Source organism: Streptomyces sp. NPDC055103, from assembly GCF_053607625.1.
Map to the genome: position 1 here is coordinate 1 of NZ_JBSGTX010000032.1, position 57,195 is coordinate 57,195.

Sequence of the window (57,195 nt, forward strand, 5' to 3'; positions counted from 1 at the left end):
CCATCGACCGGACCACCTACAAAGCCACCATCAGCATCACCATGCTCACGAGCAGCCCTTGACGCCCCGACCCCCGCCCTAACTGAACGGCGTTGACGCTAGAGGTCCCGCCGTGAACGCGTCAATAGTTGTGTATCTGATTTTGATTCAGGGATGTGAACGATGGGTGCGGCCCTGGTGAAGCGGCCGCCCTCGGTGCGTCGGCGGGTACGGTGAGCGGATGATCAGGACACCGGAGACGTTCGTGCGGACGACCGTGGAGCGCGAGGGGGAGTCCGGAGCGGCGTGGATCGCCGAACTGCCGCACATCGTCGAGGCGTTGCTGGAGCGCTGGACGTGCCGCCCGGACGGGGAGGTCATGCATGGCGGCGTCGGCGTCATCGTTCCCGTGCGGCGCGGCGACGGGGGCACCGCCGCGCTGAAGGTGTCCTATCCGCACCCCGGCAATGTCCATGAACCCGACGCCTTCGAGGCATGGGGCGGCCGCGGCGCCGTCCTGATCCACGAGCGGGACGACGAGCGCTTCGCGATGCTCCTCGAACGCGCCAGGACCTCCACCCTGGCCGAGATCGAGGACGGCGACGAGGTCCTGACCGTCGCCGGCCGCCTCGGCCGCCGGCTCGCCGTCCCCGCGCCGCCCGGACTGCCCCGGCTGCGGGACCGGGCCGACGCCTGGGAGGAGGAGCTGCGCAAGGACGCCGCCGAGCTCGCGCACGCCCTGGCGCCCGCCGTCGTGGACGCCGCCGTGGCGACCGTCCGCGAACTCGGCGCCACGCAGCCGGACATCCTCGTCCACGGCGACCTCCACCCCGGCAACATCCTGCGTGCCGATCGCGAACCCTGGCTCGCCGTCGACCCCAAGGGGTACGTGGGCGACCCGGCCTACGACGGCGGCACGCTCCTGAAGTCCCGCGCGCTCGCGCTGCTCGAAGCCGACGACCTGCGCGCCGCCGTGGAGCACGCGCTGGACGTCTTCGTCGACGCCGCCGAACTCGACCGCGAGCGCGTCCGTCGCTGGGCCCAACTGCACGCCGTCCAGGCCGCCTTCTGGGGGCGTCGCCATGGATTCCGGCGCGCTCGCGGCGGAACGGAACTCGACTGGCTCGTCGGGTTCGCCGACCACCTGGCCACCCTCCTCGCCGGGCGCGACTGAGCCGCCGCCGCACGCGACCGAGCCGCATCCGCCCGCCGCGACTGAGCCGCATCCGCCCGCCGCGACTGAGCCGCACCCGCCGGACGCGACTGAGCCGCCCCGCCGCAACGCGACGAAGGCGCCCCGCCCGTCGATGGTCTGGACCTATTCGAGGTGGGGCGTCAAGCTCTGGGTATGGAACTGGAGTTGAGGCACCTCAAGGCGATCCGCGCCATCGCGGACGCGGGCAGTCTCACGCGCGCCGCCACCGCGCTCGGCCTCGCGCAGCCCGCACTCAGTGCCCAGCTCAAGCGGATCGAACGGGCCCTGGGCGGCGCCCTGTTCGAACGGGGGCGCGAGGGGGTGCGGGCCACGGCCCTCGGGGATCTGGTCCTCGACCGCGCCCGGGTCGTGCTGCCCGCCGTGTGCGAGCTGCAGGAGGAGGCGGTCCGCTTCGCCCGGGAGGGGGCCGGCGGCTACCGGCTCGGCGGCACCCACGGCCCGCTCCTCGGCGGCCTCGTCGACCGCCTCGCCCGCACCGAGCCGGGCGCGCCGGTGACCACGTACACCTCCTGGTCGGAGCGGGAGATCGCCCGCGGGGTCGCCGCCGGCCGGCTGGACTTCGCCCTGGTCGGGGTCTGCGGTGAGAGCGCGCCGCCCGAGGCGGGACGGCTCGCCTGGACGGAGGTGGCCCGCGACCCGGTGTACGTGATGCTGGCCGCCGACCATCCGCTGGCCTCCCGTACCGAACTCGACCTGGCGGAACTGGCGGTGGAGGCCTGGACGGACGTCCCGGGCGACGGCTGCTTCGGCGACTGCTTCGCCGCCGCGTGCGTGCGCGCGGGCTTCACCCCGGCCTGCGTGTACGAGACGGACACCGCCTCCTGCGTGCACCTGGTCCAGGTGGGCCGGGCCGTCGGCCTCTGCCGGGCCACCTTCCCCGTGACGCCGGGCATCGTGACCCGCCCCCTGGCCGGCGCCCCGCTGGTCTGGCGACACCTCATCGGCTGGCACCCCGAGGGGCGGGCGGCCGCGCGGGCCGCGACCGTCCTCCATCACACCCGGGCCGCCCACGCGGAGGCACTCGCCCGCAGCGCGGGCCGGACCGGCGCGCCGGGGCATAACGCCGTGGCAGGGGCCGACTGACAACTCCCGCCGCCCCCTTGGGGATCCCTACGGTTTCGGCACAACCCCCACCGAGAACCGAGGAGACACCCCATGCTCCGACGACCCGCCCGCGCGGCGTGTACCGCCCTGGTCGCCGCCGGGATGGCGCTGGCCGGACTCCAGGCCGGGACCGCCACCGCTGCCCCGGACAGGAATCCGGCCGCGAAGACCGCCGCTCAGACCCTCGCCGCCACGTCAGTCCAGCCCGAACTCCTCTCCGCGATGCGGCGCGACCTGGGACTCACCGGCCCCCAGGCCCTGACCCGGCTCGCGAACGAGGCCGAGGCCGGTGCCACCGCCGCCCGGCTCCGCCAGGGCCTCGGCGGCGCCTTCGCCGGAGCCTGGGTGGACGGAGCGGAGTCCGGCACCCTGACCGTGGCCACCACCCGGGCCGCCGACGCGGCCGCGATACGCGCCACGGGCGCGCACCCCCGGCTCGTCCCGCACAGCCTGACCGCCCTGGAGGGGGCCAAGCAGGCCCTGGACAGGGCCGCCGACGCCGAGGCGCCCGTCCGCTACGTCGACGTGCGCGCCAACGTCCTCGTCGTCGAGGAGGCGCGGGCCGGCGCCGGAGCGCGTCTCGTCGAGGCCACCGGGGTCCCACGCGAACTCGTACGGGTGGTGAGGACCGCGCAGGCACCGCGCCCGCTCTACGACATCCGGGGCGGCGACGCGTACTACATGGGTGGCGGAGGCCGCTGCTCCGTCGGTTTCGCGGTGACCCGCGGGACGACGCAGGGCTTCGCCACGGCGGGACACTGCGGCCGTGCGGGCACCACGACCAGCGGCTTCAACCAGGTGGCCCAGGGCAGCTTCCAGGGCTCGATCTTCCCCGGCAACGACATGGCCTGGGTCGCCGCCAACACCAACTGGACCGCCACCCCGTACGTCAAGGGCTCCGGCGGCGCGAACGTCCAGGTGACCGGTTCGGTCCTGCAGCCCGTCGGCGCGTCCGTCTGCCGCTCCGGCTCCACCACCGGCTGGCACTGCGGCACGATCCAGCAGCACAACACCAGCGTCACGTACCCCGAGGGCACCATCTCCGGCGTCACCCGCACGACCGTCTGCGCCGAGCCCGGCGACTCCGGCGGCTCGTACATCTCGGGCAGCCAGGCCCAGGGCGTGACCTCGGGCGGCTCCGGCAACTGCTCCAGCGGCGGCACGACCTTCTTCCAGCCGCTGAACCCCCTGCTGCAGAACTACGGCCTGACGCTGAGGACCACCGGAAGCGACCCCGGCCCCGGGCCCGGCGAACCGCAGCCGGGCGGCACCTGGGCGGCGGGCAAGGTCTACGCGGCCGGTGACACGGTCACGTACGGCGGCGCGACCTACCGCTGCCTCCAGGGCCACCAGGCCCAGACAGGCTGGGAGCCGCCGAACGTCCCGGCCCTGTGGCAGCGCCAGTGACCCACGCCCGGCGGTGACCTCCTGCCCCCGTCCGGGTGGTGACCGGGGTGCCGCGGCCCCGAGGGGGGTGCCACGGCACCCCCCTCGGGGCCAGGGTCGCCGCCCGCGCGGCGCCCTCAGGCGCCGAGGCCACCCCGGGCGATCACGTCCGCGTACCAGCGGGCGCTGTCCTTGAGCGTCCGGCGCTGCGTGGCGAAGTCGACGTGCACGATGCCGAACCGCTTGCTGTAGCCGTACGCCCACTCGAAGTTGTCGAGGAGCGACCACAGGAAGTAGCCCCGGACGTCCGCCCCGTCCGCGAGGGCGCGATGGACCGCCGCCAGATGCGCGTGCAGATAGGCCACCCGCTCCGGGTCCTTCACGTTCCCCGACGGGTCCGCGTAGTCGTCGTACGCCGCGCCGTTCTCCGTCACCACCAGGGGGACGCCCGGCAGTTCGTCCCGCAGCCGCACGAGGAGCTCGTGCAGTCCGTCCGCGTCCACCGGCCAGTCCATCGCGGTACGGGGCCCGGGAGCCGGCTCGAACCGTACGTGCCGCTCGGCGCCCGCCCACGGCGAGGGTGACGCGGACCTGCCCGCCGCGACGACCGCGGGAGAGTAGTAGTTGATGCCCAGCGAGTCGATCGGCGCGGCCGCCGTCGCCAGGTCGCCGTCCTCGACGAAGGACCAGTCAGTGATCCCGGCCGTGTCGCGGACCAGGTCCTCGGGGAGCCGGCCGTGGAAGACCGGGTCGAGGAAGACACGGTTGCCGACGGCGTCGATCCTGCGGGCCGCGTCCCTGTCCTCGGGCGACTCGGAACGGGCCCTCACCGCATGCAGGTTGAGCGTCAGGGACACCTCGGCCGAGGCGGGCAGCGCCCCGCGCAGCACCCGTGCGGCCAGCCCGTGCGCGAGGTTGAGGTGGTGGGCGGCGCGCAGCGAGTCGAGGGCGCTGGTCCGCCCGGGGGCGTGCACGCCCTCGCCGTAGCCGAGGAAGGCGACGCACCAGGGCTCGTTGAGCGTGGTCCAGGTCGCCACCCGGTCGCCGAGCGCCTCCGCCATGACACCCGCGTACTCGGCGAAGCGGTACGCGGTGTCCCGCTGCGGCCAGCCCCCTCCGTCCTCCCACTCCTGCGGCAGGTCCCAGTGGTAGAGCGTCGCCACGGGCCGGATCCCGGCCTCCAGGAGGCCGTCGACGAGCCGCCGGTAGAAGTCGATGCCCCGGGCGTTGACCGGTCCACGACCGGTGGGCAGCACGCGCGGCCACGCGATCGAGAAGCGGTAGTCGGTGACGCCGAGCCGCCGCATCAGGGCGAGGTCCTCGTCGAGCCGGTGGTAGTGGTCTGCGGCGATGTCGCCGGTGTCGCCGTTGCGCACCTTGCCCGGCGTACGGCTGAAGGTGTCCCAGACGGACGGCGCGCGGCCGTCCTCGGCTGCGGCACCCTCGATCTGGTACGCCGCGGTGGCGGTGCCCCAGCGGAAGCCTGCCGGGAACCGGAGGGCGGTCGGGCTGTCGGGGCGTGCGTCGAGCGCGGTCATGAGGAGGGAGCTCCCGGTGGTGAGAGGTCTGTTGGGGGAGGGGCGGGGAGGCGTCGGCGTGGGGTCAGCCCTTGACCGCGCCCTGCATGATGCCGCCGACGATCTGCCGGCCGAGCAGACCGAAGACCAGCAACACCGGCAGGGTGCCGAGCAGGGTGCCCGCCATGATCACGGACTGGTCGTGGACGTAGCCGCCGCCGAGCTGGCGCAGGGCGACCTGGACGGTCGGCTCGGAGGAGGTGAGGGCGACGACCGGCCAGAAGAAGTCGTTCCACGCGGCCATGAAGGTCAGCAGTCCGAGCACCGCCATGCCGGGCCGGGCGATCGGCACCACGATCGACCAGAAGATCCGCGCGGTGGACGCGCCGTCGACCCTGGCCGCCTCGATCAGCTCGTCCGGCAGCGTCTGCACCAGGTACTGCCGCATGAAGAACACACCGAACGCCGAGACCAGGCCCGGCAGGATCACCGACTGGAGCTGGTTCACCCACCCCAGTTCGGCGATCATCATGAACAGCGGGATCACCCCGAGCTGCGGCGGGATCATCATGGTGCCGACGGTGACCGTGAGCAGCGCGCCCCGGCCGCGGAACCGGAGCTTGGCGAAGGCGAAGCCGGCGAGCGTGCAGCACAGCACGGTGCCGAGGGTGATCGAACCGGAGACGATCAGGGAGTTCAGCAACGCCTTCCCGATGTCCGCCTCTTCGAGCACGGCCTCGAAGTTGCGGATCAGGTGCGGGCCGGGCACGAGGGACGGCGGGACCTGTGCCAGATCGGCGTTGGAGCGGCTCGCGGCGACGAGGGTCCAGTAGAACGGGAAGGCGGAGAAGAGGACGGCGACGATCAGGATCGCGTAGGCGACGGGCCCCGCGTGCAGGGTGCGGCCCGCCCGCGAGGGGCGGCCGCGCCGGGGCGGGGACGCCGGGGCGGGCTCGGCGTGCCGCGCCGGTCGGATCGGGGCCTCGGTGGTGCCCGGCGCGGTCATCGGCCGGCCTCCTTGCGGGAACGGCGGCGCGCGATCAGGGCGTTGGCCCCGACGAGCACCACGATGAGCAGGAACATCACCCAGGCGATGGCGGCCGCCCGACCCAGGTGGAAGAAGCCCCAGCCCTGCTCGTACATGTAGAGGCCGAGCGTCTGGTACTGGTGCGAGATGCCGCCCGAGATCGACCCTTCGAGCAGCAGCGGTTCCCCGAACAACTGGGTCGCGCCGATCGTGGAGACGATGACCGTGAAGACGATGGTGGGCCGCAGTCCGGGCAGCGTGACGTGGAGGAACTGCCGCCATCGCGAGGCGCCGTCCATCGCGGCGGCCTCGTACAGCTCGTCGGGGATCGACTGCATGCCGGCCAGGTAGATGAGCGCGTTGTAGCCGGTCCAGCGCCAGACGACGACGGTCGAGACGGCGACCTGCGACGCGACCGTACCGGTCTGCCAGTCGACGGGACCGATGCCCACGGCGCCGAGCAGGTAGTTGAACAGTCCGAAGTCGCGCCCGAAGAGCTGGGCGAAGACGAGGGTGGCGGCGGCGACCGAGGTCGCGTACGGCAGCAGGATCGCGGTCCGCAGGAAAGTGCGGCCGCGCATCCGGTAGTTGAGCAGATGCGCGAGCCCGAGGGCCATGACCAGCTGCGGCACGGTGGAGAGCACGCCGATGGTGAACGTGTTGCGCAGCGCGGTCCAGAAGTACGCGTCGCCGAGCAGCGCGGTGTAGTTGCCGAGCCCCCGCCACTCCATGTCGCCGGGCGTCTGGAGCTCGACCCGGTACAGCGAGACGTAGGCGGTGTAGATCAGCGGGAAGACGCCGAAGGCGGCGAAGAGGGTGAAGAACGGGGCGATGTAGGCGTACGGCGAGGCCTTCTGCCAGGCCCGCCGGGCCGACGACCCCCGCCGGGGCGCGGGGCGGGACGTCGGCGGTGCCACGGGTGCGGTGAGGGTCACGGTGCGGCCCTTCGGGGAGGATGCGAGGAAGGTCGAGAAGGAGTCGAGGCGGGCGCGGAGCAGGGGGCGGCGAAGGGGCGGGGCCGGGGCTGGGCCGGAGCCGGGCCCGGCCGGGGCGGGTCCACGGCCCGGCCGGGCGTCCTGCGCGGGAAGCGGGGCGACCGGCCGGCACGCACCGGAGGCGGCCGCCCGGCCGGCACGCATCGGGATCAGCCGAGGGTGTTCGCGACGCCCTTCCGGGCGTTCTCCCACGCCTTCCCGGGCGCGGTGCCCTTGCGCTCGACCTCGCTCAGCGCGTTGGTGATCTGCTGGGCGATGTTCTGGTCGTGCACACCGAGGACCTGGACCGGGGCGGCCTTCGCCGCGTCACCGAAGATCCTGCCGATCGGCGCGTTCGAGAAGTACGGGTCCTTGGCGGCGGCGACCTTCTCGATCGCGGCGGTGGCGGAGGGGAAGTTGCCCTGCTTCTCGAAGAGCCTCGCCTGCTGCTCGGGCGCCGTGAGCCAGGTGATCAGCTCGTACGCCTCCTTCTTGTGCCGCGCCGCCTTCGGCACGGCGAGGTAGGAACCGCCCCAGTTGCCGGCGCCGCCGGGGAGCCTGGCCACGTCCCACTTGCCCTTGCCGCTCTCGCCTGCCTGGCCCTTGATGTAGCCGAGCATCCAGGCGGGGCAGGGGATCGTGGCGAAGGAACCGGCGGCGAAGGCCTGGTTCCACTGCGGTGACCACTGGTCGAGCTCGGCGCTCAGCCCGCTCTCGGCCGCCTGGACGGAGTGGTCCCAGGCGGCGCGCAGGGCGGGGTTCTCCTCCCAGATCAGCTTCCCGGAGGCGTCGTAGTACCGCTCCTTCTCCTGCCCGATCATGATCGAGTAGAGGCTGCCGACGCTGTCGAGCCAGGCGCTCCCGCCGGCCGCCTTGGCCTTGTACTGCTTCCCCAGCTGCAGGTAGCCGTCCCAGGTGGCCCAACGCTTCGCGAGTTCCTCGCGGTCGGTCGGCAGTCCGGCCTTCGCGAAGAGGTCCTGGCGGTAGCACATCGCCTCGGGTCCGACGTCCGTGCCGAGTGCGAGGACCTCGCCGTTCTTCCCGGTGGCCGCCGCCCACTTCGCCTCGGCGAAGCGGGACTTGAGGTCGTCCGCGCCGTACTTCCTCAGGTCCTCGAACTTGTCGGCCTGCTGCTGTGTGACGGAGGCGATCCGGCCCACCTCGACGCCCTGCACGTCCGCGAGGCCGGCGCCGCCGGCGAGCCGGGTCTGGAGGGACTTCCAGTAGTCGGCCTCGTCCTCCGTGTCCGTCTGCTTGACGGTGACGCCCGGGTGGAGCTTCTCGTACTCGGCGAAGAGCCCGGCCTCCTTGTATCCGAAGGAGCCGAACAGGTCCACGGTGATCGTCACCTTGCCGCCCGCGCCGTCCGTGGCGGCCCCGTCCGACGAGCTCCCGCAGGCGGTGAGCAGCGCCGCGCTCAGGACGACCGCCCCGAGGCGTACGGCGAAGGTGGTGGATCCGGCGGCTCGATCGTTGGGCATGGGGGCCTCCCTTGGCTCCGGGGCGAGCGAGAGAACTGATTGAGAGCGCTCTCAAGAATGCGGTTGGAGCGTGCCCGGGCTCTGGGTGTCCCGTCAAGACTTGAAGGCGTAACGGCTTGGCCTCGGACCCAACTGCCCTCTGTGTCCCCTCTCTTGACACCCAGGTTTCGAGAGTTTTACGTTTTCGGCCATCCGAAGCGCTTGAGAGCGCTCTCGAAGCCTCTCGGGGACCGTCCCCCATCCGTGCTCGATCCTTCGTGACGACATGAGGTGCCGTTCATGCCAGCCCCCCGCACGCGTTCAGCCCCCCGCACCCGCTGGGCCCCCCGCACCCGACCGGCAGCCGTACTGGCCCTGGTCTCCGCCCTCGCAGCCCTGGGACTCGGCCCCGCCGCCGCCCCGGCGGCCGCCGCCACCGTCCCCGCGGGCGCCGGAAGCTACTCCGACACCCGCCCCGCCGGCACCTCAGGACCCACCACCAACACCGGCGCACCGGTCGCCCCCAAGGTCACCGCCGCCGCCCAGGGCAAGCCGGTGCCCACCAACGACTGGTGGTCCTCCCTCGCCTTCCAGCGCTACGGCGACAACCCCTACTCCACCCCCATGTACGGCCACCCGCTCACCTACCAGGCCACGGCCGGCGGCCTGGACATCGGCTACCCGACCAGCGCCGCCGTCGTCGGCGACGGCCGCCAGTACGAGTACGCCCACCAGCGCGACCTCACCCTCGGCCTCACCGGGCTCAACTCGCCCGACACCAAGGTCGACGCCTGGTCCGACTGGACCGTCACCCCCTTCTGGTCCGACGGCGCGCGCACCCTGCGCACCACCATCGGCCACGGCATGCCCTTCGTGTACGCCAAGGGCACGGGCGGCGACGCCCGGATCACCACCGCCACCGCGCCCACCGTCTTCGCCGACCAGGGAAACGTCCTCGGCATCACCGTCGCCGGCCACCACTACGCCCTCTTCGCGCCCAGCGGCACCGACTGGAGCGTCGCGGGCTCCACCCTCACCGCGGGCCTCGGCGGCAAGGACTACTTCTCCGTCGCCGTGCTGCCGTCCACCGACGCGCTCACGACCTTCCGGAAGTACGCGTACAGCTTCGTCACCGGATCCACGGTGAACTGGAGTTACGACGCCGGTACCGTCCGCGCCACCTACGGGCTCACCACCGAGGCGAAGGAGGGCACCGAGCGCGGCACCCTCCAGGCGCTCTACCGGCACCAGTGGCTGCACACCACCGACCCGCTCACCCCGTACACCTACGTCTCCCCCCGCGGCACCATGAAGGTCCGGGAGGCCGCCTCCTTCACCACCACCCAGAAGGCGGCCGCCACCCTGCCCGGCCTCCCGGGCGGCAGCGGTGTGGACACGGCCCGGCTGCGCGGCCACCTCAACGAGGTCGCGAACTCCTCCGACCCCTTCTCCGGAGCCGTCGACACGTACTGGACGGGCAAGGCCCTCGGCAAGCTCGCCCAACTGGTGCCGCTCGCCGACCAGATCGGCGAGGGCGCCATCCGCGACAAGCTCCTCGGCCTCATGAAGGGCCGTCTCCAGGACTGGTTCACGGCCGGCGGAGCGAGCGAGTTCTCCTACGACCGGTCCTGGAAGACCCTCACGGGCTATCCGGCCTCCTACGGCAGCGACACCGAACTCAACGACCACCACTTCCACTACGGCTACTACGTCTACGCCGCCGCGATCGTCGCCCAGTACGACCCGGCCTGGGCCGCCGACTCCGCCTGGGGCTCCATGGTGAAGACCCTGGTCCGCGACACCGCCAACCCCGGCCGCACCGACGGCGCCTTCCCCTTCCTGCGCGGCTTCGACGTCTACGCCGGACACAGCTGGGCCAGCGGCCACCAGGGCTTCGCCGCCGGCAACAACCAGGAGTCGTCCTCGGAGTCGACCAACCTGAGCGCCGCACTCGTCCTGTGGGGCTCGGCGACCGGCGACACCGCGCTGCGCGACCTCGGCACCTACCTCCTCACCACGGAGGGCGAGGCCATCGCCCAGTACTGGTTCGACGCCGACCAGCAGGTCTCCCCCGCCGGCTTCTCGCACGACACGGCCGGCATGGTGTGGGGCAGCGGCGCCGCCTACTCGACCTGGTGGACCGCCAACCCCGAGGAGATCCACGGCATCAACGTCCTTCCCGTGACCGGTGGTTCACTCCACCTCGGCGGCCACAAGGACGCCGTCCGGCGCAACATCGCCGAACTGGAACGGGAGAACGGCGGACCCGCCGTCGAATGGCGGGACATCCTCTGGGAGTTCCAGTCCTTCGCCGACCCGGCCGCCGCGAAGGCGAAGTGGGACGCCGGCCACGCCGGCTACACCCCCGAGGCAGGGGAGTCCAAGGCCCACACCTATCACTGGCTGACCACCCTCGACGCGCTCGGCGCCCCCGACGCCACCGTCACCGGCTCCCTCCCCACCTCGGCGGTCTTCACCGAGGGCACCACCCGGACGTACGTGGCCCACAACCACGGCACGACCGCCCGCACGGTCACCTTCTCCGACGGCAAGTCCCTGACCGTGCCAGCGCGTTCCACCGCCACGGGCAACGGCACGGGCGGCGGCACAGACCCCGACCCCGACCCCGAGCCCGGCACCGGGAACACCTTCCAGCTCCGCACCGGCGGCACCCTCACCACGGCCACCGGCGCCACGGCGGGCAGCGACACCGTCCTCTCGGCGCAGGGCGCCAACCACGACGGGACCCCGAACCGGCCGGTCGTCTACGAGGCCAGGGGCGTCAACGGCACGCACAGGGCGGGCGCGGCCACCGCCTTCCGCCTCCAGCTCGACGCCGGGACGGCCGTCGGCCTCGGCCAGCAGGCCCGGATCAGCTACGACCTCACCGGTGACGGCACCTTCGAACGGACCGAGACGTACCAGTACTTCGCGACCGACCCGCTGACGGGCTGGGAGGAGTACGCCCAGTCAAGCGGCCTCAAGTCCGCCACCGGCACCCTCGGCAACCTGAGCGGCGGGACGGTCCGCCTTGAGGTGTGGAGCGCGATCGGGAACGGAGACGCGCGCCTCCAGACCGGCACGGACCGGTCCGTGGTCGTCATCCCGTACGACTGACCGACGCCCGTCGCAGGGCGGCGGCGGTGACCGACACTCCCCACAGGGCGGCGGGCCCGGAGAACACCTCCGGGCCCGCCGCCGTCGCGCGTTCCCTCAGGCCGACTCGCGGCGCACCAGCGACGTCGGGGTGATCACGGAGTCGGGCGCCGCGCCGCCCGGTCCGTCGAGCAGCCGCATCAGCAGCTTGACCATCAACCGGCCCATGCCCTCGATGTCCTGGCGGATCGTGGTCAGCGCGGGCGAGGTCCGGTCGACCACCGAGGCCATGTCGTCGAAGCCGACGACCGCGACCTCCTCGGGCACCCGCACCCCGCGCTCGCGCAGGGTCCGCAGCGCACCCGTCGCCATCAGGTCGTTCGCGACGAAGACGCCGTCGAGGTCCGGCCTGCGGTCGAGGAGCTCGGCCATGGCGCGGGCGCCGCTCTCCTCGGTGAAGGAGCCCTGGCACAGGAGCGCCGGATCGGCGTCGGGCAGGACGTCGTGATAGCCGCGGAGCCGGTCGACCGCGGACGTCTGGTCGCGGGGCCCGGCGATGTGGGCGACGGCCCTGCGGCCCAGACCGACGAGGTGCCCCACGGCCTCCCGGGCGCCGCCGCGGTTGTCGCAGTCGACGAACGGCACGGCCGGATCGATGCCCGAGGCGGGGCGCCCGCCGAACACCACCGGGATCCTGGCCCGGTCGATCAGGGCCGGCAGCGCGTCGTCGCTGTGCAGCGAGAACGCGAGCGCCCCGTCGACGTGCCCGCCGCCCAGATAGCGCGCGATCCGCTCGTGATCACCGGGCCCCTCCACCCACAGCAGCACCAGCTGGGAGTCGTACGCCGTCAACTCCCGGCTGATGCCGCGCACCTGCTGCTCGAAGAACGGGTCGGAGAAGATCCGGAACTCCGGCTCCTCGATGATGACGGCCACGGCGCCGTTGCGCCGGGTGACCAGGGTGCGCGCCGCGTGGTTCGGGACGTAGCCGAGCTCGTCGACGGCCCTGTTCACCTTCTCGACCAGCGGAGCGCGCACGCCCGCACCGCCGTTGACGACGCGCGAGGCCGTGGCGCGGGACACGCCGGCGCGCGCGGCGACGGCCTCCAGCGTGGGGCGGGGCCCCGTGGTCTGCTCGGGCAAGGCGGTCGCTCCCTCGTCTGCGTCTGCTGAGCTGCGCTCCGACGCGGACCAGGATATCCGCAGCCCCGACTCCCTGAGAGCGCTCCCAGAGAGTCGACACCCGATAGACGCCGTAGGAGGGCCAGGGAGTCGACGCCCGATAGGCGCCGCAGGGCGGTCGCCTCAGCGCCTCGCTCGCCGTCGGGCGATGAACAGGCCGAGGACCATGCCCACGAGCAGGGTGACCGTGAGCACGACCCAGAGGGGCAGGGTGACGGTGGGGATCCAGAGCCGGATGCTGACCGACCCGGTGTTGACCGCGATGAACCAGATCGCGAGACCCGCGAGCACGATGAACCCGATGGTGCGGATCCGCATGTCCCGGCCCTTGACGGTCAGCGTCGAGGGGCCGTGCCGTGGAGGTGCGTTCTGTGCCATGCCTCCCATTGTCTGCCCAAACCGGGCGGCTCTCGACCGGAGAGGGGGATCACCCCCGGTAGACGCGCAGCGCCGCCACCTCGTAGGACATCTCCGAGACGTGCTCCTCCGGGGCCGGGTGGTAGCGGCCCGAGCAGACCGACAGGTTCACGATGAGGTGCGCCCGCCAGGAGGGCCCCACCCCTCGCCGGTCGTCGAAGACCCGCGCGCCGTTGACCCACCACACCACGGAGCGCGCGCCGAACTCGACCCGGAGGTCGACCCACGCCCCCGGCTGGACGGCGGGGTCGCGGAAGTAGTGGTGGCGCCCCCGGACGCGGTTCGACAGCTCCAACAGGTCGGGGTTGTCGGGGTGGTACTCGAAGACGTCGACCTCCTGTCCGCCGTCGAGCCAGGTCCAGATCGCCGGCCAGGCGCCCCTCTCGACGGGCAGCCGGACCCGGGCCTCCAGGACGTCCTCCGCCCGGACCAGAAAGCCCTCCGGGCTGCCCTCGGTCGTGAGCAGCCCGGCGTCCCAGTTCCCGTCGTCGCGGCGGGTCGCCCGGAACAGGCCTGTGCGGCTGTGGGCGGGATCCTCCGTCAGGTGGTCGAGCTTGTCGTCGCCCGGATTGGTCGGACCGCCGCCGGGATAGGCCCAGGAGTGGCCCGCCGCCCACTGCTCGGTGGACGAGAAGTCCGCGTCGAGGACGAGTGTCCCGAGGGCGCGCGGCGGCGCGGGCGTACCCCCTCCGGTGCCGGAACCGGCACCGCGGCGCAGCAGTCGGTCGAAGAAGTCGGACAGCACGGCACGCTCCTTTCGCGCGAGCCCCGCTCGGGCCTCGGACGATCCGTCCAGCTTGCACGGCGTGGCAGCTTTACGTGCCTGATTGGCGACAATGCGTCACGGCCGCCTTGCCTGCGAGGCCGTCGAACGCCCCGCGACGCAACGCCCGCCGCCCCGCCTCGTTGATCACGCCATGAACCCCGTCACCGTCCCCCGGACGCTTCGCACCCTGACCACCACCGCCCTCGCCGCCCTGATGCTGGGGATCGCGGGCGCGCAGAGCACCTACGCCGGCCCGGCGGAGGAGACCTGCCCCTCCACCGCGGAGATCTTCGCCACCGACAACACCGCGATCATCACGGATCCCGAGGACCCCCGGCTCGACACCCGGCTCACGCGGTTCGCCCACGAGGTGCGCGGGATCATCCGGGCCCACGGTGCGAAGCCCGGCGCCTCGGAACTCCTGGACGGTGTCTTCTGGTCCACCGACCTGCGGCAGGCCACGTACGAACGCTCCCGCGAGTTCGAGGTGAACCGGGTCGGACGCGACGGGCTCCACCACATCGCCGGCGTCATCGCCAAGGAGTACGACCAGGAGGCCGTGCTCACCTTCCGCTGTCTGCCGCGGACGTCGCCGGAGACCGACGCCGTGGAGATCGAGGTCCCCGGCGTCACTCCGGGCGATCTGCGCGCGGCCCTGCTCGTGGACCCCGAGGCGCGCGAGAAGCTCGGCGGCGGCTCGGTCACCCTCGAAGGCCGGCTGATCCTCGTCGCCCCGGTCGCGGACCTGCCGCTGGCCCGGCGGTTCACGGCCACGCTCGGCGCCGACTGGAACGAGGCCGAGGTGCGGTACGGCGACCGGGAGTTCGTGAGCTGAGCCGGGACGCACGACCGCCCGCCGGGACCGGAGGAACCGGTCCCGGCGGACGGCCGCGAGGCGGCGCCGTCATCCGGCGTACGTTTCGGATATCCGGTGGACGTCTCGGCTATCCGGCGAACGTTCCGGTTATCCGGCGTACGTCTCGAACTCGGCGACCCGGGGTGTCGCCGACGAGCCGGTGATCTCGAAGGTCACCTTGCTCAGGGTGGTCCGGGCGAAGGTGACGGGCCCGGCGCCGCTGCCGGAGGAGAGGACGGCCCCGGTGTCGGCGTTGAGGAGCCGCCACGATCCGATGCGGCCCGTGGCTCCGGCCGCCTCCTTGACGACGACCCGGGACACGGCGGTGGGGGAGCCCCACTTGATCGACACGGAACCGGTCGCGCCGGCCGGCGACCAGTAGGTGCTCAGGTCACCGTCCCGTACGTTCCCGTAGCTGGTCCCGTCGGCCTTGCTGGACCCGTCGGAACCCGCCCCGATGCTGAGGTTCGTCCCGCTGGGCTGGGACGACGTCGGCGTGGGCGTCGGGGGAGGCGTGGTGGGGGCCGTCGTCGTCGGCGCCGGGGTGGTCGGGGTCGGGGTGGTCGGTGCCGGGGTCTGGGGCGAGCAGGCGCCGTCCGACACCTGGAGGCCCTTGCCCGCACCCGCCGTCCGGCTCACGACGTCCGGTACGCAGCTCGCCGGGTCGAGGCTGTAGGCGTACGGGACGCTGACCGTGGTGTTGGACTGCGGGTCCGGTCCCGCCGGGTCGTTCTCGGGGCCGGGGCTCGACCAGGTGACGTTGTCGAAGACGTTGCCGCTGACCTGCCAGTACCCGGCCGCGTCGGTGTAGAAGGTGCCGAGGACGTCCTTGGAGTCCTCGAAGTAGTTGTTGTCGACCTTGGCGCGGGCCCCGGCACGGGAGTTGATGCCGGACTCGTTGAGGCTCACGTAGTGGTTGTTGTAGATGTGGGCCGTGCCGCCGCGCAGGAGGGGCGCGCGGGAGTCGATGTTCTCGTAGAGGTTGTGGTGGTAGGTGAGGAAGCCGTTCGAGAGGTCGGTCTCGCTGGAGCCGACGAGACCGCCCCGGCCGGAGTTGCGCAGGACGCTGTAGGACAGCGTCACGTACTGGGTGTTGTCCTTCATGTCGAAGAGGCCGTCGAAGCCCTCCGACTCGCCGCCCGAGGCCTCCAGGGTGACGTGGTCGACCCAGACGTTGCGGACGTCGCTCTCCATGCCGATGGCGTCGCCGCCGTTGGACGTCGGCGAGCCCGACTTCTTGACGTTCCGTACGGTCACGTTCTGGATGACGATGTTGCTCGCCGACCGGATGTGGATGCCCAGCTGGTCGAAGACCGCTCCGGCGCCGACGCCGACGATCGTGACGTTGCTGATCTGCTTGAGCTCGATCACGCCGGCGGCGGTGCTGCAACTGCCGCCCGACACCTGGCTGGTGTTGCCGTGGTTGATGGTCCCCTCGACCTCGATGGTGATCGGGGTGCTGCTGGAGGCCCGGCCGCACAGGGCCGCGTGGATCGCGGTACCGGTGGTGGCCCGCACGGTCTGCCCGCCCGCGCCGCCGGTGGTCCCGCCGTTCTGCGTCGCGTAGCCGGTGGCGCCGGCGGTGGCCGCCGATGCCGCGGGTGCCGAGAGGACGGCCCCTGTCGCGGCCGCGAGGGCCGTCGCGGCCAGCGCCGCCTGGAGTCGTCGTGCGACTGCTCGTCTCATGATCGCCTTCCTGATGCGTCGTCGGAGGACGGGAGTCCGGCCCCGCGTACCGGCTCCCGAATGAACGTAGAAAGCGCTTTCTGCCCGCGACGATAGGGTCAGGACTCCGGGCTGACAAGGCTCCGCGCACCACGGAATTCCCGGTTCCTCTGCGGCACTTGATTCCCGGTCCCGGGCGGCACCGGTCCGTGTGCCGACGCCGAGCGCGCCGCGCTCCCAGGGCCCCTGGCAGTCGGCCGGGCGGGCAGCGCCGTCAGTACACGTCCCTGACGTAGCGCTTGTCGGCGGCGAGCTGTTTCACGTACACGGCCGCCGACTCCTCGTCGTGGCCGCCGTGGGTGACGGCGATGTCCCGCAGGGCCCGGTCGACGTCCTTCGCCATCCGGGCCGCGTCGCCGCAGACGTAGAAGTGCGCGCCGGACTGGAGCCACGACCACAGCTGCGGGCCGTGCTCCCGCATCCGGTCCTGGACGTAGATCTTGGCGCGCTGGTCGCGGGAGAAGGCGGTGTCGAGCCGGTCGAGGGTGCCGTCGGCGAGGAGGGCGGTGAGCTCGTCCTCGTAGCAGAAGTCGGTGGCGCGGTGCTGCTCGCCGAAGAAGAGCCAGTTCGGGGCGCGGTGCCCGAGGGCACGGCGCTCGTCGAGGAAGCCGACGAACGGAGCCACGCCCGTGCCGGGGCCGACCATGATCATGGGGGTCGTGGGGTCCGCCGGGGGCCGGAAGTGCGGCGCGCGCTGGACGAAGACCTGGACGGGGGAGCCGGGTTCGGCGTCGGCGAGGAACGCCGAGCAGACGCCTGTGCGGGGGCGGCCGCGCAGACTCTCCCAGCGGACGACGGAGACCGTCAGCGAGACCTGGTGGGGGTCGGTGAGCGGGCTGGAGGAGATCGAGTACAGCCGGGGCCGCAGACGGCCGAGGACGTCGGCCCACTCCTGGGCGGCGGCGCGGACGGGGTGCTCGGCGATGACGTCGACGGCCTGCCGGCCCCAGGTCCACTGGGCGAGCCCGTCCTTGTTGTCGGGGCGGAGGAGCCTCTTCAGCTCCCGGTCGCCGGTCCGCTCCGTGACGAAGCCCAGGAACGCGGACGTGGTGCGGGTGATGTCGAGGTGGCGGTGCAGGGCCTCGCCGAAGGGGACGCCGCCGGGCTGACCCGGAAGCTCCACGGGGGTGTCCGCGTCGAGGCCGGTGACGGCCAGCCATTCGGCCACGAGACTGCGACAGTTGACGGGCTGGACGCCGAGCGCGTCGCCCGTCTCGTACCCGAGGGGAGCGCCGTACTCGCTCGTGTCGAAGGTGAACCGCCGGACCTCCTTGCCCGCTCCGGGCAGGGAGAGCAGCCGGTTGCCGACGAGCCGCGCGGGCGTCGCGGCGGGTCCCGACCGGCGCGCGGGTGCCGGGATCGGTGCCGGTGCCGGAATCGGTGCGGGTCCCGGAGCCGTAGCCGACGCGCCCGCGGACGGTGCCCGCGCACCGTCGGCGAGTCCGGCCAGGACCTGGTCCAGCCAGGCGTGGGCGGAGGGCTCGAAGTCGGGTTCGCAGTCGGTACGCGGAGCGAGCCGGACGGCGCCGAGCTCGTCGAGCCGGTGGTCCAGGCGCCGCCCGTGCCCGCAGAAGTCCCCGTACGAGGAGTCCCCGAGGGCCAGGACGGCGTAGCGCCGCCCGTCGAGCCGGGGCGTGTCGGGCGCGGCCAGCGAATCCCAGAAGCCCGAGCCGTTGTCGGGTGCGTCCCCGTCCCCGAACGTGCTGGTGATCAGCAGCAGGTCGGCGGTGGGCGGAAGGGCCTTGAGGTCGGTCGTGTCCATGCCGGTGAGGGCCGGCCGGTGCCCCGCCGCGAGGAGCCGCTCGGCGGTGGCGGCCGCGAACTCCTCGGCGTTGCCGGTCTGCGAGGCCCACAGCACGACGACCTCGCGGCCTGGCGCGCCCTCCGCCGTCCCGGAGCGCGTCGGGGTCCCCGCGTCCTGAGGGGTGCGCGAGTACAGGCCGGCGAGCACGCCGTTCACCCAGCGGGCGTGGTCCTCGCGGAAGGGCGCGCCGGCCGGCAGGACCGGCACCCCCGGCGCACCGGACTCCAGGCCCGCGAGGAAGCCGACGAGGTACTGCCGTTCCTCGGAGCTCAGGACGGGGGGCGGGGTCGGCGGCAGCCCGAAGGCGGCGGCGGGCCCGGGCGGCAGGACCCCGCTCGGGACCACAAGGCGCGGGGCCACGACGGCCGACGGCGCAACGGATGCCCCTGTGGACGCCCCGGCGGATGTCCCGGCCGACGCGCCGGTCGACGGCGTCGACCCGGCGGCAGCCGGCACCGCCGCCACCCTCGTCAGCGCCACCGCGCACACCTTCAGCTCGGGCTGGAAGGAGAGGGGGTCGACGGCGTCGTTGGTGACGGCGTTGACGCACAGCTCCTCGCCGAACAGGTCGTTCCAGTGGAACGGCGCGAAACAGCACCCCGGCCTCACCCGGTCGGTGACCACCGCGGGGAGCACGGCCTTCCCGCGCCGCGAGGTGATCTCCACGGCGTCGCCCTCCGCGACGCCGAGCCGCAGGGCGTCCTCGGGGTGCACCTCGACGAAGGGCGCCGGATCGAGCTTGTTGAGCTTGGCGACCTTCCCGGTCTTGGTGAGGGTGTGCCACTGGTGCTGGAGACGGCCGGTGTTGAGGACGAACGGATACGTGTCGTCGGGCATCTCGGCGGCGTCGATGTGCGGCCGGGCGTGGAAGACGGCACGGCCGCTCGCCGTCGGGAAGACGGGCCCGGAGGCGCCGCCCGCGCCGTCGCCGGCGGCCACGTACCGGATCGGGTTGCGGTTCGGCCCGCCGGCCGCGGCCGGCCACTGGACGGGGGTCGCGCGGAGTCGCTCGTACGTCACGCCGCTCACGTCGTAGCCGGTCTTCGGGTTCGCGGCGCGCCTGATCTCCTCGAAGACCTCCTCGGCGCTCTCGTACGCGAACGCCTTCTCGTACCCCATGGCCTGGGCGACGCGGGCGATGATCAGCCAGTCGGGGAGGGCCTCGCCGGGCGGGTCGGCCGCCGGCCGGGAGAGGGTGAGCGTGCGCTCGCTGTTGACCAGTACGCCCTCGCTCTCGGTCCACAGCGCGGCGGGCAGGACCACGTCGGCGTACGCGTTGGTCTCCGTCTCGGCGAACGCGTCCTGGGTGATGACGAGTTCGGCGGCCCGCAGCCCCGCGATCACGGTGGCGCGGTGGGCGACGGAGGCGACGGGGTTGGTGCAGATGATCCAGCACGCCTTGATCTCGCCCTCCGCCATCCGCCGGAAGAGGTCGATCGTGCCGGTGCCGGATCCGTCCTCGCGGAGCGTGCCCGGCGGGAGCTCCCAGAGCTCCTCGGTGAAGGCCCGGTCCTCGGCGACCAGGACAGAGCGCTGCCCGGGGAGGCCGGGGCCCATGTAACCCATCTCGCGTCCGCCCATGGCGTTGGGCTGGCCGGTGAGGGAGAAGGGGCCCGAGCCGGGGCGGCAGATCGCGCCGGTGGCCAGGTGGAGGTTGATCAGGGCGTTGGTGTTCCAGGTGCCGTGGGTGGACTGGTTGAGGCCCATGGTCCAGCAGCTGGTCCACTCCCCGGCGGTGCCGATCCACTCGGCGGCCGTACGGATGTCCTGCTCGGGTATGCCGGTGAGCGCGGCGACGGCCGCCGGCGGGTAGTCGGCGAGGAACGGTGGCAGCGCCTCCCAGCCCTCGGTGTGCGCGGCGATGAAGTCGGGGTCGGTGTGGCCGTTCTCGTGCAACAGGTGCAGCAGGCCGTTGAGGAGCGCGAGGTCCGTACCGGGCCTGATCTGCAGGAAGAGGTCGGCCTTCGCGGCGGTGGCGGTGCGGCGGGGGTCGACGACGATGAGCTTCGCGCCGGCCTTGACCCGGTCCATCACGCGGAGGAAGAGGACGGGGTGGCAGTCGGCCATGTTGGAGCCGATGACGAGGAAGACGTCCGCCCGGTCGAGGTCGTCGTACGAGCCGGGCGGGCCGTCGGCGCCGAGGGAGAGCTTGTAGCCGGTGCCGGCGCTCGCCATGCAGAGCCGGGAGTTCGACTCGATGCGGTTCGTGCCGATGAAACCCTTGGCGAGCTTGTTGGCGAGGTACTGCGCCTCCAGGCTCATCTGGCCCGAGACGTAGAGCGCGAAGGCGTCCGGGCCGTGCTCGTCGACGACGTCCCGCAGGCGGCGGGCGGTCTCGGCGACGGCGAGATCGGTGCCGGTGGGGACGGGGGCGGCGGCGCGGTCGTCGCGGACGAGGGCGGTGGTCAGGCGTCCGGGGGCGGCGAGCATGTCGGCGGTGGTGGCGCCCTTGGTGCAGAGACGTCCCCGGTTGGCGGGATGGTCCTTGTCGCCCGAGGCCTTGAGGACCGTACGACGGCCGTCGGCGCCCAGGCCGATGTCGAGGAGCATGCCGCAGCCCACACCACAGTACGAGCAGACCGTCCGCACCTGCGGGGCGGCGCCGGCCCGGGGGTCCTGCGTGTCGGGTGGGGTCACCGGGGCGCCTCTCTGTGGAACCGTTCGAGCTCCGACCGTACGGAATGCCCGTTACGCCTGTGTCAACCGCGCCGATCATGGTCCGTAACGCCGGCCACACAGTGGCACGGGGCCCGCTGTGAGGCCTCGCCGGGGGCCTTCTTGGCCCGTCACTGGCGGGGTGCCGCCCTCCGTGGGACGATTTTCGTAGGAAGCGACAACGAGTCCGCGTCGGGGCTCGGATTCCCCCCTTCCCGACGAGGTCTCCCGTCGGACGAAGAGGGCACCATGCCTGCCATCACGGAAACCATCGACATCTCCCGCAGCCCCGCGGACGTCTTCTCCTACGTGACCGACCCGACCCATCTGCCCGAGTGGCAGGAGAGCGCGGTCAAGGTCCGCAGGCTGGGTGACGCCCCCTTGGCGATCGGCTCGAAGGTCGCCGTCACGCGGCGGCTCGGGCGCCGGGAGTTCACTTCGACCATGCAGGTCATCGAGCTGGAACCGCCGAGGCACTGGCACGTGCACGGCATCGACGGCCCCGTGCGCGGTGACGTCCAGGGCGCCATCGAACCGCTGGACGACGGCGAGCGGTCGCGCCTGACGCTCTCCCTCGACTTCGAGGGGCACGGCATCGGCAAGGCCCTCGTCCCGCTCGTCGTCCGCCCGCACGTGCGGAAGGAGATGCCGAGGGACGAGCGCACCCTCAAGGGCATCCTGGAGAGCGGCGCCGCGGGCTGACCGGCCCGCCCCCGGCCCGCCTCGCCGGCGGCCCTGACGCGGTCCGGTGACGGCGCCCCCGGTCATCACGCGGGCCGCGAAGGCCTGTTGGTCAGCCGAGTCCGGCCTCTCCTGTGGTACTGCCTTACGGATACATCATCACGTTTTTCCGTAATGCAGTGAAAGGTGACCTCTGTGCCGCAGGAAGACAAGAGGCCGGACGGCCGCCGGACAGGCGCCGAACGGGGAGGCCGGGAAGGGCTGCCGGTGACGGCCGACCTCCCCGGCCGACCCGACCATCACCGCCAAGCCCGCACCGACCGGATCGTGTTCGGTGTCACCGCCGTCCTCACCCTGGCGTTCGTCGTCTGGGGAGCCACGGCCACGGACAGCCTGGAGAGCGTCTCCAGCAAGCTCCTCGACGGACTGATCCGCGACGGCGGCTGGGCGTTCATGCTGGCCGCGTCCGGCTTCGTCGTCTTCGCGCTGTGGCTCGCCGTCAGCCGCTACGGCCGGATCACCCTCGGCCAGGAGAGCGAGGGCCCGGAGTTCCGTACCGTGTCGTGGATCGCCATGATGTTCAGCGCGGGCATGGGGATCGGCCTGATGTTCTACGGCGTGAGCGAACCCCTCGCCCACTACGGCACCCCGCCGCCCGGCACCCACCCCGTCGACTCGGCCGAGCGCATGCAGACGGCGATGGCCACCACGCTCTTCCACTGGACGCTCCACCCGTGGGCGATCTACGCCGTCGTCGGACTCGCCATCGCCTACTCCACGTTCCGGCGGAGGCGCCGCCAGACCATCAGCGCCGTCTTCGTCCCGCTCATCGGCGAGCGGAGGGCGTACGGCGGTCCCGGCCGCTTCATCGACATCCTGGCCATCTTCGCCACCCTCTTCGGCTCCGCCGCCTCGCTCGGGCTCGGCGCCCTCCAGATCGGCAGCGGCATCGAGGAGCTGGGCTGGCTGGAGAAGACCGGCACCGGGCTGCTCGTCGGCATCATCGCCGTCCTCACCGTGGCCTTCGTCTTCTCCGCCGTCTCCGGTGTGGAGAAGGGCATCCAGTGGCTCTCCAACACCAACATGGTGCTCGCGGTGGTGCTCGCCGTCTTCGTCTTCGTGGCGGGCCCCACGATCATCGTGCTCGATCTGCTGCCCACCTCCCTCGCCGCCTACATCGACCAGCTGCCGCAGCTGGCCGGCCGCACCGAGGCGACCAGCGGCGCGGACATCCACGCCTGGCTCGGCGGCTGGACCGTCTTCTACTGGGCGTGGTGGATCTCCTGGACGCCCTTCGTCGGCATGTTCATCGCCCGCATCAGCCGGGGCCGGACCATCCGCCAGTTCGTCGGCGGCGTCATCCTGGTGCCCAGCACCGTCAGCCTCGTCTGGTTCGCGATCTTCGGCGGTACGGCGATGAAGCTCAGCGAGCAGGGCGACCTGGCGGGGGAGGCCACCCCCGAGGGGCAACTCTTCGGCGTTCTCCAGGAGTTCCCGATGGTCGGTGCCATGAGCCTGCTGGTGATGATCCTCGTCGGGATCTTCTTCGTCTCGGGCGCGGACGCCGCCTCCCTCGTCATGGGCACGCTCTCCCAGCGCGGCGCCTTCGAACCCACCCGCCCCGTGGTGGTGTTCTGGGGCGTCCTGACGGGTGCGGTCGCGGCCATCATGCTCCTCATCGGCGACGGCCAGGGCGACGCCCTCGCCGGGCTCCAGAACCTCACCATCCTCGTGGCGGCGCCGTTCGTGCTCGTCATGATCGGCATGTGCTGGGCGCTCATGCGGGACCTGCGTGAGGATCCGCTCATCGTCCGCGGTGAGGTGGGGGAGGAGGTCGTCGCGGTCGCCGTGATCGCGGGCCACGAGCAGTACGACGGCGACTTCGAGCTGAGGATCGGCCCCGGCACGTCGGAGTCGGACGGGCCCTGACGGGAGGGTCCCTGGCGACGACGGCTCGCCTCCGACTACGGGCTCACCTCTAGCTCGTGTAGCGGAAGCGCACCCACAAGGGCAGGGCGAACCAGCAGAGCATGTACCAGGCGAGGACCCCGGTGACGAGCCACGGCACGTACGAGTCGTCCCCGGTGGCCACCCGCAGGACCAGGAGGAGGGCCGACGTCAGGGTCGCGAGCAGGAGCACGATGCCCGTGAAGGTGAGGCGGGCGGCCCAGACGACGGCCTGGGGTTTGATCTGCCGACCGGCCACGATCCGGTGGAGGGCGACGGGTCCGATGAGCGCGCCGGTCGCCAGGGAACCGACGACGACCGTGACGATGTAGATCGCCTTGTCGGTCTGTTCGAGACCCTGGAAGTGCGGGGTGAAGACCACGGTGAGGAGGAAACCGAGGAGGATCTGCACACCGGTCTGGACGACCCGGATCTCCTGGATGACCTCCTGCCAGCGCCGGTCGGCGCGCTCCGCCTCGGTCTCGCTCCGGCCGTACCCGGTCCGGTCGCCCTCCTTTCGGCCCTTCCTCGGATCGGCTTCCATGAGTGGTCCTCCGGTGGCTCAGGCCCTGCCCGCGGCCTTCTGGCTCCTGCGGGACAGGGAGTCGACGACCACGGCGGCGAGCAGAACCGAACCCGTGATCATGAACTGGACGGCGTTGCTGACGCCCATGATGTTCATACCCGACTGGATGGACCCGATCACCAGCGCGCCCAAGAGCGCGGACCAGACCGAACCGCGGCCGCCGAACAGGCTCGTACCGCCGATGACGGCGGCCGCGATGACGTTCATCAGCAGGTTGCCGCCGCCGGAGGTCTGGCTCGCCGACTGGATCTGTCCGGCCAGGAAGAGGCCGCCGACCGCCGCCATGGTCCCGGCGATCGAGAACACGGACATCCGGACGAACGGCACGCTGATGCCCGCCCGGCGCGCGCCCTCGATGTTGCCGCCGACCGCGAAGATCCGCCGGCCGTACGTGGTGCGCCGCAGCACGAAGTCCAGGAGCACGAGCACGATCAGGAAGACCAGGAGCGCCAGCGGGAGCCCCTGGTACTGGTTGAGGATGTACGCGGTGACGAACGCGATCGCGGCGATCACGACCGTACGCAGGACGATCTCGGCGATCGGCCGGTACGGCACCCGGGCCGCCCGGCGCCGTCTCGCGTCCAGGAGCGAGGCCGCCAGGAACAGCCCGACGCCGACGGCCGCCGTCACATAGGCCGCGGCCGGGCTGTGGTAGATCGTCGAGTAGAGCCGGGAGACGATGCTCTCGCTGGGGATGTTGACGGTGCCGCTGGTGCCGAGCACCTGGAGCATCAGCCCGTTCCAGGCGAGGTTGCCGGCCAGCGTGACGACGAAGGCCGGGACGCCGATCTCGGCGAAGAAGAACCCTTGGATGAGCCCGACGGCCGCGCCGCCCGCGATGGCGATCAGCAGCGCGAGCCACTCGTTCATGCCGTTCAGGACGTTCAGCACGGCGAAGATCGCGGCGCACAGGCCGCTGACCGAGCCGACGGAGAGGTCGATCTCGCCGAGCAGCAGGACGAAGACGATACCGACGGCGATCATGCCGGTGCCGACGATCTGCTGGCTGAGGTCGGAGAGGTTCTGGGCCGAGAGGAACGTGCTGTCGAGACTGCCGAACACCGTCCAGATGACGATCACGGCCAGGATGACGGGCAGGGACCCCAGCTCCCCGCTGCGCAGCTTGCGCCGGAACTCGCCGACGTACCCCTTCACCCCCTCCTCGCGGACCAGGAGACGTGCGTCCACGGCCGGTACGGCACCCTCCGCCGGTTCCTGGCTGGCGGCGTCGTCGCGAACGCCGGAGCCCTTCGTGGGGTCCGTGCGGTCTCGGTCGGAGCTCATCGCTCCTCCTCCCGCTGACGGGCCTGGCGGCGGGTGACGGCGCTGTCGGTGGCCCCGGTGATGGCGGAGATGATCTCCTCGGTGGTCGTGGAGCGCCTGTCGAATACGCCGTTGTTCCGGCCGAGCCGCATGACGGCGATCCGGTCGGCGACCGCCATCACGTCCACCATGTTGTGGCTGATCAGGATGGTCCCCAGGCCGCGCGCGCGGAGCCGCTCGACCAGGTCCAGCACCTCGGCGGTCTGCTCCACGCCCAGGGCGGCCGTGGGCTCGTCCAGGACGACGACCTTCGGCTCGCCGATCAGCGAGCGGGCGATCGCCACCGTCTGGCGCTGGCCGCCGGAGAGCGAGGCGACGGGGATCCGGACGCTCGGGATGCGGATCGACAGGGTGTCGAGCAGCTCCCGCGAGCGCTGGTCCATGCGGACCTCGTCGAGGACGCCGAAGCGGCGCAGCTCACGGCCCAGGAAGAGGTTGGCGACGACGTCGAGGTTGTCGCACAGCGCCAGGTCCTGGTAGACGGTGGCGATGCCGAGGTTCTGGGCGTCATGGGGCCGGCTGATGGAGACCGGGCGGCCCTCCCACTCGATGACTCCCTCGTCGGGCGGGTTCACCCCGGCGATCGCCTTGACGGCCGTGGACTTGCCGGCGCCGTTGTCGCCGACGAGGGCGACGACCTCGCCCGGGTGGACCTCCAGATCGAACCCCTTCAGCGCCTGGACCGCGCCGAACCGCTTGGAGATCCCCCGCAGTGTGAGCACGGGTGACTCCGGCAAAGGAACCGCCTCCTCCGCTCGCCCGTCCGTACGGGCCGCTCCGCCCCACCGGGATGCAACGCCTCGCGACTGCCGGAGGCGCTACTTCAGACCGGCCTCCTCGCAGGCCGCGGCATAGGCCGGGGTGCAGATCTCGGCGACCGTGTACAGCCCGTCCTTGACGACGGTGTCCTTGATGTTGTCCTTGTCGACGACGACCGGCGTCAGCAGGTGGGACGGGACCTTCTCACCACTGCCGCTGGTGACGGTGGTCGGCGTCAGGTCGGACGGGAGCTCCTTGCTCTCGGCGAGGTTGACGGCCATCGTGGCGGCGATGTCGGCCTCCGGCTTGTACGGCTTCTCGACCGTGATCGTCTGGGTGCCGGCGAGGATCCGCTGGATCGCGTCGAGCTGGGCGTCCTGGCCGGTCAGCGGCACGTTCATGCCCGCCGCCTTGAGGGCGGTGGCGATGCCCGCGGCCAGTCCGTCGTTGGCCGAGTAGACGCCGACGATCTTGTCCTTGCCGAGGGCGCTGATGGCACCGGACATCTGCTGGTTGGCGTTGTTCGGGTCCCAGTTCGGCGTGTCGTACTCCTTGCCGATCTTCACCTTGCCGTCCAGGACGGAGTGCGCGCCGGCCTTGAACTCGGCCGCGTTCGGGTCGGTCGGCGAACCGTTGTGCATCACGATCTCGCCGGTCCCGGCCTTGTCGCCGAGCGCGTCGAGGAGCGCCTGGCCCTGGAGCTCGCCCACCTTGCGGTTGTCGTACGAGACGTAGGCGTCGACGGGACCCTGCGCCAGGCGGTCGTACGCGACGACCTTGACGCCCGCGTCCCGGGCCTTCTGCACGGAGGACTGGATCGACTTCGCGTCCACGGCGTCCAGGATGAGCACCTTGTCGCCCTTGGCGAGTGCGGTGTTGACCTGCTGTTGCTGGGTCGTGGCGCTCTCGGCGGCGTTGTAGTAGTCGATCTGCGCCTGCGGCGCCAGCTCCTTGATCTTGGCCTCGATGTAGGGCCGGTCGAACTTCTCGTACCGGGTGGTCTTGCTCTCCGGCAGCAGGAGGCCGATCCGCACCTCGCCCTGCGCCGCCGTCTCCGCGCCCGGCAGGGCGGCTCCGCTCACGGACGCCGCTCCCAGGGCCAGGGCCGCGGCTCCGGCCAGGGCTATCGCACTCCGCAGTGTTCGGGTCATGGAAGGCTCCTCTCGTACGCCCCCTTCCCCTCACCTGGTGAGCATGGGGACAGAAGATGCACTTTTGGCCTATATATCGACATTAGCGGCAAGCTGAGGACCGGCAAGCGGGTGAAAAAACCGGCCGGTAACCTGGCCGCTGAGCGTCCGGCTCCCGTGTGGCGTACGAAACGAAGCACGGACGAAGCACAGACAAAGCGCGAATGATCAGAAAGAGGTCGACGATGACCAATCTGGCTCTCAACCTGGCCCGCACCGCAGCGGCACGGCCGGACGCCATCGCGATCCAACTGGACGACCAGACCCTCGACTACCGGTCGCTCGACGACCGCAGCGCGCGTCTCGCCGGCTGGCTGGAGACCAAGGGGGTCGGACCGGGCGACCGGGTCGCGATCATGCTGCCCAACATCCCGCACTTCGCCGTCGCCTACTACGGCGTGCTCCGCGCCGGCGCGGTCGCCGTGCCGATGAACCCGCTGCTCAAGTCCGGCGAGATCGGCTACGCCGCCGGCGACTGCGGGGCCCGGCTGATCCTCACCTGGGGCGCGGCGACGGCCGAGGCCGGAGCGGCGGCGGCGGACCTCGGCATCGAGTGCGCCGACGTGACCGACCCGGGCTTCGGCGCCGCCCTCGCCGCCGTCGCGCCGCGCGAGGGGATCGAGGACCGGGACGTCGACGACCTCGCCGTCCTGCTCTACACCTCCGGCACCACCGGCCGCCCCAAGGGAGCCCGGCTCACCCACGGGAACCTCGGGTCCAACACCGGGGCCGTGGCCCGCGCCCTGGCCATCACGGCCTCGGACACGGTCTTCGGCGGCCTGCCGTTCTTCCACGTCTTCGGCCAGACCTGCGGCCTGAACGCGGCCGTCCTCACCGGCGCCCGCATCACCCTGCTGCCGCGCTTCGACGCCGCGAAGGCGCTGGAGATCCTCTCCCGGGACCGGGTCACGGTGATGGAGGGCGTGCCCACCATGTTCCTCGGCCTGCTCGCCGCCGCCGACGCGGCCGGCTCCACCGGTCTCGCGGACGGCACCGGCGATCTGCGGCTGTGCGTGACCGGCGGCTCGGCGATGCCGGTGGAGGTCCTGCACCGCTTCGAGGCCGTCTTCGGCTGTCCGGTCGTCGAGGGCTACGGCCTCTCCGAGACCTCCCCGGTGGTCACCTTCGGGGCGCTCGACGGTCCCCGCAAGCCCGGATCGATCGGCACCCCCATCGACGGCGTGCACGTCCGTCTCGTCGACGACGAGGGCAAGGACGTCCCGCGGGGCGACGTCGGCGAGATCGCTGTGCAGGGCCCGAACGTCATGGCCGGGTACTGGAACCGGCCCGAGGCCGACGCGGCCGCCTTCACCGAGGGCTGGTTCCGCACCGGCGACCTCGCGCGGCGCGACGAGGACGGCTTCTACTTCATCGTGGACCGCAAGAAGGACCTGGTGATCCGCGGCGGCTACAACGTCTACCCGCGCGAGATCGAGGAGGTCCTGTACGAGCACCCGGCCGTCGCCGAGGCCGCCGTGGTGGGCGTCCCGCACGCCGTGCACGGCGAGGAGATCGCGGCCGTCGTCACCCTGCGGCCGGGCGCCGAGGCCACGGCGGACGACCTGCGCGCGTTCGTGAAGGCCCGCGTGGCCCCGTACAAGTACCCGAGGATCGTCCAGCTGGTGCCGGGTCTTCCCAAGGGCCCCACGGGCAAGATCCTCAAGCGGGAGATCACGATCGAGGGCTGACGCCGGGGCGCCGGGTGAGCGGGGCGGGGGCAGGGGCGCGATGCCTGCTGCCCTGCCCGCTCCCCGCTGCCATGTGGCCCGCTCTCCCGGCTCACCGCCCGCCGCTGAGCCAGCCCCGGAGCAGCCGGCTGGTCGCGGGCATCGCCACGTACGTCATCAGGACGTTGAAGACGACCGCGATGACGGCGCTGCTGAGCACGAGGGGCAGCGAGGTCAGACGGGGCGTCAGGAAACAGCCGCCCAGCAGCGAGACGGGATAGATCGCCAGGGTCGCGCTGATCGCCATCTTCCACCGCGGAGGCGCCGGCCGCGTCGAACCGGGCTTGGCGAACCAGGTCTCCATCCCCGTCAGTCGGCGTCGAGCGACCTCGGTGTGCTGGTGGCCCTTGCAGTCGGCGAACCACGCGGCCCGCTCCGGGGACTCCTGCCAGGCCTGACACGCGGCCGCGTCCCGGAAGCGGTGGACCAGGAACCACGGGGCGTCGCCGCCGGAGGAGCGGAACAGCCCGTAGCCGAGATGGCCGGGGAAGCGGGCGGCGCTCTCCAGGATGCCCTTCGCCCACCGCTCGAAAGCGGCCTCGTGACCGGGCTCGACCCGCCGGGCTATCAGCAGGGTCACCTCGCCGGAGTCGGCGGGGACATGCGTGTGCTCAAGGCTCACCGCGGTCATCGTTCTCCTCATGATCACAGCGCGCCCGCGACACACTCTACGCGGCGGCGACCGGCCTCCCGCCAGGCCGGGACGTCACCAGCCGAAGCGGCGGTCGACCACGGCGGCGAACTCCTCGAAGGTCAGGACCTTGTCACCGTTCTGGTCGGCGGCGTCGAACAGGGCCGCCGAGTCCGCGTCGTCCCCCACGCCCCAGACGGGGATGATCCCCTGCGCGACGAGCGTCGGCCCCTTGGAACGGAGCGCGCCGACGACCTCGGCGAGGGTGAGCGTGCCGTCGTGGTCGAGGTCGAGCGCGTCGAAGAGTGTGCGGGCCTTGTCGCTCATCGCGTGTCCTGTTCCCTGATCCCGATGGGGGTGATGGTGGGGGTCTCCGTACGGAGGGACGCGAGGCCCGCGCGCCAGGTTGCCCCACGCCCCACGACACGGCGGACGGTCATGGCATCGAGCACCGCGCCGTGGTCCTTCGCCCTCGTCGCAGGGGGCTTCTCACCCTCCGGTCGGCGCCGACTCAGGAGACGCGTACGGGGGACCAGCGGCTCACCGCGGCGAGGTCAGCGCTGATCGCGGCCGCCGTGCCGAGGAGGTGGGGGAGGAGCGCCGTCAGGCTCTCCGCCGCGGAGTGGCGGCCCGCGTGCAGCGCCACGTTGACCGCGGCGACCACCCGGCCCTGGCCGTCCGTCACCGGCGCCGCGAGCGAGCGCAGCCCGTCCTCCAGCTCCTGCTCCACCCAGCCGTAGCCGCGCCGCGCGGTGTCGGCGACCGCATCGGCGAGTGCCTCGGGCGTCGTCACGGTGCGGGGCGTGAGCGCCTCGGGCGTCACCTCCGCGAGGAGCGCCGCGCGCTCCTCCTCGGGCAGGGCGCCGAGCAGGACCCGGCCCATCGAGGTCGCGTAGGCGGGCAGGCGGGTGCCCACCCTGATGTCGATGTGCATGATGCGGGAGCTCGCGACGCGGGCGACGTAGCGGATGTCCTGCCCGTCGAGCACCGCGACGGACGCCGACTCGTGGACCCTGACCACCAGTTCGGCGAGGTGTGGGGTGGCGATCTCGACGAGCGTGAGGCCCGAGACTCGGGCGTGGCCGAGCTCCAGGACGCGGGGGAGCACGCGGAAGCCGTCCTCGTCCTCCCGTACGTATCCGAGGTGGCGCAGGGTGATCAGCGACCGCCGGGCGGTGGCGCGGGGGAGTCCCGTCAGCCGGGCGAGCTCGGAGAGCCTGGCCGGGCCGCGGACCGCGCCGAACGCGCACAGCACGTCCAGGCCGCGCGCGAGGGACTGCAGGAACCCCGCGCCCAGCTCCTCCTTGAGCTCCGCCGCACCCGGACCCTCGGGCGGCGCACCGCCCTCCGCCACCGGGGCCGCCGCGAGAGCCGCCTCCATCGCCGCGACGGCCGCGCGCAGTGGCGGCAGGGCGAAGTCGGCCAGGGAGCCGACGTCGTGACGGCTCGTGTGGCTGACCACGCTCACCGCGCAGACGACGGCGCCCGCCCGGTCGTGGACCGGCAGCGCGACGGCGATCAGGCCCGACTCGATGAGCTGGTCGTCCGCCGCCCAGCCGTCCGCACGGCTCCGTCGCGCCCGGTCGTGGAAGTCGTCCTCCACGGCGTCCTCCACGGAGTCCGAAACCGAGGGGGTACGGGGCGGTACGGCCGGGAAGCCCGTGTCCAGCGGGTCCTTCAGGTGCCGTTCCCGCCAGGCCCCCCACTCCGTGTCGTCCCAGTCGGCGGCGAACAGCGCCCCGGGCGCGCAGCGTTCGGCCGGAAGGACGTCGCCCGCGCGGAAGGAGATCGCCATCGCGCGGCGGCGCGCGGCCTGCGCCACGAAGCGCACGCCGTCCCCGTCGGGCACCGCCACGGACACGGACTCGTCGAGCTCGTCGGCGAGGGCGACGGCGTGCGGTCCGACGGCCTCGGGCAGTCCGGTCGAGGCCAGGTAGGCGTTGCCCAGTTCCGCCGCGCGCGGCGCGAGCAGCAGATCGCGTTCCTCGGCGCGTACGTATCCGAGGCGCAGGAGCGTCGTGGCGACCCGGTCGACGGTCGACCGGGCGAGCCCCGTGGCGCGGGCGAGATCGCCGGGACGGTGGCGGTTCCCCGGCCCGGCGGCCACCGCGCGCAGCACCGCGAGTCCGCGCTCCAGCGGCCCGACCAGCTCCTCCGGGGGCCCGTCGGGGTCCGTGCGCTGCGCCATCGTCGGGTCTCCTCCTGCTGGTCACGAATGCGAAAACCGTACCCGTCGCCGTTGACACGGCCCGAAGCGTGGGCGGACACTCACCCCGCCTTCGTTGATGAACATAAGTTCACCAGGCGAACGCATGTGCCGTCAATCCTCAGTGAAACGGGTCGTTACATGGACAAAGTGGTGACATCCGCCGCGGAAGCGGTGGCGGACATCGGCGACGGGGCCTCCCTCGCCGTCGGCGGCTTCGGACTGAGCGGGGTGCCGGACGTCCTGATCCGGGCCCTGCACGCCCAGGGATCCGGCCGGCTGAGCGTCGTGTCGAACAACTGCGGCGTCGACGGCGGGGGCCTCGGCATCCTGCTCGCCGACGGCCGCATCGTCCGCGTCACGGGCTCCTACATCGGCGACAACAAGGAGTTCGCCCGCCGCTACCTCGGCGGCGAACTGGAGCTGGAACTCACCCCCCAGGGCACCTTCGCCGAACGCCTCCGGGCCGGCGGCTGCGGCATCCCCGCCTTCTTCACGCCCGCCGGCGTCGGCACCCAGGCCGCCGACGGCGGCCTGCCCTGGCGGTACGCCCCCGACGGCAGCGTGGCGGTCGCCTCCCCGCCCAAGGAGATCCGCGTGTACGACGGCCGCCCGCACGTCCTGGAACACGGCATCACCACCGACTTCGCCCTGGTCCGCGCCGCCCGAGGCGACCGCCACGGCAACCTCGTCTTCCGCCGCTCCGCCCGCAACTTCAACCCGCTCGCCGCCATGGCCGGCCGGATCACGATCGCCGAGGTCGAGGAGCTCGTCGAGCCGGGCGCACTGGACCCCGACGCGATCCACCTGCCCGGCGTGTTCGTGCAGCGGGTCGTGGCACTGACCCCCGAAGAGGCCGCCGCCAAGGGCATCGAGCGAAGGACGGTACGCACGCGATGAGCTGGACCAGGGACGAGATGGCGGCCCGCGCCGCCCGCGAACTGACCGACGGCTCCTACGTCAACCTCGGGATCGGACTGCCGACCAGGGTCCCGGGCTTCCTCCCCGAGGGCGTCGACGTCGTCCTCCAGTCGGAGAACGGCCTCCTCGGCGTCGGACCGTATCCCTACGACGACGGGGTGGACGAGGTCGACCCCGACCTGATCAACGCCGGCAAGGAGACGGTCACCGTCCTGCCGGGCTCCTCCTTCTTCGACTCCGCCCTCTCCTTCGGCATGATCCGCGGCGGCCACATCGACACCGCCGTCCTCGGCGCCATGCAGGTCTCCGCCCGCGGCGACCTCGCCAACTGGGCCGTCCCGGGCCGGATGGTCAAGGGCATGGGCGGCGCGATGGACCTCGTCCACGGCGTCCGGCGGGTCGTCGTCCTCACCGAGCACACCGCCAAGGACGGCACGCCGAAGATCGTCGACACCTGCACGCTGCCGCTCACCGGCCGCGCCTGCGTCCACCGGATCATCACCGACCTCGGCGTCCTCGACGTCACCGAGGACGGCCTCGTCCTCGTGGAGACCGCGCCCGGCGTGAGCGTGGACGAGATCACGCGCAGGACCGGTGCCCCCGTGTCCGTACCCCCGGCCCTCAGCGCTGCCGCTGTCGCCGCCGACACCGCGGAGGAGACCCCGTGACCAAGGACGTCTACATCGTCGACGCCGTACGGACCCCGATCGGCCGCTACGGTGGCGCGCTCGCGGGCGTCCGCCCCGACGACCTCGCCGCCCACGTCCTGCGCGCCCTCCTCGACCGCGCCCCCGGACTCGACCCCGCCCGGATCGACGACGTGTTCCTCGGCAACGCCAACGGCGCCGGCGAGGAGAACCGGGACGTCGCCCGTATGGCCGCGCTGCTCGGCGGAGTGCCGGTGACCGTCCCCGGCGTCACCGTGAACCGCCTCTGCGGCTCCGGCATGGAGGCCGTGATCCAGGCGTACCGTGCCGTCGCCGTCGGCGACGCCTCGATCGTCCTCGCCGGCGGCGTCGAGTCGATGAGCCGCGCCCCCTGGGTCCTGCCCAAGCCCGACCGCGCCTACCCGGCCGGCCACCAGGAGCTCCACTCCACCACCCTCGGCTGGCGCATGGTCAACCCCCGCATGCCCGCCGAGTGGACCGTGTCCCTCGGGGAGGGCGCCGAGCTCGTCGCCGACAAGCACGCCATCGGCCGCGAGGCGCAGGACGCCTACGCCCTCGCCAGCCACGCCAAGGCCGCCGAGGCCTGGGCGACCGGTGCCTTCGACGCCGAGGTCGTCCCCGTCGAAGGCACCGGGCGGACCGGTACCGGCCTCGCCCGCGACGAGTCCGTCCGCGAGGACAGCTCCCTCGCCGCCCTCGCCCGCCTCAAGCCCGTCTTCCGCGCGGACGGCACCGTCACCGCGGGCAACGCCTCCCCGCTCAACGACGGCGCCTCCGCCCTCCTCGTCACCGACGAGGCCGGCCTCCGCGCCACCGGCCGCGACCCCCTCGCCCGCATCACCGCCTCGGCCGTCAGCGGCATCGCACCCCAGTACTTCGGCCTCGGCCCCGTCGAGGCCGCCCAGCGCGCCCTGACCCGCGCGGGCCGCACCTTCGCCGACCTCGCCACCCTGGAGCTCAACGAGGCCTTCGCCGCCCAGGCCCTCGGCTGCCTCGCCGAGTGGCCGGAGCTCGACCCCGCCGTCGTCAACCCCCACGGCGGAGCCATCGCGCTCGGACACCCCCTCGGCTCCTCCGGGGCCCGGCTCGCCGGAACCGTCGCCCACCAGCTCGCCGCCCTCGGCTCCGGCACCGGCCTCGCCACGCTCTGCATCGGCGTCGGCCAGGGACTCGCCCTCGTACTGGAAAGGTGACAGGACGTCATGACACTGACACAGCAGGACATATCACGCGAGATCGAGGGCGAGCGGAAGGACTACCTCGCCGCCGGCGAGGTGCGCCACCACCCCGCCCGGGACTACGCGCCCTACCGCAGCAGCGCGCTGCGCCACCCCCTCCAGCCGCCGGTCACCGTCCACGACCCTGAGGCCGTCGAACTCTCCGGACCCGTCTTCGGCGTCACCGACGTCACCGAGACCGACGCCGACCTGACCCTCGCCCACGCGGGGGAGCCGCTCGGTGAGCGGATCACCGTCACCGGACGCGTCCTCGACCGCGCGGGGCGGCCCGTACGGGGCCAGCTCGTCGAGCTGTGGCAGGCCAACGCCGCCGGACGGTACGCCCACCTCCGCGACCAGCACCCGGCGCCGCTCGACCCGAACTTCACCGGCTTCGGCCGCTGCCTGACGGACGACCGGGGCACGTACACCTTCACCACCATCAAGCCCGGGGCCTACCCCTGGCGCAACCACGACAACGCCTGGCGCCCCGCGCACATCCACTTCTCGCTCTTCGGCACCGCCTTCACACAGCGGCTCGTCACCCAGATGTACTTCCCCGGCGACCCGCTCTTCGCCTACGACCCGATCCTCCAGTCCGTCACCGACGACGCGGCGCGCGAGCGGCTCGTCGCCGCCTACGACCACGACCTGTCCACCCCCGAGCGGTCGCTCGGCTACCGCTGGGACATCGTCCTCGACGGCCCCGCCGCGACCTGGATCGAGGAAGGCCGATGAGCCGCGACCCGATGACCACCCTCCCCACGCCGGCCCTCCCGACCCCCGCCCTCCCCACGCCCTCGCAGACCGTGGGCCCCTTCTACGGCTACGCCCTGCCGTTCCCCGGCGGCCCCGACATCGCGCCCGCCGGACACCCCGACACCCTCAACGTCCACGGGTACGCGTACGACGGCGACGGCGCCCCCATCCCCGACGCCATCGTGGAGATCTGGCAGCCGGGCCCCGACGGCGACCGCTCCGGCGCCCCCGGCTCCCTGCGCCGCGACCCCGTCACCGGCGGGTACGCGGGCCGCGACGGCGTCACGTTCACCGGCTTCGGCCGGATCGCCACCGACGCCGACGGACACTGGGCCGTCAGGACCCTCCCGCCGGGCGGCGTCCCGTACCTCTCCGTCTGCGTCTTCGCCCGGGGCCTGCTCCACCACCTGTACACCCGGATCTACCTCCCGGGCCCGGCCACCGACGCCGATCCGCTGCTCACGGGCCTCACACCCGAGCGGCGCGCGACCCTGCTCGCCACGGAGGAGAGGCCGGGCGTCCACCGCTTCGACATCCGCCTCCAGGGGCCGGGGGAGACGGTGTTCCTTGACTTCCGCTGACCTTTTCGAGGCCGGGGAGAGCGCGGCGTACGACACCGGGCTCCTCACCCCCGTCAGCGCGGGCACGGCGGCCGAGCGCGCCACCGGCGACCGGGCCTTCCTCCAGGCGATGCTCGACGCCGAGGCCGCCCTGACCAGGGCGCAGGCCGCCCTCGGCCACGCTCCCGGCCCGGCCGCCGAGGCCGTGACGGAGGCGGCCCGCGCCGACCGCTTCGACGTGCGCGACCTCGCGCTGCGCGCCCGAGCGGGCGGCAACCCCGTCATCCCGCTCGTCTGCGCGCTCACCGCCGCGGTCCCGGCGGACGCCGCGCCGTACGTCCACCGGGGGGCGACCAGCCAGGACGTCCTCGACACCGCCGCGATGCTCGTCGCGGCCCGTACCGTTCCGCTCGTCACCGCCGAACTGCACCGGGCCGCAGCGGCGTTCGGGCGGCTCGCCGCCGCCCACCGGGACACCCCCATGGCCGGCCGCACGCTCGGCCAGCACGCCGTACCCACCACCTTCGGGCTCAAGGCGGCCGGCTGGCGCCACCTCGCGCTCGACGCCGCCGACCGGCTCGCCGCGCTCCGGTTCCCCGCCCAACTCGGCGGCGCGGCGGGCACCCTGGCCGCCTTCGAGTACCTGGCGGGCGCGCCCGGCAGCGGCCCGGCGCTCACCGAGCGGTACGCGGCCGAACTCGGCCTCACCGCACCCGTCCTGCCCTGGCACACGCTGCGCACCCCGGTCGCGGACCTCGCGGCGGCCCTCGCGTTCGCCGCCGCCGCCCTCGGCAAGCCCGCCGCGGACGTCCTCCAGCTCGCCCGCACCGAGACCGGCGAACTCGCCGAGGGCAGCGGCGGCGGATCCTCCGCCATGCCGCACAAGAGCAACCCCGTCCGCGCGACCCTCGTCGCCGCGGCCGCCCGCCAGGCCCCCGCCCTCGCCGCGATCCTCCTCGGCTCGCTCACCGCGGAGGACGAGCGCCCCGCCGGCGCCTGGCACGCCGAGTGGCAGCCGCTGCGGGAACTGCTCAGACTGGCGGGCTCCGCCGCCCACCACACCGCCGAACTCGCCGAAGGGCTCCACGTCCGACCCGACCGGATGCTCGAGAACCTGCACCGCACCCGCGGGCTCGTGACGAGCGAACGCCTCGCCGCCGCCCTGGCGGACGTCCTCGGCCGGGCCGAGGCCCGCGCCCTCCTCGACCGGCTCTCCCGGCGGGCGGCGGAGGAGGACGGCGAGCTCGCGGAGCTGCTCGTCGATGCCCCCGAGCTGATCGGCCGGATCACCTCCGAGCGGCTCCGCGCCCTCGCGGACCCGGCCGGCGCCACCGGAGCGGCCCCCCAGCTCGTCGACCACGCCCTGCGGAGGCAGCCCTCCGCCGACCCGGAAGGCCGCCCGTGACCAGCGTTCTCCACCACCGGACCGATGGCCCCGCCCACGCGCCCGTCCTCATCCTCGGCCCCTCCCTCGGCACCTCGCTCGCCGTCTGGGATGCCCAGGTCCCCGCCCTGGCCCGCCGCCACCGGGTGATCCGCTTCGACCTGCCGGGCCACGGCGCCACCCCCACCGAATCGCTCGGCGACCCGGCCCCCGGCGCCACCGGCATGGCCGACCTGGCGGCCCTCGTCCTCGACCTCGCCGACGAGCTCGGCGTCGAGCAGTTCGGCTACGCGGGCATCTCCCTCGGCGGCGCCATCGGCGCCCACCTCGCCGTCCACCACCCCGAGCGGGTCACCAGCCTCGCTCTCGTCTGCTCCTCGGCCCGCTTCGGCGAGCCGGAGGGCTGGCGCGAGCGGGCCGCCCTCGTCCGGGCCAAGAGCACCGACGCGGTGGCACCCGCCGCCCTCGGCCGCTGGTTCACCCCCGACTTCGCGGGCACACGCACCGCCGACCGCCTCGTCGACGACCTGTGCGCCGCCGACGCCGACGGGTACGCGGCCTGCTGCGACGCCCTCGCCACGTACGACCTCCGCGGCGAACTGTCCCGCGTCACCGTGCCCACCCTCGTCCTCGCCGGCCGATCCGACCCGGCCACACCCCCCGCGCACGCCCGCGAACTCGCCGACGGCATCCCCGGCGCGAGCCTCCTCGAACTCGCCGGCGCCGCCCACCTCGCCCCCGCCGAACGGCCCGAAGCCGTCCTCTCCGCGCTCCTCGGCCACTTCGCCGCCCCGGACTCCGCCGACAGCCGGTACGTCGAGGGCATGGCGGTCCGGCGTGCCGTCCTGGGCGACGCCCATGTGGACCGGGCCGTCGCCAACACCACCGACTTCACGGCCGACTTCCAGGACTACATCACCCGCTGCGCCTGGGGCGAGATCTGGACCCGTCCCGGCCTCGACCGCCGCACCCGCAGCTGCCTCACCCTCACCGTCCTGATCGCCCACGGGCACCAGGAGGAGCTGGCGATGCACGTCCGCGCCGCCATCCGCAACGGCCTCACCCCCGAGGACATCAAGGAGGTGCTGCTGCACTCCGCCGTCTACTGCGGGGTGCCCGCGGCCAACTCCGCCTTCGCGACCGCGCAGCGCGTCCTCACCGAGGACGGCACCCCGCTCTCCCTCTGACCGCCGGCTCCTCCCTCCCCCTCCCTCCTCACGCTCACGGAGACCACCCATGCCCCGCACCACCGTAGGCATCATCGGAGCCGGACCGGCCGGCCTCCTCCTCTCGCACCTGCTGCACCGGCAGGGCATCGACAACGTCGTCCTCGAACTCCGCGACCAGGCGTACGTCGAACGCCGCCAGCGCGCCGGCATCCTCGAACAGGACACCGTCGACGTACTGCGCCTCTCCGGCGCCGGCGCCCGCATGGACCGGCAGGGCCTGGAGCACCACGGCATCGAGCTCCGCTTCGACCGGCGCTCCCACCGCGTCGACTTCCCCTCCCTCACCGGCGGACGGTCGGTCATGGTCTACGCCCAGACCGAGGTGGTCAAGGACCTCATCGCCCTGCGCCAGGAGGCCGGCGGCACGATCCTCTTCGAGGCCGAGGCCCTGTCCGTCGACGGAATCGAGACCGACCACCCCACCGTCCGCTACCGCCACGAGGGCGCCGAGCACACCCTCGACTGCTCGTTCGTCGTCGCCTGCGACGGCTTCCACGGCATCGGCCGCCGCTCGCTCCCCGAGGACGCCCTCACCGTCACCGAGCGGACCTACCCCTTCTCCTGGCTCGGCATCCTCGCCGACGTCGCACCCTCCTGCGACGAGCTGATCTACGCCCACCACGAGCGCGGCTTCGCCCTCCACAGCATGCGCTCGCCCGAGGTCAGCCGCCTGTACCTCCAGGTCGACCCGGACGACTCCACCGACAACTGGCCGGACGAGCGGATCTGGGACGAGCTGGAGGCCCGCTTCGCCGTCGACGGCGACTGGAAGCTCAAGCGCGGCCCCATCACCGAGAAGAGCATCACCCCGATGCGCAGCTTCGTCGCCGAGCCCCTGCGCCACGGACGTCTCTTCCTCGCCGGGGACGCGGCCCACATCGTGCCGCCCACCGGCGCCAAGGGCCTCAACCTCGCCGTCGCCGACGTGACCCTGCTCGCCCAGGCCCTCACACGGCACCACACCCAGCACGACGAGTCGCTGCTCGACGCCTACTCGGAGACCGCGCTGCGCCGTGTGTGGCGGGCCGAACACTTCTCGTACACGATGACGACCCTCCTCCACACCAGCCCCGACGACACCGCCTTCGACCGCGGCCTTCGCCTCTCCCACCTGCGCTACCTCGCGAACTCGGGGGCCGCATCGGCCTCGCTCGCGGAGAACTACGTGGGCTTCAGCGACAACTGACGTCACGTCATCGCGCACGGTGAGGGCGGTCGCACGACGCGGCCGCCCTCACCGGGCTGCCCGGCGCGACCAGCGGAAACGAGGGCAGCGGCGAACCGGGACGCCTTATGTCAACACCATTGACCTTGATGCGTCCGGAGAGGTCTCATGGCGGCACTTCGGAGGCCCGCACCCCACCTCCGCGATCTCAAGGAGCCCCGCCGCCATGGACCCTCTCGCCTCGCTCCGGGACGTCGACCCGACCCCGTTCTGGCTCGACAGTCCCGAGAAGCCGCAGTCCGAGCCCGCCCTCGTCGGCGCGACCACCTGTGACCTCCTCGTGGTCGGCGGCGGCTACACCGGCCTCTGGACCGCCCTCGTCGCCAAGGAGCGGGACCCCTCGCTCGACGTGGTCGTCGTCGAGGCCGGCGAGGCCGGCGGCGCCGCCTCCGGGCGCAACGGCGGATTCGTCGAGGCCAGCCTCACCCACGGCCTGCACAACGGCCTCTCCCGCTGGCCCGACGAGATCGGGCTCCTGGAGCGCCTCGGCCGCGAGAACCTCCAGGCCATGGAGGACACCCTCGTACGCCACGGCGTCGACTGCGACTGGGAGCGCACCGGCTCCATGGTCGTCGCCACCGAGCCCTATCAGGTCGCGGACCTCCAGGAGGAGGTCGGGACCGTCGCCCGCCACGGCGGCGAGGCCGAATTCCTCGACGCCGACGCCGTACGCGCGGAGATCGACTCCCCGACCTTCCTCGCCGGCCTCTGGAACAAGCACGACGTGGCCATGGTCAACCCCGCCCGCCTCGCCTGGGGCCTCAAGCGGATCTGCCTCCGGCTCGGCGTCCGCGTCCACGAGCGCACCCCCGCCCTGTCGCTCGACGAGCAGGGCCACACCATGAGCGTCCGCACCCCCTACGGCCGGATCACCGCCCACAAGGTGGCCCTCGCCACGAACGCGTACCCCTCACTGCTGCGCCGCCACCGCCCGTACACCGTCCCCGTCTACGACTACGCGCTCATGACGGAGCCGCTGGACGAGGCGCGGCTCGCCTCCGTGGGCTGGCGGAACCGGCAGGGCTTCGCGGACATGAACAACCAGTTCCACTACGTCCGGCTCTCCGCCGACAACCGGATCCTGTGGGGCGGTTACGACGCCGTCCACCACTACGGCGGGCGCGTACGCCCCGAGTACGACCAGCGGCCCGAGACCTTCGCGACCCTCGCGCGCCACTTCTTCACGACCTTCCCCCAGCTGGACGGGGTGCGTTTCAGCCACGCCTGGGGCGGAGCCATCGACATGAGCACCCGCTTCTGCGTCTTCTTCGACACCAGCCACCGGGGGAAGGTCGCCTACGCCGCCGGCTTCACCGGACTCGGCGTGGGCGCGACCCGCTTCGGCGCGGAGGTCATGCTCGACCTGCTCGACGGCGCCCGCACCGAACGCACCTCCCTGGAACTGGTCCGCCGCAAGCCGCTGCCGCTCCCGCCCGAGCCGATCCGCTCGGTGGGCATCGGCATCACCAAGTGGTCCATGGCCCGCGCCGACCTCGACGGAGGCCGCCGCAACCTCTGGCTGCGGACCCTGGACCGCTTCGGCCTCGGCTTCGACAGCTGAACCACCGCTCCCTCACGTCATGTTGAGGTACGGCAGAGGGCCGGCCGGCTGCCCGGCCGTCACCCGGCGGATCACCGCGATCGCGAGGACCGAGTCCACCAGGGCGAAGACGTGGTTCATCGGGGTGTGGAAGTCGATGTGGTCGAGCACCAGGTGGTGGATCGCGACCGCGATCGGACCGTTGCAGAGGAAGGCGATCCACCAGGCGTTGATCAGCCACACGTCGAGCGGCGGGCCGCCGGCGCGCCGGATGTCGAGGGCGATCCGGCGCGGCAGCCACCACATCGCGAGCGGGATGACCCAGGCGCCGACGGCGAACCCCGGGGAGTACTTGTGCGTGCCCGGGGCGAGCACCTCGGCGTTGCAGCGCACGCGGTGGAACCAGATCAGGAACGCGATCCAGCAGGACACCTGGAGCACCGCGGGCAGCGGGACGAGGTCGTCCTGGAGCCACGGGGAGTTCTTGCCGCCGCTCGACATGATGTAGATGTCGGCGATGCCCGACGTGGCTATCAGGGCCTGGGCGACAAGGGCCGGACCGACGGGGTTCCGGAACCGGTAGCGGGGTCCTCGTATCGCCGCCGGGCCCACGGGCACGTTGTACTGATCCACTGATTCCCCCCAGAACGCGCTGCTGCCGACGTGGTCGTCCACAGCGACGGTGATCGTCGGCATCGTAGGGGGCTGACGATCATGGTGTCCCAAAGACACCGGTCCTTCACAGACGCGGCTCCCCGCGGTCCGGCAGGAGGCCCTGTTCCAGGGCCACGACCACCGCGCGCGTACGGTCGCTGACGTCCAGCTTCGCGAAGACGCGGAGGAGATGGGTCTTGACCGTCGCCTCGGCGATGACCAGGCGCTTGCCGATCTCGCCGTTGGACAGGCCGTCGGCCACCGCCCCCAGCACGTCCTGCCCCCGCGCGGTCAGGACGACCGGGGCGGGACGGCGCATCCGGGCGACCAGGCGTGCGGCGACGCGCGGGGCGAGGACCGTCTCGCCGCGGGCCGCGCCGCGTACGGCCTCGGCCAGCTGTTCGCCAGTGGTGTCCTTCAGGAGGTAGCCGATGGCACCGGCCTCCACCGCCCGCTCGATCTCGACGTCGGTGTCGTACGTGGTCAGGATGAGCACCCGGGTCGGGGCGGGACCGGACGTGATCGCGGCGGTCGCCGCGACCCCGTCCATGACCGGCATACGCAGGTCGACCAGGGCCACGTCGGGGGTCAGCCGCTCGACGAGCTCGACGCCCGCGCGGCCGTCGTCCGCCTCGCCGACGACGGCGATGTCCGGAGACGACGACGGCCCGGCCCGAGGTCGCCGCGGCGAGCTCCACGACGGCCTGGGTGGTGAGCCGCCCACCGGCGGCCCGGGCCCGCTCCTCGCGTTCCCGCTTGAGGTAGAAGAGGGTGTAGTCGACGCCGACGGCCAGGCCGATCAGAAGGATGACGTTGGTGCCGACCCCGGCGTCGGGGAAGACGTGCGAGGCGACCATCGACAGGCCGACGGCGGCCACGATCGAGGACAGCGCGAGCAACAGCGGGACGACCGCCATGACGACCGAGCCGAAGACGATCAGCAGGGTGATCAGGGTGACGGGCAGCGCGATGATCTCCGTACGGGCGAGGTCGTCGCCGCGGAGTTTGTCGACCCCCTTGCCGATCGAGGGGCCGCCGACCTCCTCGACGAGCAGCCGCGGGTGCGCTGCCCGGACCTCGGCGGTCTGCGCGAGCAGCGCGTCGACGTGCTGCTTCCCTTCGAGCTCGGCGCCCCTCATGGTCACGTCGACCCGCAGCGCGGTGCCTCGGGCGTCGGCGACCGGGTCGGCCACGGACAGCACCTCGGGCAGCTTCCGCATCCGGGCCACGACGTCGCGCGCGGCGGCGTCGGCCTCCGCCCGGTCGAGGGGGCCGGTGCCAGGAGCGGCCTGGACGACGACCCGCTCAAGGGGTTTCTGCTGGAGACCGCCCTCGGCGGCGAGGGTCTCGGCGCGGCCTGCCTCGCCGATGCGGAAGTCCTCGGTGGTGGCGGAGCGGGCTCCGACGGCCAGACCCGCGCCGAGGCAGAGGGCCACGAAGAGGAGCCAGCCGATCAGGGCGCGCCAGGGGTGCCGGGCGCTGTACCGGGCCATGCGTACGGTGGGGTTCGTCATGCGCCCCAGCCTCGCGGCCGGCGCCGCCCCGCCGACAGGCTCGGCCGGTGGAACCTGACGTCCACCGGTCGGTGGACAAGCGGGGGCCCGCGCGGGGCGGGAGCGCCGTACCGACGGTTCGCGGTGAGACACCAAGGACCTCCGTCCCGGCCCCAAGGTAGAGTGGTCCGTTCCCTCCTCCCTCCCGGCCCCGTCCGCCGCAGGCCGGTGCGCCCGAGCACGACAGGTTCCGTTCTCCTTGTCCTCCTCCGTTTCCGCCGTGTCCCCGGTCGCGCGCCTGCGCGGTCTGAAGCCCGGCTGGCTGCGCGACCCGAAGGTCTGGCGCACCGAGGTGCTCGGCGGCCTGGTGGTCGCGCTGGCGCTGATCCCCGAGGCGATCTCGTTCTCGATCATCGCGGGGGTGGACCCGGCGATCGGCCTGTTCGCCTCCTTCACCATGGCCGTGGTGATCTCCGTCGTCGGCGGCCGGCGGGCCATGATCTCCGCCGCGACCGGTGCCGTCGCCCTCGTCATCGCGCCCCTCAACCGGGAGCACGGGCTCGGCTATCTGATCGCCGCCGTCATCCTCGCCGGCGTCTTCCAGATCGCCCTCGGGGCGCTCGGTGTGGCGAAGCTCCTGCGGTTCGTCCCGCGCTCGGTGATGGTCGGCTTCGTCAACTCCCTCGCGATCCTGGTCTTCACGGCCCAGGTCAAGGAGTTGCGGGACGTGCCCTGGGCCGTCTACCCGCTGGTCGTGGCCGGGCTCGCGCTCCTGGTGTTCTTCCCCCGGATCACGACGGTCGTCCCGGCCCCGCTGGTCTCGATCGCCGTTCTTACCGTCGTCACCGTCGCCGCCGGGATCGCCGTCCCGACCGTCGGCGACAAGGGCGACCTGCCGTCCTCCCTGCCCGTCCCCGGCCTGCCCGACGTGCCGTTCACGCTCGACACGCTCACGCTGATCGCCCCGTACGCGCTCGCGATGGCGCTGGTCGGCCTGATGGAGTCGCTGATGACGGCCCAGCTGGTCGACGAGATCACCGACACCCGCTCCAGCAAGACCCGCGAGTCGATCGGTCAGGGCGTCGCCAACATCGTGACCGGCTTCTTCGGCGGCATGGGCGGCTGCGCGATGATCGGCCAGACGATGATCAACGTGAAGGTCTCCGGCGCTCGTACGCGCCTGTCGACCTTCCTGTCCGGCGTGTTCCTGATGGTGCTCTGCATCGTCTTCGGCCCGGTGGTCTCCGACATCCCCATGGCCGCCCTGATCGCCGTCATGGTCATGGTCTGCTTCGCCACCTTCGACTGGCACTCCGTCGCCCCGAAGACCCTCCGGCGACTGCCCGCCGGGGAGATCACCGTCATGGTGATCACCGTCGTCTGCGTGGTAACCACGCACAACCTCGCCGTCGGCGTCGTCGCGGGCTCGGTCACCGCGATGGTGATCTTCGCCCGGCGCGTCGCCCACGTCGCCGACGTCACGGCCGTCGTCGACCCCGACGGCACGACGGTCGTCTACCGCGTCACCGGCGAGCTGTTCTTCGCCTCCTCCAACGACATCGTCGGCCGCTTCCGGTACGCCACCGACCCCGGCAAGGTCGTCATCGACCTCTCCGCCGCCCACATCTGGGACGCCTCCTCCGTCGCCGCCCTCGACGCCATCGAGACCCGGTACGCCCAGCGCGGCAAGACCGTGGAGATCATCGGCCTCAACGCACCCAGCGCCGCCCTCCACGACAGGCTCAGCGGCGAGCTGACCGCCGGCTGAGGGCCACTGGTCCGGCGACCCTCACCGGTCCGATGACCCTCACCCGGGCAGGGCCACGTCAGCCCGTGTGCACCTTCAGGGCCGTACGCACGGCGGACTCCAGGGCGCCCTCGATCCACGCGGGCTTGACGGACGTGTGGCACCCGGCGAAGTGCAGCGGCCCCTCGGAGGTGGGGACGTCCGGGAACAGCTCGGTGTGCTGCCCCGGGAAGAGCACGGAGGCCTCCCCGTACGCGTAGTGGTCACGCATCCATGACTGGGTCCTGCACTTGGTGGTGAAGAAGACCTCGCAGCGGCGGCCGAAGACGGCCTGTACACCGGCGAGCGCCCGCAGGTACCGCTCCTCGTCGGCGAACGCGTCCCACTTCAGCGCGTCGTCGGCCCAGCTGTAGGAGGCGAGCATGATCCCTCCGTCGCTGCCCTCCATGGGCGCCGCGTGCTCGAAGTACATGAAGCGGTTGGCGTTGTCGCTGACCGAGCCGCCGCCCCGGACGTGCGACGCCTCCGGTTCGCCGTCCGCGACCGGCCGGAAGACGGAGAATTACTCCTTGAGGCCCGCGGGGACCGTCACCCCCAGGTCCTTCACGGACCGGTGCGCGCCGAGGTGGTCGCCGTGCGCGACCCCGCCCGCGCGGTACTTCTCGTACAGCCCGCCCTCGATCGAGTCCAGCGCCTCCTTCCACTCCGCCTCGGTGAACTCCCACCAGCGCCGGGAGAACTCCAGCAGCACCTTGGTCGCCGCGTCGTAGTGCAGCTCCGTGATCGCCCGTCGCTTGCCGTAGGCCAGCGGAGGAGCGAAGGTCACGTGGCGCAGCCCGGAGAAAGGGACGGTGATGATCGCCTCGTCGCCCTCGAACACCTCCGTCACGCCCTCCCCGCCGGTCTGGTGGTCCTCGGAGACGGTGTGCACCCTGACCTTGCCGCCGAGCCGCTCGACGCGCACGGCGCGCCTGTCGAGCCGCACCTTGCCCTTCACGGGCGCGTACAGCGCGTCGGCGAACAGAGCGGTGCCGCCCTTGATCTCCCAGAACTTCGTCTTCGGGTCGATCAGCGCGGCGGACAGGAAGCTGTGCATGAAGGACAGGTGCAGTCGCGAGGTGAGGTTCTGGATGGTGCCGACGAGATCGATCGTGCGGGTGTCGAGCCCGGCGACCTCGGTGAGGTATCGGTACATGGACCAGTGGCCGTACCGCTGGAGGACCTCGACCCAGCCCTCGACGAGGGGCGTCCCCTCCTTGTCCCGGACGAGCCGGCGCGCGGGTTCGAGGGCGTCCGCGAGGATGACCGCGGCGGTCTTCGTACGGTAGGCGTCCGGGACACCGAAGGTGTCGTTGATCCGCGCGGGATCCTTCTCGTAGTCGGCCCGGCGCATGTGGACGCCGTTGACGTGGATCCAGGTGCGGTTGGCCTGCTTCGACGGGTCCCCGACCTCCACGTCCACCAGGTAGAACTCCTGGCGGGGAAGCGCGTACTTCTCGATCAGCGCCATGAGGAGCGGGTGGCTCTCGGGCAGCCGCATCGCGCCGGCCTCGGCGTACTGCAGGGGGTCGGCGAAGGGCTGCTCGCCGTTCTCGTGGCCGCCCTTGCGGAACGTCTTGACGCGGCCGCCGACGCGGTTGCCGTTGGCCTCGATCACGACGACGTCGTGTCCGGCGCGGTTGAGCAGGTCGGCGGCGAGGAGTCCGGCCGGTCCGGCGCCGACGATCAGGACCCGCTTCGTGGCCTTCGCCCGACGGGCGGGCAGGCCGTTCTCGACGACCCTGAGGTAGGCCGGGACGAGGGACTCGTCGTGCTCGTCGTAGACGGCGATGGCACGGGCGACCGCGGTGTACGCCCGGGGGTCGGTGCCCGGCGGAGCGGCGGCCGGGACGGCGGCGGGCACCGTCGAGGGCGCGGTGGCCGGGCTCAGCGCGGTCGCGGACCCGGCGGAGGCGGCGGCGAGCCCGGCGGCGAGCGCCGAGGCGCCGGTGGCCGTGACGACGGAGCGCCGTGAGGGAGCGCTGATGCCCGGAGCGTCGGTGTCCAGCGCCTTGTCGTCCGGAGCGCCGCTGTCCGGGGTGTGCGTGTCATGAGTAGTCATCGCGCACACACTCGACGTACGGGCGTCCCACGGGCCAGCTCCGTCACACGGACGGGGAGCTAAACCACTCGTCCTGCTATATGAACGGTCTCCCAGGTCAACGCCACGGCCCCGGCGGGTCGATCAGTCGTCGTCCCGGTCCGGCGCCGCACGGGCCTGCTGGACCGGCGCGGACCCGGTGCCGCCGGCCGCGAGGGGACGACTGGCCGGGGCCGACGCCGGGGCGGTCGTCGCGGGCTCCCGGCAGCGGCTCGCCCGGGTGATCGGCAACCTCCTCGACAACGCCCAGCGGCACGCGGACGCCCGGATCACGGCGACGGTGCGCGTGACGGACGGCGGCGTGCTGCTGTGCGTCGACGACGACGGCCCCGGGGTCCCGGAGGCCGAACGCGACCGGGTCTTCGAGCGCTTCGTCCGCCTCGACGACGCCAGGAGCCGGGACGACGGCGGAGCGGGCCTCGGTCTCGCCATCGCCCGCGACGTGGCCCGCCGCCACGGCGGGGACCTGACCGTCGGCCAGGCCCCCGGCGGCGGCGCGCGCTTCACACTCCAGCTGCCGCAACTGCCGCCGCCCAGCCGGGTCAGGAGCTCGTGAGGACCACGAGCTGCCGCGTCGCCCGGGTCATGGCGACATAGCGGTCCACCGCTCCCTCGATGCCCTCGCCGTACGTCACCGGATCGACGAGGACGACCAGGTCGAACTCCAGCCCCTTCGACAGCTGCGGCGTCAGGGACCGCACGCGGGACGTCGCGGGGAACGTCGGATCGCCGATGACGCAGGCGATGCCGTCGGCGTTCTCGGCGAGCCAGGTGTCGAGGAGCGAGTCGAGCTCCGCGACGGACCCACGGACGACGGGAAGGCCGCTGCTGCGGACCGAACTCGGCACGTTGGCGTCGGGAAGCGCGGCACGGATCACCGGCTCGGCCTCCGCCATGACCTCCGAGGGCGTCCGGTAGTTGACGCTGAGCGAGGCCACGTCGATCCGGTCCATCCCGACCCGCTCCAGCCGTTCCCGCCACGACTCCGTGAACCCGTGCCTGGCCTGCGCGCGGTCGCCGACGATGGTGAAGCTCCGCGACGGGCAGCGGAGCAGCAGCATCTGCCACTCCGCGTCGGTCAGTTCCTGCGCCTCGTCCACGACGACGTGCGCGAACGGGCCGGCCAGCGGGTCCACGTCGGCGCCGGGCAGCGCGCTCTCGTCGATCAGGCTGTCCTGCAGGTCCCGGCCGCGCAGCATGGTCACCGCACCCTCGCCGTCGGCATCGGCCTCGACGATGTCACTGATGACACCGGCCATCCGCTCGCGCTCGGCGGCGACGGTGGCGTCGTGCCGGCGCTTGCGCAGCGACGCCTTCGGGTCACCGAGCCGCTGCCGTGCCGCGTCCAGCAGCGGCAGGTCGGACACCGTCCAGTCCTGCGGGTTCGCACGCTGGAGCATCCGGACCTCCTCGCGGTCGAGCCAGGGCGCGCACATCCGCAGGTAGGCGGGGACCGACCACAGGTCGCCGACGACGTCGGCCGGTTCGAGCAGGGGCCAGGCGCGGTGGAGCGCGCCGACCAGCTCCTTGTCGTGCAGCAGCGACCTGCGGAACTGCTCGGGCGACACGGCGTCGGCGCCGTCCCCGTCCCCGTAACCGTCCGCGTCGAACTTGTCCCACAGGATCGTGGCCAGTTCCTCCCAGATCAGGTCCCGTGCCTCGTTGTGCGGAGTGCTCGGCCCGGGCGCCTGGAACGCCTCGACCCATTCGTCCGCGCTCAGCCACATCTCCGCCCACGGCGTGGTGACCGGCATTCCCTCGGTGGGCGGATCCTCGTAGAAGCTGACGGCCTTCTCGATCGCCCCCACCATGTCCGCGGTCGACTTCAGCCGGGCGACGTCCGGGTCGGTCTCGCCCGGCGCGGACGCCCCCTCGGGGACGAGGTCCCGCAGGGTGCACGTCCGGACGCCCTCCTCGCCGAGGCTGGGCAGGACGTCGGCGACGTAGGCCAGGTACGGGTCGTGGGGACCGACGAAGAGCACGCCGCCGCGACGGTGACCGAGGCGCGGGTCGGAGTAGAGGAGATAGGCGGAGCGGTGCAGCGCGACGACGGTCTTTCCCGTACCGGGGCCGCCGTCGACGACGAGAGCGCCGCGGGAGCCCGCACGGATGATGGCGTCCTGGTCGGCCTGGATGGTGCCGAGGACGTCCCGCATCCGGGCCGAGCGGTTGTCGCCGAGGCCGGCGATGAAGGCCGACTGGTCGTCGAGGGCGGCGTGCCCGACGAACGCGTCCTGGGTGAACACCTCGTCCCAGTAGTCGCTGATCCGGCCACCGGTCCAGCGGTACCTGCGGCGGCTGGCGAGCCCCATCGGGTTGCCGTGGGTGGCCCCGAAGAACGGCTCGGCGGCGGGGGAGCGCCAGTCGATGAGGAGCCGGCGCCCCGACGTGTCGGTGAGACCGAGCCGCCCGACGTACAGGGGCTCGGAGCCGTCGGACGCGACCATGTGCCCGAGACACAGGTCCATGCCGAAGCGGCGCAGCGCGCGCAGGCGGGTGGTCAGCCGGTGGACCTCCATGTCCCGCTCCATCGCCTCGCGGCCGACGCCGCCGGGGGCCTTGAGCTCGGCGTCGAGACGCTCGGACAGTTCGGCGATCACCTGCTCGAGGCTCTCCGAGATGTCCGCGAAGTGCTTCTCGTCACCGGCGATCAGCGCCGGGTCGGCCTTGGGGGAGAGTCGGTCGGGCAGGTCGAACGCACTGGTGATCAGGGGGGTCATGAGGAGAGATTCTGCGGCACCGCCGGGGCCTTGCCGCAAGCCCCCCTGTGCGCTATAAGTTGTAAGTGGCAAGGAGTGCGTACTCCCTCCTGCCGCCCCCCACTCTCTCCACGCCGCGGACGCCGAGCTCCCACTCATGCCCACCACCGCTCTACGGGTATCCGCCAGAAAATAGTAGCCATGGACATAGTAGCCATGTACCGTATCTCGATATGAGCGGAGCAACTGAGGGCGCGACAGCGGGATTTCTGGTCTGGCGGCTGTCGACCAAGTGGCGGGTGGCCGTCGACCGGGCGGTCGCGCCGCTGGGCCTGACCCATGCCCAGTACGCGCTGATGGCCTCGCTGTACGGCATGGCGCGCTCCGGGCTGCGGCCCAGCCAGCGGCGTCTCGCCGACCACACGGGGCTCGAGCCGTTGTACGTGTCCAAGCTCGCCCGCGCCCTGGAGGCCGCCGGACTCGTCGACCGCACCAGGGACCCGGACGACCCGCGCGCCGTGCAGCTGACGCTCACCGAGGAAGGCCACGACGTCGCGCGCCGCGCCGTCAGGGTGGTCCAGGGCCTCCTCGACCAGTTGCTGGAGCCCCTCGGCGGACAGGCAGGACCGCGGGCGCGGCAGTTCACCCGCGAGCTGGCGACCCTGCTCGACGTACCTCTTGATCCCCTTGATCCACCCACCGAGAACGACGAGGAGCAGTCATGACCGTTACCACCGCCACCACCGCACCCGCGGTCAACGGCCGGGTCGTCGCCCTGGCCTTCTTCGCCGCGCGCGCCGTCCTGGAGGGCGCGCTGACCCGTCACGGCATCACGTACCAGCAGAGCGTGACCCTCCGGGCCCTCGTGGCAGCGGGCGGGTCCATCGGCCGCGACGAGCTCGTCGCCGACGTCAACGCCTCGCTGAAGACCGACGATTCGGTCGTACGCGGCGTCATCGACGAGCTGACGGCCAAGAAGCTGCTGGAGGAGGACCCGGCGGAGACGTCCCGACTGAGGTTCACGGACGCGGGACGGGAGGTGGACGCGATCACGTCCGCCGAATCCGCCGAGATCGCCGCCCGGCTGTACGCCGACATCCCGGCCGAGGACCTCGCGACCGCCGGCCGAGTCCTGACCCTGGTCACGGAGCGCGCCAACGCCGAGCTGGCCGGCGCCTGAGCCGCCGCCCCGTCGATCGAGGGCCTTGCCCGCGAGCCCCGTCGAATGCAGGATCACTTCGTGATCGACAAGGGTGGGGACACGAGGGGAAGGGCCGCCGAGCCATGGGATCGATGATCAAGGGAGACAACAGCTTCGTACCGTCCGTCCCGCTGCGGATCGCCGTGCGGGGCGCGGGCGTGGACGTCATGGCGCTGTCCCTGACGGAGAGCGGGGCGGTCGGGGGCGACGGAGACGTCGTCTTCCACAGTGCGCCGGCGCACCCGTCCGGCGCGGTCCGGCTGACGGACACGGGCGGCGGCACGGCATGGCTGGACGTCGGCCTCACCACCGTCGAGGACCGGATCGCCCGCGTCCTGGTGGTCGGGTCGACGGGGAACGGCACGATGCGGGACGTCGTCGGGCTGTCGGTGGAGGCGTTCGCCCCCGACGGCACGTCGGTCGCGCGGTACGACGTGACGGACGGCGCCGGGGAGACGGCGATGGTCCTCGCGGAGCTGTACCGGCGGGCGGGCGGCTGGAAGTTCCGGGCGGTCGGCCAGGGGTACGCCAACGGTCTCGCGGGCCTGGCCACGGACCACGGCGTGAACGTGGCGGAGCCGGTCGCGGCACCGAGGGCACCGCTTCCCCCGCGGACGGTGCCCGCCCAGGCCGTGCCGGCGCAGGCGGCACCCGCCCAGGCGATGCCCGCCGCGGTCCCGGCCCTGCCGGCCTTCGCGGTGCCTCCCGTGCCGTCGGCGCCGACGGCTCCGCCGACGCAGCCCGTCACCCCGGTCGCCCCCGCCGCGGCGGACCGGGGGCAGCCCTCCGGACCCGGCTGGTCGTACGGCCCCGTCTTCGCGCCGTACACACAGATCGGCCGGGACAACGACGTGATCGCGGTGAGCGGGCTTCCGCCGGGCCCGGTCGTCGTCCAGCTGGAGGTACAGGGCGACGGCTACACGGGCCTCACGGTCCTCGACCGGCGCAACAAGGAGCAGGACCTCCTCGTCAACAGCACCGAGGACGACTTCCGGGGGCGGTTGCTCGCCACGGTCCCCAAGAACGGGACCCTCCGGATGCGGCTCGAGGCGGAAGGGCCGTGGCGGGTGGAGGTGTCGCCGCTGGCGACGGCCTTCCGGCTGACGGAGGAGGAGATCGAGTCCCGCGGACCCGACGTGCTGCTGCACACGGGGGGAGTGGCCGACCTCGCCCTCCGCTACGGGGGCGACGACAACTTCATCGTGAACATCTACGAGCTCGCCGGACACGACGACCACACCGCCCTGCCCACGGACGAGAACATGGTCAACGAGATCGGCAAGCGGAGGGAGACCGTTCCCCTGCCGGAGGGACCGCTCGTGGTGCAGCTCGAGTTGGCGGACGGGCCGTGGCGGGCCCGACTGAAGCGGGTGTAGCCGGACGGCGCCCGGTACCTCCGTTCGGACGGTGGGAGCGGGGACCGGCCGTGTCCGTCGGCACGTCGGTCCGTTGTGAGGGGTATGACCTCAACACGACGCATTTCCTCGGTCCTGGCCGTCGCCGCCGCCTTCTCGTGCCTCGGCGTGTCCGCGGCGCAGGCCGTCGCCCCCGCCGGCCCGCTCGGCCCGCCGATCAACCCGATCAACCCGATCAGCGAACTCGACGCCGTCGCGACGACCGGCATCCCCGAGGAGTCCCGCGACCGGTTCCCCGGCATCGCCAGCCAGCTGGGCGGCCTCGACCGCCTGAACGAACTGGGCCAGATCCACCAGCTCACCGACCAGGCGGCCCCGGTCACGGGCCTCCTCCCCGAAATCTCCTGACCGACCGAAACCGGCGACGCGCCCCGACGGGACGCACTGCCTCCGAACCGGCATCGCGCGCAACGGCGCGGTGCCGGTTCGTCGTATGCGTGCCAGGTCACACGCCCGGGGTTACGGGATCCGGGGCGGGCGGCCTTTCACGCCCCGGGCGCGCCCGGGGGGAGCGGTTCGACGCCGATGACGCGTCGGATCCTGGTCGGTTCGACGAGGGCGACCACCCGTCGCTCGCCCGGGATGCCCCACTCGAACCGCTCGGTGCCGAGGTACTTGGCCGCCAGCAGGTCCATGTTCCGCTCGGCCTCCGCGCCCTCGACGAACCGGACGACCCGGCCTCGGATCTGGACGCGGTCGAAGGGGCCGGACCGGTCGGCCTGCGACAGGCACACGCGCGGGTCGCGGCGCAGATTGCGCTCCTTGACGCGTCCGACGGCGGTGTTGAAGAAGACGAGGTCACCGTCCAGGCCGACCCACATCGGGCTGACATGGGGCGCGCCGTCGGCGTCGACGGTCGCGACGTACCAGAGGTGCGGAGCCTCCAGCCGCTCGCGGATGTCCGGGGAGAGCACAGTCATGGCACCGTCCTGCCCAGCGCCGCGGGGAGCCATGCCAGCCGCCTCGTCCTGGCGCCGATGGCGCGGAGCGCCTTCCCGATGGCGTAGGGTTGTGTCTACCGACGCGGGGTGGAGCAGCTCGGTAGCTCGCTGGGCTCATAACCCAGAGGTCGCAGGTTCAAATCCTGTCCCCGCTACTGAATCGACGTGAGGCCCGGATCCACAGGATCCGGGCCTCACGCGTGTGCTCGCTCTGCCGGCAGCGAGGGCGCTTTCCTCCGGCGCGCCGCCCCGTGATCCAGACGGAGCGCCTCAGGCATCCGCGAGGAGGGGGTCGTACAGGGTGCTCGTGCGGCGGCCTGACATGAAGGAGAGGAAGTCGCCCACGAAGGCGCTCCGGCTGTAGGCGCCGCCGGTCGCGGTGAGGTCGCGGTGGAAGGCGGTACGGAAGAGGGCCTGGTACTCGTCCGCGTCGATGGTCCCGCTGCCGTCCTTGTCGGTGGCGTCGAAGAGGACCTCGGCGACGCGGATGAGCGCGGGTCCGGCGAGGGACGGGACGGACGCGGCGTACTCCTCGACGCTCACCCGGCCGTCACCGTCCGTGTCGAGGGCGGCCTGGAGCTCGCGCCACCAGGCGGCGAAGGCGTCGTAGAGCCGGGTCTCCTCGGGCTCGTCCAGGTCGAGGCGGGTGGAGAGTTCGCGGGCCATGGCGGCGAGGTCGGGCCAGTCGAGGTAGCCGTCGCCGGTCTGGTCCAGCACCTGCCGGAAGAACTCCTCCGCCGAGCGCCGGCCCTCACCCGTGGCCGCGGACGGTTCCGGGCCGGGGTCGGGGTCGTTGTCGCCACCCAGCGGCGCCAGGAGGCGGAGCAGGGCCGACGCCCGCTTCATCCGGGCGCGCAGGGCGGTCACGGTCCGGGCGCGGGGGTCGTCGCTGCCGGGCCGGAGCGAGAGGACTTCGATGATGGTCTCGGCGTTGATCCAGCCCCCGGGCAGGAATCGGGCCAGCCCGGCGGTGAGGTAGGCGCCCTGCATCAGGGTCGCGGCGCCGGGCATCTCGGGCAGGCAGGCCCGGCGCCGGTACGCCTCCGGGAGCGAGGCGACGGTGATCGCGCCGAGGAGCGGACCGGCGACAGCCCGGCCGGCCGCCCACAGCGTCGGCGCGCCGTCGAGCAGCGCCGGGGCGGGCAGGTGGTCGAAGAGCCGGTAGAGGATGACACGGGCCGCCTCGGTGTTCTCCAGTTCGTTCTCTACGACCCGGTCGAAGTACCGCCAGAAGTCGTGGAGGTCCTCGGGGAGTTCCCCGGCGTCGCCGTCGAGCGCCGCGAGGAACGAGCGGTACTCGGCGTACATGCGTTCCATGGTGTCCTGGTCGAGCGGCTGGCCGCTCAGCCGGCACATCGTGACGCCGCTCTCGAAGAGGGTGGCGATCACCCAGGCGCGGGTCGCGCGGTCCATGGCGTCGTAGGCACGGCCGCGGGAGTCGGAGCCGCTCATGCGGGTGTGCAGCCGGTTGAGCCGCGCGGCCTCCCGTTCGCGTACCGCCGGGTCGGCGTCGAACATGCGCCGCATGCTGAGGAAGGTGTTGCGGAGCCGGCGCCAGGGGTGGGCGACGAAGGTGGAGTTGTCGACGAGGGCGGCTCCGATCTGCGGGTGAGCGGCCTCCAGCACGGTGGCGCGGATCATGGCCAGCGCCCAGCGAGGGTCGTCGAAGAGGGCATGGAACTGCAATTCCGGGCCGAACAGGTCGGCCTCGTCGGGCGCGGTTCGCGTGGTTCCGGTCGTCATGACGAATCTCCGTGGGATTGAGGCGGCACGCCGCCGAAGCGGCGGTCGCGGCGCCGGTAGGCGTGCAGGCAGGCAAGGAAGTCGGGGGCCCGGAAGTCCGGCCAGAGCGCCTCGGGGAAGACCCACTCGGCGTAGGCGACCTGCCAGAGCATGAAGTTGGAGATGCGCTGCTCACCGGAGGTGCGGATGACGAGGTCCACGTCCGGGGTGTCGGGGAACGGCAGATGGTCCGCGAAGAGCCGCTCGGTCACCTCGTCGGCGGGCGTCCCGCTGCGGATCAGCGACTTCGCGGCCTCGATGATGTCCCGGCGCCCGCCATGGTCGAAAGCGACGGTCAGCGTCATCCCGCGGCAGTCGGCCGTCAGGGTCGTCAGGTCGTCGAAGTCCCGGGCCAGATCGCGGGGGATACGGGGGTCGGAGACCCCGAGGAAGCGGCAGCGGATGCCGCGGGCGAGCAGCAGCGGCGCGTGCTTTCGTACGACCCGGCGGACCAGACGCATCAGGTAGTCGACCTCGGCGCCGGGGCGGTTCCAGTTCTCGGTGGAGAAGGCGTACAGGCTGAGCCACTCCACGCCGGCCGCCCGGGCCGCCTCGATGATGTCGATGACGGTGGTCTCCGCCGCCCGGTGGCCCGCCGTGCGGGGAAGCGAACGCCGCTGCGCCCAGCGGCCGTTGCCGTCCATCACGCAGGCCACGTGCCGCGGCAGCGCACGCGCCGATCCCCCGTCGGCACGACCGGTCGTACCGCGCTCGGTCACACCCACCCGTCTCGCCGCCCCCGCCTCGCCCACGCCCCACCGGCGCATTGCCTCCCGCGAGTCTGACTGTATGAAGGGGCCCTGACCGGCGAAATCGGGTGCTTGTCACCCTTGGCGCGTACGTGCGACGCGGTCGGCGTCGCGTCCCGGGCCGGTGGCCGTGCGTCGAGATTCAGGCGGCCTCGGACGGTGGCTGCATGGACCGCATCGCCGCCTTCGCGCGCTTCTCCATCTCCTCCTCGGGGACGTCCTCCACGTGCGTGGCGAGGTTCCAGCGGTGGCCGAAGGGGTCTTCGAGCTGCCCGGTGCGGTCGCCGTAGAACTCGTCCTTGACCGGTGACAGCTCTTTGGCGCCCCGGGCGAGGGCCTTCGCGAAGACCGCGTCGACGTCCTCCACGTAGACGTGCAGGGTGACGGGTGTGCCCCCGACCGCCTTGGGGGAGCGGAACCCCATGTCCGGGAACTCGTCCGCGAGCATGACCACCGAGTTGCCGAGGGTCAGTTCGGCGTGGCCGATCGCGCCGCCGGGCGCCGGCATCCTCATCCGCTCGACCGCGCCGAGCACGGACACGTAGAAGTCGATCGCGGCCGCGGCTCCGTCGACGCAGAGGTACGGCGTGACGCGCGGGTATCCCTCGGGAATGGGCTGGACGGCCACTGGTCTCCCACCTTTCCGGCTTCGCCGGA

45 protein-coding genes, 1 tRNA gene and 3 pseudogenes are annotated in these 57,195 nt (G+C 72.5%); 24 read left to right on the top strand and 25 right to left on the bottom strand.

The features are described from left to right. Positions 1 to 220 precede the first annotated feature (220 nt). From ACWFR1_RS20860 to ACWFR1_RS20870, 3 genes are all read left to right on the top strand, one after another. Positions 221 to 1,153 carry an aminoglycoside phosphotransferase family protein gene (locus ACWFR1_RS20860; protein WP_453553238.1) on the top strand — a complete coding sequence of 311 codons (933 nt, stop codon included), beginning with the start codon at positions 221 to 223 and terminating at the stop codon, positions 1,151 to 1,153. A gap of 174 nt (positions 1,154 to 1,327) precedes the next feature. Continuing rightward, positions 1,328 to 2,278 (top strand): LysR substrate-binding domain-containing protein, encoded by a 951-nt coding sequence (locus tag ACWFR1_RS20865; RefSeq protein WP_453553240.1) that lies wholly within the window; start codon positions 1,328 to 1,330, stop codon positions 2,276 to 2,278. A 72-nt stretch (positions 2,279 to 2,350) separates the two neighbouring features. Then, the gene (locus tag ACWFR1_RS20870) at positions 2,351 to 3,706 is read left to right on the top strand and encodes a carbohydrate-binding protein (protein WP_453553242.1); all 1,356 of its coding nucleotides are present in this window, start codon (positions 2,351 to 2,353) and stop codon (positions 3,704 to 3,706) included. Between the two features lie 116 nt (positions 3,707 to 3,822). Here the strand turns inward: ACWFR1_RS20870 and ACWFR1_RS20875 are convergent, their stop codons facing one another. From ACWFR1_RS20875 to ACWFR1_RS20890, 4 genes are all read right to left on the bottom strand, one after another. Further along, complete coding sequence (locus ACWFR1_RS20875; RefSeq protein WP_453553244.1) at positions 3,823 to 5,223, bottom strand: GH1 family beta-glucosidase; 1,401 nt, start codon at positions 5,221 to 5,223, stop codon at positions 3,823 to 3,825. A 64-nt stretch (positions 5,224 to 5,287) separates the two neighbouring features. Then, on the bottom strand, positions 5,288 to 6,208 hold the full coding sequence (locus ACWFR1_RS20880) for a carbohydrate ABC transporter permease (protein WP_453553246.1): 921 nt from the start codon (positions 6,206 to 6,208) through the stop codon (positions 5,288 to 5,290). Further along, complete coding sequence (locus ACWFR1_RS20885; RefSeq protein WP_453553376.1) at positions 6,205 to 7,164, bottom strand: carbohydrate ABC transporter permease; 960 nt, start codon at positions 7,162 to 7,164, stop codon at positions 6,205 to 6,207. The genes ACWFR1_RS20880 and ACWFR1_RS20885 overlap by 4 nt, the downstream gene beginning before the upstream one ends. 209 nt (positions 7,165 to 7,373) lie before the next feature. Then, positions 7,374 to 8,684: an ABC transporter substrate-binding protein gene (locus ACWFR1_RS20890; protein ID WP_453553248.1), complete on the bottom strand. Its 1,311-nt coding sequence runs from the start codon at positions 8,682 to 8,684 to the stop codon at positions 7,374 to 7,376. Between the two features lie 279 nt (positions 8,685 to 8,963). On the opposite strand from ACWFR1_RS20890, the gene ACWFR1_RS20895 reads away from it, so the two are divergent. Further along, on the top strand, positions 8,964 to 11,780 hold the full coding sequence (locus tag ACWFR1_RS20895) for a glycosyl hydrolase (RefSeq protein ID WP_453553250.1): 2,817 nt from the start codon (positions 8,964 to 8,966) through the stop codon (positions 11,778 to 11,780). Between the two features lie 96 nt (positions 11,781 to 11,876). On the opposite strand, the gene ACWFR1_RS20900 is transcribed toward ACWFR1_RS20895, so the two are convergent. The 3 genes from ACWFR1_RS20900 to ACWFR1_RS20910 form a co-directional block, all read right to left on the bottom strand. Next, positions 11,877 to 12,902 (bottom strand): LacI family DNA-binding transcriptional regulator, encoded by a 1,026-nt coding sequence (locus ACWFR1_RS20900; RefSeq protein ID WP_453553252.1) that lies wholly within the window; start codon positions 12,900 to 12,902, stop codon positions 11,877 to 11,879. A gap of 162 nt (positions 12,903 to 13,064) precedes the next feature. After that, positions 13,065 to 13,319 (bottom strand): LapA family protein, encoded by a 255-nt coding sequence (locus ACWFR1_RS20905; protein ID WP_453553254.1) that lies wholly within the window; start codon positions 13,317 to 13,319, stop codon positions 13,065 to 13,067. A gap of 49 nt (positions 13,320 to 13,368) precedes the next feature. Continuing rightward, the gene (locus ACWFR1_RS20910) at positions 13,369 to 14,103 is read right to left on the bottom strand and encodes a beta-glucanase (RefSeq protein ID WP_453553256.1); all 735 of its coding nucleotides are present in this window, start codon (positions 14,101 to 14,103) and stop codon (positions 13,369 to 13,371) included. A 172-nt stretch (positions 14,104 to 14,275) separates the two neighbouring features. Between ACWFR1_RS20910 and ACWFR1_RS20915 the strand changes: the two genes are divergently transcribed. Then, positions 14,276 to 14,959 (top strand): hypothetical protein, encoded by a 684-nt coding sequence (locus tag ACWFR1_RS20915; protein ID WP_453553258.1) that lies wholly within the window; start codon positions 14,276 to 14,278, stop codon positions 14,957 to 14,959. A 129-nt stretch (positions 14,960 to 15,088) separates the two neighbouring features. On the opposite strand, the gene ACWFR1_RS20920 is transcribed toward ACWFR1_RS20915, so the two are convergent. Both ACWFR1_RS20920 and ACWFR1_RS20925 read right to left on the bottom strand, forming a co-directional pair. Continuing rightward, on the bottom strand, positions 15,089 to 16,666 hold the full coding sequence (locus ACWFR1_RS20920) for a pectate lyase family protein (protein WP_453553260.1): 1,578 nt from the start codon (positions 16,664 to 16,666) through the stop codon (positions 15,089 to 15,091). A gap of 253 nt (positions 16,667 to 16,919) precedes the next feature. Continuing rightward, positions 16,920 to 21,146 carry a molybdopterin-dependent oxidoreductase gene (locus ACWFR1_RS20925; protein WP_453553262.1) on the bottom strand — a complete coding sequence of 1,409 codons (4,227 nt, stop codon included), beginning with the start codon at positions 21,144 to 21,146 and terminating at the stop codon, positions 16,920 to 16,922. A 267-nt stretch (positions 21,147 to 21,413) separates the two neighbouring features. On the opposite strand from ACWFR1_RS20925, the gene ACWFR1_RS20930 reads away from it, so the two are divergent. Further along, the gene (locus tag ACWFR1_RS20930; protein WP_453553264.1) at positions 21,414 to 21,866 is read left to right on the top strand and encodes an SRPBCC family protein; all 453 of its coding nucleotides are present in this window, start codon (positions 21,414 to 21,416) and stop codon (positions 21,864 to 21,866) included. A gap of 174 nt (positions 21,867 to 22,040) precedes the next feature. After that, a complete protein-coding gene (locus tag ACWFR1_RS20935; protein WP_453553266.1) occupies positions 22,041 to 23,774 on the top strand; it encodes a BCCT family transporter in 1,734 nt (577 codons plus the stop codon). A gap of 49 nt (positions 23,775 to 23,823) precedes the next feature. Here ACWFR1_RS20935 and ACWFR1_RS20940 read toward each other — a convergent pair whose 3' ends face one another. The 4 genes from ACWFR1_RS20940 to ACWFR1_RS20955 form a co-directional block, all read right to left on the bottom strand. Further along, positions 23,824 to 24,336, bottom strand: coding sequence for a DUF6328 family protein (locus ACWFR1_RS20940; protein ID WP_453553268.1), 513 nt, complete (start codon positions 24,334 to 24,336; stop codon positions 23,824 to 23,826). An 18-nt stretch (positions 24,337 to 24,354) separates the two neighbouring features. After that, the gene (locus ACWFR1_RS20945) at positions 24,355 to 25,662 is read right to left on the bottom strand and encodes a sugar ABC transporter permease (protein ID WP_453553270.1); all 1,308 of its coding nucleotides are present in this window, start codon (positions 25,660 to 25,662) and stop codon (positions 24,355 to 24,357) included. Further along, positions 25,659 to 26,438 (bottom strand): ATP-binding cassette domain-containing protein, encoded by a 780-nt coding sequence (locus ACWFR1_RS20950; protein ID WP_453553272.1) that lies wholly within the window; start codon positions 26,436 to 26,438, stop codon positions 25,659 to 25,661. The genes ACWFR1_RS20945 and ACWFR1_RS20950 overlap by 4 nt, the downstream gene beginning before the upstream one ends. Positions 26,439 to 26,519: 81 nt before the next feature. Beyond that, positions 26,520 to 27,611, bottom strand: a complete 1,092-nt coding sequence (locus tag ACWFR1_RS20955; RefSeq protein WP_453553274.1) for a sugar ABC transporter substrate-binding protein — start codon at positions 27,609 to 27,611, stop codon at positions 26,520 to 26,522. 224 nt (positions 27,612 to 27,835) lie between these two features. Here ACWFR1_RS20955 and ACWFR1_RS20960 point away from each other — a divergent pair, with 224 nt between their 5' ends. Beyond that, a complete protein-coding gene (locus ACWFR1_RS20960; protein WP_453553276.1) occupies positions 27,836 to 29,338 on the top strand; it encodes a long-chain-fatty-acid--CoA ligase in 1,503 nt (500 codons plus the stop codon). A 91-nt stretch (positions 29,339 to 29,429) separates the two neighbouring features. Here the strand turns inward: ACWFR1_RS20960 and ACWFR1_RS20965 are convergent, their stop codons facing one another. The 3 genes from ACWFR1_RS20965 to ACWFR1_RS20975 all read right to left on the bottom strand — a co-directional run bounded on the left by ACWFR1_RS20965 (position 29,430) and on the right by ACWFR1_RS20975 (position 32,196). Continuing rightward, positions 29,430 to 30,008 carry an antibiotic biosynthesis monooxygenase gene (locus tag ACWFR1_RS20965; protein WP_453553278.1) on the bottom strand — a complete coding sequence of 193 codons (579 nt, stop codon included), beginning with the start codon at positions 30,006 to 30,008 and terminating at the stop codon, positions 29,430 to 29,432. Between the two features lie 75 nt (positions 30,009 to 30,083). Beyond that, the gene (locus ACWFR1_RS20970; RefSeq protein ID WP_453553280.1) at positions 30,084 to 30,335 is read right to left on the bottom strand and encodes an EF-hand domain-containing protein; all 252 of its coding nucleotides are present in this window, start codon (positions 30,333 to 30,335) and stop codon (positions 30,084 to 30,086) included. Positions 30,336 to 30,519: 184 nt separating this feature from the next. Next, positions 30,520 to 32,196: an IclR family transcriptional regulator domain-containing protein gene (locus tag ACWFR1_RS20975; RefSeq protein WP_453553282.1), complete on the bottom strand. Its 1,677-nt coding sequence runs from the start codon at positions 32,194 to 32,196 to the stop codon at positions 30,520 to 30,522. A 159-nt stretch (positions 32,197 to 32,355) separates the two neighbouring features. Here ACWFR1_RS20975 and ACWFR1_RS20980 point away from each other — a divergent pair, with 159 nt between their 5' ends. The 9 genes from ACWFR1_RS20980 (at position 32,356) to ACWFR1_RS21020 (ending at position 41,738) form a co-directional block, all read left to right on the top strand. Continuing rightward, entirely contained in the window at positions 32,356 to 33,114 is a 759-nt protein-coding gene (locus ACWFR1_RS20980; protein ID WP_453553284.1) for a CoA transferase subunit A, read from the top strand. Further along, on the top strand, positions 33,111 to 33,803 hold the full coding sequence (locus tag ACWFR1_RS20985) for a CoA transferase subunit B (protein WP_453553286.1): 693 nt from the start codon (positions 33,111 to 33,113) through the stop codon (positions 33,801 to 33,803). Before ACWFR1_RS20980 ends, ACWFR1_RS20985 begins: the two co-directional genes overlap by 4 nt. Beyond that, on the top strand, positions 33,800 to 34,996 hold the full coding sequence (locus ACWFR1_RS20990) for a thiolase family protein (RefSeq protein WP_453553288.1): 1,197 nt from the start codon (positions 33,800 to 33,802) through the stop codon (positions 34,994 to 34,996). Before ACWFR1_RS20985 ends, ACWFR1_RS20990 begins: the two co-directional genes overlap by 4 nt. Positions 34,997 to 35,005: 9 nt before the next feature. Further along, on the top strand, positions 35,006 to 35,758 hold the full coding sequence (gene pcaH, locus ACWFR1_RS20995; RefSeq protein ID WP_453553290.1) for a protocatechuate 3,4-dioxygenase subunit beta: 753 nt from the start codon (positions 35,006 to 35,008) through the stop codon (positions 35,756 to 35,758). After that, positions 35,755 to 36,360 (top strand): protocatechuate 3,4-dioxygenase subunit alpha, encoded by a 606-nt coding sequence (gene pcaG, locus ACWFR1_RS21000; protein ID WP_453553292.1) that lies wholly within the window; start codon positions 35,755 to 35,757, stop codon positions 36,358 to 36,360. The genes pcaH and pcaG overlap by 4 nt, the downstream gene beginning before the upstream one ends. Beyond that, positions 36,347 to 37,744 carry a 3-carboxy-cis,cis-muconate cycloisomerase gene (gene pcaB, locus ACWFR1_RS21005; RefSeq protein ID WP_453553294.1) on the top strand — a complete coding sequence of 466 codons (1,398 nt, stop codon included), beginning with the start codon at positions 36,347 to 36,349 and terminating at the stop codon, positions 37,742 to 37,744. Before pcaG ends, pcaB begins: the two co-directional genes overlap by 14 nt. Continuing rightward, positions 37,741 to 38,910, top strand: coding sequence for a bifunctional 3-oxoadipate enol-lactonase/4-carboxymuconolactone decarboxylase PcaDC (gene pcaDC / locus ACWFR1_RS21010; protein WP_453553296.1), 1,170 nt, complete (start codon positions 37,741 to 37,743; stop codon positions 38,908 to 38,910). The genes pcaB and pcaDC overlap by 4 nt, the downstream gene beginning before the upstream one ends. A gap of 49 nt (positions 38,911 to 38,959) precedes the next feature. Further along, on the top strand, positions 38,960 to 40,138 hold the full coding sequence (locus tag ACWFR1_RS21015; protein ID WP_453553298.1) for a 4-hydroxybenzoate 3-monooxygenase: 1,179 nt from the start codon (positions 38,960 to 38,962) through the stop codon (positions 40,136 to 40,138). 205 nt (positions 40,139 to 40,343) lie between these two features. Then, the gene (locus ACWFR1_RS21020; protein WP_453553300.1) at positions 40,344 to 41,738 is read left to right on the top strand and encodes an NAD(P)/FAD-dependent oxidoreductase; all 1,395 of its coding nucleotides are present in this window, start codon (positions 40,344 to 40,346) and stop codon (positions 41,736 to 41,738) included. 12 nt (positions 41,739 to 41,750) lie between these two features. Here ACWFR1_RS21020 and ACWFR1_RS21025 read toward each other — a convergent pair whose 3' ends face one another. The 3 genes and pseudogenes from ACWFR1_RS21025 to ACWFR1_RS21035 form a co-directional block, all read right to left on the bottom strand. Beyond that, a complete protein-coding gene (locus ACWFR1_RS21025) occupies positions 41,751 to 42,413 on the bottom strand; it encodes a DUF4328 domain-containing protein (protein ID WP_453553302.1) in 663 nt (220 codons plus the stop codon). Between the two features lie 43 nt (positions 42,414 to 42,456). After that, a complete protein-coding gene (locus ACWFR1_RS21030) occupies positions 42,457 to 43,095 on the bottom strand; it encodes a response regulator (protein ID WP_453553304.1) in 639 nt (212 codons plus the stop codon). Then, a pseudogene (locus tag ACWFR1_RS21035) lies at positions 43,022 to 43,885 on the bottom strand (MMPL family transporter); the annotation flags it as partial. The pseudogene ACWFR1_RS21035 and the gene ACWFR1_RS21030, both read right to left, overlap by 74 nt. Before the next feature lie 259 nt (positions 43,886 to 44,144). Here ACWFR1_RS21035 and ACWFR1_RS21040 point away from each other — a divergent pair. After that, positions 44,145 to 45,632: a SulP family inorganic anion transporter gene (locus ACWFR1_RS21040; protein ID WP_453553306.1), complete on the top strand. Its 1,488-nt coding sequence runs from the start codon at positions 44,145 to 44,147 to the stop codon at positions 45,630 to 45,632. 58 nt (positions 45,633 to 45,690) lie between these two features. Here the strand turns inward: ACWFR1_RS21040 and ACWFR1_RS21045 are convergent. After that, a pseudogene (locus tag ACWFR1_RS21045) lies at positions 45,691 to 47,712 on the bottom strand (flavin monoamine oxidase family protein). A gap of 172 nt (positions 47,713 to 47,884) precedes the next feature. Here ACWFR1_RS21045 and ACWFR1_RS21050 point away from each other — a divergent pair. Further along, positions 47,885 to 48,307, top strand: a pseudogene (locus ACWFR1_RS21050) (sensor histidine kinase); the annotation flags it as partial. Here ACWFR1_RS21050 and helR read toward each other — a convergent pair. Beyond that, positions 48,294 to 50,471 carry an RNA polymerase recycling motor ATPase HelR gene (helR, locus tag ACWFR1_RS21055; RefSeq protein ID WP_453553308.1) on the bottom strand — a complete coding sequence of 726 codons (2,178 nt, stop codon included), beginning with the start codon at positions 50,469 to 50,471 and terminating at the stop codon, positions 48,294 to 48,296. The pseudogene ACWFR1_RS21050 and the gene helR sit on opposite strands and share 14 nt — an antisense overlap. A 212-nt stretch (positions 50,472 to 50,683) precedes the next feature. Between helR and ACWFR1_RS21060 the strand changes: the two genes are divergently transcribed. From ACWFR1_RS21060 to ACWFR1_RS21075, 4 genes are all read left to right on the top strand, one after another. After that, positions 50,684 to 51,175, top strand: a complete 492-nt coding sequence (locus ACWFR1_RS21060) for a MarR family winged helix-turn-helix transcriptional regulator (RefSeq protein ID WP_453553310.1) — start codon at positions 50,684 to 50,686, stop codon at positions 51,173 to 51,175. Next, positions 51,172 to 51,630, top strand: a complete 459-nt coding sequence (locus ACWFR1_RS21065) for a MarR family transcriptional regulator (protein ID WP_453553312.1) — start codon at positions 51,172 to 51,174, stop codon at positions 51,628 to 51,630. The genes ACWFR1_RS21060 and ACWFR1_RS21065 overlap by 4 nt, the downstream gene beginning before the upstream one ends. 104 nt (positions 51,631 to 51,734) lie before the next feature. Beyond that, positions 51,735 to 53,027, top strand: a complete 1,293-nt coding sequence (locus tag ACWFR1_RS21070) for a TerD family protein (protein ID WP_453553314.1) — start codon at positions 51,735 to 51,737, stop codon at positions 53,025 to 53,027. Between the two features lie 84 nt (positions 53,028 to 53,111). Then, on the top strand, positions 53,112 to 53,414 hold the full coding sequence (locus ACWFR1_RS21075; RefSeq protein ID WP_453553316.1) for a hypothetical protein: 303 nt from the start codon (positions 53,112 to 53,114) through the stop codon (positions 53,412 to 53,414). Between the two features lie 137 nt (positions 53,415 to 53,551). On the opposite strand, the gene ACWFR1_RS21080 is transcribed toward ACWFR1_RS21075, so the two are convergent. Further along, positions 53,552 to 53,986, bottom strand: a complete 435-nt coding sequence (locus tag ACWFR1_RS21080; protein WP_453553318.1) for a PPOX class F420-dependent oxidoreductase — start codon at positions 53,984 to 53,986, stop codon at positions 53,552 to 53,554. 102 nt (positions 53,987 to 54,088) lie between these two features. On the opposite strand from ACWFR1_RS21080, the gene ACWFR1_RS21085 reads away from it, so the two are divergent. Beyond that, positions 54,089 to 54,162: transfer RNA gene (locus ACWFR1_RS21085), tRNA-Met, on the top strand. Positions 54,163 to 54,277: 115 nt separating this feature from the next. Here the strand turns inward: ACWFR1_RS21085 and ACWFR1_RS21090 are convergent. From ACWFR1_RS21090 to ACWFR1_RS21100, 3 genes are all read right to left on the bottom strand, one after another. Beyond that, on the bottom strand, positions 54,278 to 55,750 hold the full coding sequence (locus ACWFR1_RS21090; protein ID WP_453553320.1) for an oxygenase MpaB family protein: 1,473 nt from the start codon (positions 55,748 to 55,750) through the stop codon (positions 54,278 to 54,280). After that, the gene (gene uppS / locus ACWFR1_RS21095) at positions 55,747 to 56,433 is read right to left on the bottom strand and encodes a polyprenyl diphosphate synthase (RefSeq protein WP_453553378.1); all 687 of its coding nucleotides are present in this window, start codon (positions 56,431 to 56,433) and stop codon (positions 55,747 to 55,749) included. Before uppS ends, ACWFR1_RS21090 begins: the two co-directional genes overlap by 4 nt. Before the next feature lie 247 nt (positions 56,434 to 56,680). Beyond that, positions 56,681 to 57,166 (bottom strand): VOC family protein, encoded by a 486-nt coding sequence (locus tag ACWFR1_RS21100; RefSeq protein WP_453553321.1) that lies wholly within the window; start codon positions 57,164 to 57,166, stop codon positions 56,681 to 56,683. Positions 57,167 to 57,195 lie beyond the last annotated feature (29 nt).

Bases quoted from the DNA above. Each gene is read 5' to 3' on its own strand.
- ACWFR1_RS20860 (WP_453553238.1), top strand. From the start codon at position 221: ATGATCAGGACACCGGAGACGTTCGTGCGGACGACCGTGGAGCGCGAG.
- ACWFR1_RS20865 (WP_453553240.1), top strand. From the start codon at position 1,328: ATGGAACTGGAGTTGAGGCACCTCAAGGCGATCCGCGCCATCGCGGAC.
- ACWFR1_RS20870 (WP_453553242.1), top strand. From the start codon at position 2,351: ATGCTCCGACGACCCGCCCGCGCGGCGTGTACCGCCCTGGTCGCCGCC.
- ACWFR1_RS20875 (WP_453553244.1), bottom strand. From the start codon at position 5,223: ATGACCGCGCTCGACGCACGCCCCGACAGCCCGACCGCCCTCCGGTTC.
- ACWFR1_RS20880 (WP_453553246.1), bottom strand. From the start codon at position 6,208: ATGACCGCGCCGGGCACCACCGAGGCCCCGATCCGACCGGCGCGGCAC.
- ACWFR1_RS20890 (WP_453553248.1), bottom strand. From the start codon at position 8,684: ATGCCCAACGATCGAGCCGCCGGATCCACCACCTTCGCCGTACGCCTC.
- ACWFR1_RS20895 (WP_453553250.1), top strand. From the start codon at position 8,964: ATGCCAGCCCCCCGCACGCGTTCAGCCCCCCGCACCCGCTGGGCCCCC.
- ACWFR1_RS20905 (WP_453553254.1), bottom strand. From the start codon at position 13,319: ATGGCACAGAACGCACCTCCACGGCACGGCCCCTCGACGCTGACCGTC.
- ACWFR1_RS20915 (WP_453553258.1), top strand. From the start codon at position 14,276: ATGAACCCCGTCACCGTCCCCCGGACGCTTCGCACCCTGACCACCACC.
- ACWFR1_RS20920 (WP_453553260.1), bottom strand. From the start codon at position 16,666: ATGAGACGAGCAGTCGCACGACGACTCCAGGCGGCGCTGGCCGCGACG.
- ACWFR1_RS20930 (WP_453553264.1), top strand. From the start codon at position 21,414: ATGCCTGCCATCACGGAAACCATCGACATCTCCCGCAGCCCCGCGGAC.
- ACWFR1_RS20940 (WP_453553268.1), bottom strand. From the start codon at position 24,336: ATGGAAGCCGATCCGAGGAAGGGCCGAAAGGAGGGCGACCGGACCGGG.
- ACWFR1_RS20945 (WP_453553270.1), bottom strand. From the start codon at position 25,662: ATGAGCTCCGACCGAGACCGCACGGACCCCACGAAGGGCTCCGGCGTT.
- ACWFR1_RS20955 (WP_453553274.1), bottom strand. From the start codon at position 27,611: ATGACCCGAACACTGCGGAGTGCGATAGCCCTGGCCGGAGCCGCGGCC.
- ACWFR1_RS20960 (WP_453553276.1), top strand. From the start codon at position 27,836: ATGACCAATCTGGCTCTCAACCTGGCCCGCACCGCAGCGGCACGGCCG.
- ACWFR1_RS20965 (WP_453553278.1), bottom strand. From the start codon at position 30,008: ATGACCGCGGTGAGCCTTGAGCACACGCATGTCCCCGCCGACTCCGGC.
- ACWFR1_RS20970 (WP_453553280.1), bottom strand. From the start codon at position 30,335: ATGAGCGACAAGGCCCGCACACTCTTCGACGCGCTCGACCTCGACCAC.
- ACWFR1_RS20975 (WP_453553282.1), bottom strand. From the start codon at position 32,196: ATGGCGCAGCGCACGGACCCCGACGGGCCCCCGGAGGAGCTGGTCGGG.
- ACWFR1_RS20980 (WP_453553284.1), top strand. From the start codon at position 32,356: ATGGACAAAGTGGTGACATCCGCCGCGGAAGCGGTGGCGGACATCGGC.
- ACWFR1_RS20985 (WP_453553286.1), top strand. From the start codon at position 33,111: ATGAGCTGGACCAGGGACGAGATGGCGGCCCGCGCCGCCCGCGAACTG.
- pcaH (WP_453553290.1), top strand. From the start codon at position 35,006: ATGACACTGACACAGCAGGACATATCACGCGAGATCGAGGGCGAGCGG.
- pcaG (WP_453553292.1), top strand. From the start codon at position 35,755: ATGAGCCGCGACCCGATGACCACCCTCCCCACGCCGGCCCTCCCGACC.
- ACWFR1_RS21015 (WP_453553298.1), top strand. From the start codon at position 38,960: ATGCCCCGCACCACCGTAGGCATCATCGGAGCCGGACCGGCCGGCCTC.
- ACWFR1_RS21020 (WP_453553300.1), top strand. From the start codon at position 40,344: ATGGACCCTCTCGCCTCGCTCCGGGACGTCGACCCGACCCCGTTCTGG.
- ACWFR1_RS21025 (WP_453553302.1), bottom strand. From the start codon at position 42,413: ATGCCGACGATCACCGTCGCTGTGGACGACCACGTCGGCAGCAGCGCG.
- helR (WP_453553308.1), bottom strand. From the start codon at position 50,471: ATGACCCCCCTGATCACCAGTGCGTTCGACCTGCCCGACCGACTCTCC.
- ACWFR1_RS21060 (WP_453553310.1), top strand. From the start codon at position 50,684: ATGAGCGGAGCAACTGAGGGCGCGACAGCGGGATTTCTGGTCTGGCGG.
- ACWFR1_RS21065 (WP_453553312.1), top strand. From the start codon at position 51,172: ATGACCGTTACCACCGCCACCACCGCACCCGCGGTCAACGGCCGGGTC.
- ACWFR1_RS21070 (WP_453553314.1), top strand. From the start codon at position 51,735: ATGGGATCGATGATCAAGGGAGACAACAGCTTCGTACCGTCCGTCCCG.
- ACWFR1_RS21075 (WP_453553316.1), top strand. From the start codon at position 53,112: ATGACCTCAACACGACGCATTTCCTCGGTCCTGGCCGTCGCCGCCGCC.
- ACWFR1_RS21080 (WP_453553318.1), bottom strand. From the start codon at position 53,986: ATGACTGTGCTCTCCCCGGACATCCGCGAGCGGCTGGAGGCTCCGCAC.
- ACWFR1_RS21090 (WP_453553320.1), bottom strand. From the start codon at position 55,750: ATGACGACCGGAACCACGCGAACCGCGCCCGACGAGGCCGACCTGTTC.
- uppS (WP_453553378.1), bottom strand. From the start codon at position 56,433: ATGGACGGCAACGGCCGCTGGGCGCAGCGGCGTTCGCTTCCCCGCACG.